This is a genomic window from Metabacillus dongyingensis, assembly GCF_019933155.2.
Taxonomy (GTDB): domain Bacteria; phylum Bacillota; class Bacilli; order Bacillales; family Bacillaceae; genus Bacillus_P; species Bacillus_P dongyingensis.
The window spans coordinates 288,357-346,027 of sequence record NZ_OK052578.1 but is presented as its reverse complement, the minus strand read 5'-3'; the positions used below and the strand labels follow the sequence as shown (position 1 = coordinate 346,027).

48 protein-coding genes, 5 pseudogenes and 1 riboswitch (2 of these 54 cut by a window edge) are annotated in these 57,671 nt (G+C 36.0%); of the genes and pseudogenes, 9 read left to right on the top strand and 44 right to left on the bottom strand.

Going from position 1 to position 57,671, the window contains the following annotated elements:
• From K8L98_RS26425 to K8L98_RS26400, 6 genes and pseudogenes are all read right to left on the bottom strand, one after another.
• On the bottom strand, positions 1–120 hold the 5' portion of the coding sequence (locus K8L98_RS26425) for a hypothetical protein (RefSeq protein ID WP_243551359.1). Its footprint begins 69 nt before the window's first position; the window shows 120 of its 189 coding nt (coding positions 1–120); it begins with the start codon at positions 118–120; its stop codon lies beyond the left edge, outside the window.
• Positions 121–336: 216 nt separating this feature from the next.
• Positions 337–783 carry a peptide-methionine (R)-S-oxide reductase MsrB gene (gene msrB / locus K8L98_RS26420; protein WP_243551358.1) on the bottom strand — a complete coding sequence of 149 codons (447 nt, stop codon included), beginning with the start codon at positions 781–783 and terminating at the stop codon, positions 337–339.
• Positions 784–867: 84 nt separating this feature from the next.
• Positions 868–2,013 carry a peptide-methionine (S)-S-oxide reductase MsrA gene (gene msrA, locus K8L98_RS26415; RefSeq protein ID WP_243551356.1) on the bottom strand — a complete coding sequence of 382 codons (1,146 nt, stop codon included), beginning with the start codon at positions 2,011–2,013 and terminating at the stop codon, positions 868–870.
• A 495-nt stretch (positions 2,014–2,508) separates the two neighbouring features.
• The gene (locus K8L98_RS26410) at positions 2,509–3,063 is read right to left on the bottom strand and encodes a TetR/AcrR family transcriptional regulator (protein WP_243551354.1); all 555 of its coding nucleotides are present in this window, start codon (positions 3,061–3,063) and stop codon (positions 2,509–2,511) included.
• Between the two features lie 145 nt (positions 3,064–3,208).
• Positions 3,209–3,652, bottom strand: coding sequence for a carboxymuconolactone decarboxylase family protein (locus tag K8L98_RS26405; RefSeq protein ID WP_243551352.1), 444 nt, complete (start codon positions 3,650–3,652; stop codon positions 3,209–3,211).
• A 110-nt stretch (positions 3,653–3,762) separates the two neighbouring features.
• Positions 3,763–4,002: pseudogene (locus K8L98_RS26400) on the bottom strand (NAD(P)H-dependent oxidoreductase); the annotation flags it as partial.
• A gap of 240 nt (positions 4,003–4,242) precedes the next feature.
• On the opposite strand from K8L98_RS26400, the gene K8L98_RS26395 reads away from it, so the two are divergent.
• From K8L98_RS26395 to K8L98_RS26375, 4 genes are all read left to right on the top strand, one after another.
• Positions 4,243–4,734: an RrF2 family transcriptional regulator gene (locus K8L98_RS26395; protein ID WP_243551350.1), complete on the top strand. Its 492-nt coding sequence runs from the start codon at positions 4,243–4,245 to the stop codon at positions 4,732–4,734.
• A gap of 585 nt (positions 4,735–5,319) precedes the next feature.
• Positions 5,320–6,834 (top strand): spore germination protein, encoded by a 1,515-nt coding sequence (locus K8L98_RS26385; protein ID WP_243551348.1) that lies wholly within the window; start codon positions 5,320–5,322, stop codon positions 6,832–6,834.
• On the top strand, positions 6,824–7,909 hold the full coding sequence (locus K8L98_RS26380) for a Ger(x)C family spore germination protein (RefSeq protein ID WP_243551346.1): 1,086 nt from the start codon (positions 6,824–6,826) through the stop codon (positions 7,907–7,909). Before K8L98_RS26385 ends, K8L98_RS26380 begins: the two co-directional genes overlap by 11 nt.
• Positions 7,909–9,021 (top strand): GerAB/ArcD/ProY family transporter, encoded by a 1,113-nt coding sequence (locus K8L98_RS26375; protein ID WP_243551344.1) that lies wholly within the window; start codon positions 7,909–7,911, stop codon positions 9,019–9,021. Before K8L98_RS26380 ends, K8L98_RS26375 begins: the two co-directional genes overlap by 1 nt.
• A gap of 377 nt (positions 9,022–9,398) precedes the next feature.
• Here K8L98_RS26375 and K8L98_RS26370 read toward each other — a convergent pair.
• The 15 genes and pseudogenes from K8L98_RS26370 to K8L98_RS26305 all read right to left on the bottom strand — a co-directional run.
• Positions 9,399–9,626, bottom strand: a pseudogene (locus tag K8L98_RS26370) (ATP-binding protein); the annotation flags it as partial.
• A gap of 501 nt (positions 9,627–10,127) precedes the next feature.
• The gene (gene asnB, locus K8L98_RS26365; protein WP_243551342.1) at positions 10,128–12,011 is read right to left on the bottom strand and encodes an asparagine synthase (glutamine-hydrolyzing); all 1,884 of its coding nucleotides are present in this window, start codon (positions 12,009–12,011) and stop codon (positions 10,128–10,130) included.
• Positions 12,012–12,311: 300 nt separating this feature from the next.
• On the bottom strand, positions 12,312–12,545 hold the full coding sequence (locus K8L98_RS26360) for a hypothetical protein (protein WP_243551340.1): 234 nt from the start codon (positions 12,543–12,545) through the stop codon (positions 12,312–12,314).
• A 422-nt stretch (positions 12,546–12,967) separates the two neighbouring features.
• Positions 12,968–13,099, bottom strand: a pseudogene (locus K8L98_RS26355) (alanine racemase C-terminal domain-containing protein); the annotation flags it as partial.
• Between the two features lie 38 nt (positions 13,100–13,137).
• Positions 13,138–13,431 (bottom strand): alanine racemase, encoded by a 294-nt coding sequence (locus tag K8L98_RS26350; RefSeq protein WP_243551336.1) that lies wholly within the window; start codon positions 13,429–13,431, stop codon positions 13,138–13,140.
• Between the two features lie 160 nt (positions 13,432–13,591).
• A complete protein-coding gene (locus tag K8L98_RS26660) occupies positions 13,592–13,717 on the bottom strand; it encodes a hypothetical protein (protein WP_275976776.1) in 126 nt (41 codons plus the stop codon).
• Between the two features lie 37 nt (positions 13,718–13,754).
• Positions 13,755–14,852, bottom strand: coding sequence for a Ger(x)C family spore germination protein (locus K8L98_RS26345; protein ID WP_243551334.1), 1,098 nt, complete (start codon positions 14,850–14,852; stop codon positions 13,755–13,757).
• A complete protein-coding gene (locus K8L98_RS26340; protein WP_243551332.1) occupies positions 14,842–15,969 on the bottom strand; it encodes a GerAB/ArcD/ProY family transporter in 1,128 nt (375 codons plus the stop codon). The genes K8L98_RS26345 and K8L98_RS26340 overlap by 11 nt, the downstream gene beginning before the upstream one ends.
• Positions 15,947–17,476, bottom strand: coding sequence for a spore germination protein (locus K8L98_RS26335; protein ID WP_243551330.1), 1,530 nt, complete (start codon positions 17,474–17,476; stop codon positions 15,947–15,949). Before K8L98_RS26335 ends, K8L98_RS26340 begins: the two co-directional genes overlap by 23 nt.
• 1,008 nt (positions 17,477–18,484) lie before the next feature.
• Positions 18,485–19,078, bottom strand: a complete 594-nt coding sequence (locus K8L98_RS26330) for a YdeI/OmpD-associated family protein (protein ID WP_243551328.1) — start codon at positions 19,076–19,078, stop codon at positions 18,485–18,487.
• A gap of 84 nt (positions 19,079–19,162) precedes the next feature.
• Complete coding sequence (locus tag K8L98_RS26325) at positions 19,163–19,552, bottom strand: SRPBCC family protein (protein ID WP_243551326.1); 390 nt, start codon at positions 19,550–19,552, stop codon at positions 19,163–19,165.
• Between the two features lie 3 nt (positions 19,553–19,555).
• A complete protein-coding gene (locus K8L98_RS26320; protein WP_243551324.1) occupies positions 19,556–19,879 on the bottom strand; it encodes an ArsR/SmtB family transcription factor in 324 nt (107 codons plus the stop codon).
• 679 nt (positions 19,880–20,558) lie between these two features.
• Positions 20,559–20,735, bottom strand: a complete 177-nt coding sequence (locus K8L98_RS26315; RefSeq protein ID WP_243551322.1) for a hypothetical protein — start codon at positions 20,733–20,735, stop codon at positions 20,559–20,561.
• Between the two features lie 657 nt (positions 20,736–21,392).
• On the bottom strand, positions 21,393–22,004 hold the full coding sequence (locus tag K8L98_RS26310; RefSeq protein WP_420828888.1) for a hypothetical protein: 612 nt from the start codon (positions 22,002–22,004) through the stop codon (positions 21,393–21,395).
• A 394-nt stretch (positions 22,005–22,398) separates the two neighbouring features.
• Positions 22,399–26,517, bottom strand: coding sequence for a phosphodiester glycosidase family protein (locus K8L98_RS26305; RefSeq protein WP_243551320.1), 4,119 nt, complete (start codon positions 26,515–26,517; stop codon positions 22,399–22,401).
• Positions 26,518–27,496: 979 nt separating this feature from the next.
• On the opposite strand from K8L98_RS26305, the gene K8L98_RS26300 reads away from it, so the two are divergent.
• A complete protein-coding gene (locus K8L98_RS26300; protein ID WP_243551318.1) occupies positions 27,497–31,222 on the top strand; it encodes a S8 family serine peptidase in 3,726 nt (1,241 codons plus the stop codon).
• Positions 31,223–31,501: 279 nt separating this feature from the next.
• Here the strand turns inward: K8L98_RS26300 and K8L98_RS26295 are convergent, their stop codons facing one another.
• The 5 genes from K8L98_RS26295 to msrB (K8L98_RS26270) form a co-directional block, all read right to left on the bottom strand.
• Positions 31,502–32,746 (bottom strand): helix-turn-helix domain-containing protein, encoded by a 1,245-nt coding sequence (locus tag K8L98_RS26295; protein ID WP_243551316.1) that lies wholly within the window; start codon positions 32,744–32,746, stop codon positions 31,502–31,504.
• A gap of 400 nt (positions 32,747–33,146) precedes the next feature.
• Complete coding sequence (locus K8L98_RS26655) at positions 33,147–33,578, bottom strand: TOBE domain-containing protein (protein ID WP_275976775.1); 432 nt, start codon at positions 33,576–33,578, stop codon at positions 33,147–33,149.
• Positions 33,579–33,845: 267 nt separating this feature from the next.
• A complete protein-coding gene (locus K8L98_RS26280; protein ID WP_243551314.1) occupies positions 33,846–34,736 on the bottom strand; it encodes a LysR family transcriptional regulator in 891 nt (296 codons plus the stop codon).
• 233 nt (positions 34,737–34,969) lie between these two features.
• Positions 34,970–36,148, bottom strand: coding sequence for an MFS transporter (locus K8L98_RS26275; RefSeq protein WP_243551312.1), 1,179 nt, complete (start codon positions 36,146–36,148; stop codon positions 34,970–34,972).
• 597 nt (positions 36,149–36,745) lie between these two features.
• Complete coding sequence (gene msrB, locus K8L98_RS26270) at positions 36,746–37,282, bottom strand: peptide-methionine (R)-S-oxide reductase MsrB (RefSeq protein WP_338037054.1); 537 nt, start codon at positions 37,280–37,282, stop codon at positions 36,746–36,748.
• 750 nt (positions 37,283–38,032) lie between these two features.
• Between msrB (K8L98_RS26270) and K8L98_RS26265 the strand changes: the two genes are divergently transcribed.
• A complete protein-coding gene (locus tag K8L98_RS26265; RefSeq protein WP_243551311.1) occupies positions 38,033–39,256 on the top strand; it encodes an epoxide hydrolase family protein in 1,224 nt (407 codons plus the stop codon).
• A 430-nt stretch (positions 39,257–39,686) separates the two neighbouring features.
• On the opposite strand, the gene K8L98_RS26260 is transcribed toward K8L98_RS26265, so the two are convergent.
• From K8L98_RS26260 to K8L98_RS26250, 3 genes are all read right to left on the bottom strand, one after another.
• Positions 39,687–40,262: a TetR/AcrR family transcriptional regulator gene (locus K8L98_RS26260; RefSeq protein WP_243551309.1), complete on the bottom strand. Its 576-nt coding sequence runs from the start codon at positions 40,260–40,262 to the stop codon at positions 39,687–39,689.
• Positions 40,263–41,062: 800 nt separating this feature from the next.
• Positions 41,063–41,935 carry a YitT family protein gene (locus K8L98_RS26255; protein ID WP_243551307.1) on the bottom strand — a complete coding sequence of 291 codons (873 nt, stop codon included), beginning with the start codon at positions 41,933–41,935 and terminating at the stop codon, positions 41,063–41,065.
• A gap of 345 nt (positions 41,936–42,280) precedes the next feature.
• The gene (locus K8L98_RS26250) at positions 42,281–42,664 is read right to left on the bottom strand and encodes a glyoxalase superfamily protein (RefSeq protein WP_243551305.1); all 384 of its coding nucleotides are present in this window, start codon (positions 42,662–42,664) and stop codon (positions 42,281–42,283) included.
• 578 nt (positions 42,665–43,242) lie between these two features.
• Between K8L98_RS26250 and K8L98_RS26245 the strand changes: the two genes are divergently transcribed.
• The gene (locus tag K8L98_RS26245) at positions 43,243–45,291 is read left to right on the top strand and encodes an alkaline phosphatase family protein (RefSeq protein ID WP_243551303.1); all 2,049 of its coding nucleotides are present in this window, start codon (positions 43,243–43,245) and stop codon (positions 45,289–45,291) included.
• Between the two features lie 216 nt (positions 45,292–45,507).
• Here K8L98_RS26245 and K8L98_RS26650 read toward each other — a convergent pair whose 3' ends face one another.
• Entirely contained in the window at positions 45,508–45,636 is a 129-nt protein-coding gene (locus K8L98_RS26650) for a hypothetical protein (protein ID WP_275976774.1), read from the bottom strand.
• A gap of 308 nt (positions 45,637–45,944) precedes the next feature.
• Positions 45,945–46,123: riboswitch (Lysine riboswitch) on the top strand.
• A gap of 133 nt (positions 46,124–46,256) precedes the next feature.
• Here K8L98_RS26650 and dapA point away from each other — a divergent pair.
• The gene (gene dapA / locus K8L98_RS26240; protein ID WP_243551301.1) at positions 46,257–47,144 is read left to right on the top strand and encodes a 4-hydroxy-tetrahydrodipicolinate synthase; all 888 of its coding nucleotides are present in this window, start codon (positions 46,257–46,259) and stop codon (positions 47,142–47,144) included.
• Between the two features lie 203 nt (positions 47,145–47,347).
• Here dapA and K8L98_RS26235 read toward each other — a convergent pair whose 3' ends face one another.
• From K8L98_RS26235 to K8L98_RS26200, 8 genes and pseudogenes are all read right to left on the bottom strand, one after another.
• Positions 47,348–47,740 (bottom strand): SRPBCC family protein, encoded by a 393-nt coding sequence (locus tag K8L98_RS26235; protein WP_243551659.1) that lies wholly within the window; start codon positions 47,738–47,740, stop codon positions 47,348–47,350.
• Positions 47,741–48,067: pseudogene (locus K8L98_RS26230) on the bottom strand (ArsR/SmtB family transcription factor); the annotation flags it as partial.
• A 133-nt stretch (positions 48,068–48,200) separates the two neighbouring features.
• Positions 48,201–48,362, bottom strand: a pseudogene (locus K8L98_RS26225) (YdeI/OmpD-associated family protein); the annotation flags it as partial.
• A 252-nt stretch (positions 48,363–48,614) separates the two neighbouring features.
• Positions 48,615–49,262 (bottom strand): type A chloramphenicol O-acetyltransferase, encoded by a 648-nt coding sequence (catA, locus tag K8L98_RS26220; protein WP_243551299.1) that lies wholly within the window; start codon positions 49,260–49,262, stop codon positions 48,615–48,617.
• 288 nt (positions 49,263–49,550) lie between these two features.
• Positions 49,551–49,991 (bottom strand): NUDIX hydrolase, encoded by a 441-nt coding sequence (locus tag K8L98_RS26215; protein ID WP_243551298.1) that lies wholly within the window; start codon positions 49,989–49,991, stop codon positions 49,551–49,553.
• A 231-nt stretch (positions 49,992–50,222) separates the two neighbouring features.
• Entirely contained in the window at positions 50,223–50,840 is a 618-nt protein-coding gene (locus K8L98_RS26210) for an FMN-binding negative transcriptional regulator (protein WP_243551296.1), read from the bottom strand.
• A 23-nt stretch (positions 50,841–50,863) separates the two neighbouring features.
• The gene (gene paiA / locus K8L98_RS26205) at positions 50,864–51,382 is read right to left on the bottom strand and encodes a spermidine/spermine N(1)-acetyltransferase (RefSeq protein ID WP_243551294.1); all 519 of its coding nucleotides are present in this window, start codon (positions 51,380–51,382) and stop codon (positions 50,864–50,866) included.
• Positions 51,383–51,406: 24 nt separating this feature from the next.
• The gene (locus K8L98_RS26200) at positions 51,407–51,859 is read right to left on the bottom strand and encodes a MarR family winged helix-turn-helix transcriptional regulator (protein ID WP_243551292.1); all 453 of its coding nucleotides are present in this window, start codon (positions 51,857–51,859) and stop codon (positions 51,407–51,409) included.
• 117 nt (positions 51,860–51,976) lie between these two features.
• Between K8L98_RS26200 and K8L98_RS26195 the strand changes: the two genes are divergently transcribed.
• Positions 51,977–52,621: a YczE/YyaS/YitT family protein gene (locus K8L98_RS26195; protein ID WP_243551276.1), complete on the top strand. Its 645-nt coding sequence runs from the start codon at positions 51,977–51,979 to the stop codon at positions 52,619–52,621.
• A gap of 254 nt (positions 52,622–52,875) precedes the next feature.
• On the opposite strand, the gene K8L98_RS26190 is transcribed toward K8L98_RS26195, so the two are convergent.
• The 6 genes from K8L98_RS26190 to K8L98_RS26165 form a co-directional block, all read right to left on the bottom strand.
• Positions 52,876–53,097 (bottom strand): helix-turn-helix domain-containing protein, encoded by a 222-nt coding sequence (locus K8L98_RS26190; RefSeq protein WP_243551273.1) that lies wholly within the window; start codon positions 53,095–53,097, stop codon positions 52,876–52,878.
• A 10-nt stretch (positions 53,098–53,107) separates the two neighbouring features.
• A complete protein-coding gene (locus K8L98_RS26185; protein ID WP_243551271.1) occupies positions 53,108–53,596 on the bottom strand; it encodes a DUF2975 domain-containing protein in 489 nt (162 codons plus the stop codon).
• Between the two features lie 430 nt (positions 53,597–54,026).
• Positions 54,027–54,422 carry a hypothetical protein gene (locus K8L98_RS26180; RefSeq protein WP_243551269.1) on the bottom strand — a complete coding sequence of 132 codons (396 nt, stop codon included), beginning with the start codon at positions 54,420–54,422 and terminating at the stop codon, positions 54,027–54,029.
• A 789-nt stretch (positions 54,423–55,211) separates the two neighbouring features.
• A complete protein-coding gene (locus tag K8L98_RS26175; protein WP_243551267.1) occupies positions 55,212–56,048 on the bottom strand; it encodes an alpha/beta fold hydrolase in 837 nt (278 codons plus the stop codon).
• Between the two features lie 402 nt (positions 56,049–56,450).
• Positions 56,451–57,056, bottom strand: a complete 606-nt coding sequence (locus K8L98_RS26170) for an alpha/beta hydrolase (RefSeq protein WP_243551265.1) — start codon at positions 57,054–57,056, stop codon at positions 56,451–56,453.
• Positions 57,053–57,671 carry the 3' portion of a ring-cleaving dioxygenase gene (locus K8L98_RS26165; RefSeq protein WP_243551263.1) on the bottom strand. It continues 329 nt past the right edge of the window, so the window shows 619 of its 948 coding nt (coding positions 330–948); the start codon falls outside the window, past its right edge; the stop codon is at positions 57,053–57,055. Before K8L98_RS26165 ends, K8L98_RS26170 begins: the two co-directional genes overlap by 4 nt.

The window sequence follows — 57,671 nt, the reverse complement described above, 5'->3', positions numbered from 1 at the left end:
ATCCCAATCAGGCATCTGCTCAAGCTGTTCTGCATTCCATTCTGTTGCTTTATTTCCATAGAAGAATAGTTCATGGTACTTTTGCGGAAGGGTTGTTGGCTGTGCTGCAAGATCAAACACTTGAAACTCAGTAACTCGAAGGACATGCCCTAAATGCAATAAAGGCTGGTGTTAAAACCTTCCATACGCTTGTCCTCAGAACATTTTGAAAGCAGGTCTAGAAATTTATCATGTTCAACATTATATAAGTGATATACAAAATCTCTTCTCATTTTTATATCTCCTCATGTTTACAGTTATATTTTAATCATGAAACTGTAAATAATCCTGCAGGTACTATTTTTTAAACAACTTCGTATAATCGCTATAACCATTTTCTTCAAGATTACTTTTCGGAATAAACTTCAAAGCCGCTGAATTAATGCAAAACCGCTGTTCATTTGGGTTTGGCCCATCATCGAACACATCGCCCAGGTAGGAATCAGCATTCCGGCTTTTGGCTACGGTTTTCCTAGAAAAAAATCCTTTTTCCTTTTTCAATACAACATTGTTTCCATCTATAGGCTTTGTAAAACTAGGCCAGCCCGTGCCTGCATCATATTTATCCTTTGAACTAAACAAAGGCTCGCCCGAAAGAATATCAACGTAAATACCTTCTTCTTCATTGTTCCAATATTCGTTATTAAACGGCAACTCATCTGCGCCCTTCTGAGTAACATTATATTGGAGTTTAGTCAGCGCCTTGAGTTTTTCTTCTTTGTTAAAATCATCACTTGTTTTCAATTCGCGACCCCCTCTAAAATTATCCAAATGATAACAATTATATTTTAACCATGAAACTGTAAATGATACTGCTGGTACTATTTATTAAACAGCTTTTAAATAATCACCATATCCACTTTCTTCAAGTTTATCTTTTGGAATAAACTTCAAAGCCGCTGAATTAATGCAGTACCGCAGTCCTGTTGGTTTCGGTCCGTCATTAAACACATCACCCAAGTAGGAATCAGCATTACGGCTTCTAGCAGTGGTTTTCGAAAAAAGGAACCCGCTTTCTTCTTTCAATACAACATAGTCTCCTTCGATAGGCTTTGTAAAACTAGGCCAGCCCGTACCTGAATCAAATTTATCCTTGGAGCTGAACAAAGGCTCGCCCGAAACAATATCTACGTAAATACCTTCTGCTTCATTATCCCAATATTCGTTTTTAAACGGCGTCTCATCTATGGCGTTCTGAGTTACGTTATATTGGAGTTCAGTCAGCGTCTTTAGCTTTTCTTCTTTGTTAAAATCGTCATAAGTTGCTTGGTTGACACTATTAGTTGCTTTTTTGTCACTAATTTTCACTTCGCGATCTTTCCCCCAAGCATCATCCAAAAATGCATCACGCCCGGATATAAGCTCACTTATTTGGTAGCTCAACGAACTTTTTTCATAATAATTTTGATGTTCAGACTCGGCTTTGTAAAACGTTGTTGCCGCATCGATTTTCGTTACAATCGGTTTATCAAACCGCTTGGAATCTTCTAACTCTTTTTCAGATGCTTCAGCAGCCTCTTTTTGTTCATTGTTTGTGAAAAAAATACCGGATTCATAAGGGGTGCCTTGATCACCAAATTGGCCGTTTGCATCTGTAGGATCGATGTTACGCCAGAAAGTCTGAAGCAACTCGTCATACGAAACAACATTAGGGTCATAATGCACTTCTACTGCTTCGACATGTCCCGTAGATCCGGAACCGACTTCATTATAGGTTGGATTTTTCTCGGTCCCTCCCGTGTAACCGGTATATACACTCTTAACCCCTTTAAGCGTTTCGAATGCCTCTTCCATATGCCAGAAACACCCGCCAGCAAAAATAGCAGTGTCAGTAGACGAATTCGAATTTTCACTAGTTATAGTACCTTGAGCCTTCGCTATGTCGGCTTGTTGATTCGAACCGAAGAAGGAAAATCCAGCAGATACTACTAGTGCACTTCCAATTAATATTAAAGCACTTTTTTTCAAATTCATTCCTAGTCAACTCCCTATCGGAAATGGTGGACGCTACTTAATGCCAAACACTAAATCACTCAGGTAAAATACGTTCGATCGAATTCGTTCAGCAAAACTGTATAAATCCTGATTACACAGAAGATGGTTTTTTCTTCTCGAATTGTATTATTCCGTTTGCGTTTTTGCTGGCTGTTCACCTCCTTTTCTTACAATTGCATATAAAAAAGTGACAACCGAATCCCGAATTTGTAATAATGTATTTATCAGGTTATTTAAACGCCAAGGCATGATTCATGGATTTAAAATTTCAGCAAATCTTGCTGTGCAAGAAACAAAGTTTCCCTGCCGTAAACGAATTTCATGGAGGAAGCAGTACGAAATTCACGAGTAAATCTTAAACACAAGTTCTGCTATCTCTATCGGTGGCATCAAAGTCAAAGGCACCATGGTGACTGTCCATGTGACAGACGAACTTATTTACTAATAGGTAAGTTTAATCCGAAAAAACTGATCTTAAGATTTTCTTAAGTTAAGGTTTATTTGGTTTATTACTCCGGCTAGGATATCATCGCCCAAAACACGTCGGTATAATAATGCTCCCTTAATACTAGATAATATAGTTACCGCCACAGATTGTATGTCATCAGTATCGTTTAAGATTTTTTCAGTTTGGGCCTCTGCAACAAGTTCTTTCATTATCGAGAGTTCTAATCTGCTGACTTCCTCAATTTTTTTTTGTACGATATCTGGTAAAGAATTAAAATCCGTCTGCAATGAAGAAATTGGACAAATTTCAGTACATGCGAACCGTTCAGCCTGTAGAATGAACTTCTTTAGCTTCTCTTCCACCGAATCCGATGCATTAATCAATAAAAAGGTTTGCAAGCTTGTAGCAAGATGTTCGGTAATGGCAACCCCTAAATCCTCCTTCTTTTCAAAATGATAATGAATACTTGCCTTGGTTACGCCAAGTTGTTTAGAAATGTCATCATAGCTGAACCCTACATATCCTTTTTTTTGTACTAACTTTATTGCTAAATCTATGATTTGTTTTTTTCTGTTTTCCATATCCGAATATTAACTTACTAATAGGTAAGTGTCAAGTTATAGTCCTCTGATGGAATTCATTTTCTTACCTCATCCAAACTGGTTTACTCGGATGCCTTTTGTCTAAAATCTGAAACGAACATCATAAGATGTTCGTTGAAAGTAATTATTTTTCAGTTGCTATATTCCCCATTGAAATAGAAATTCTATTCCAACTGTTGATTTGATTAATTATTAGAACAAGGTCAATATATTGTCTCTCGTCATAATGTTCACGTACTCGTTGATAAAGCTCATCTGGCACATGTTTTGTAGGGATTAAAGTCACGTACTCTGTCAACTCAAGAGCTACTTTTTCTGCATCTGTGTAAAATGTGCACTCTCTCCAAGCACTAATACAATATAAACGTTGCTCCGTTTCTCCCATTTTTCTAGCATCTTCTGTATGCATGTTAATACAAAATGCACAACCATTTATTTGAGAAGCCCGAATTTTGATAAGCTCACGAAGTTTACGGCCTATACCTGTAGTTTTCGTATACTTCTCCATTTCCATCATTATTTTAATTGCTTCTGGTGCTACATTGTAATAATCAATTCGTTGTTCCAATTCCATTACCTCCTGAAAAAAAGTTTATTTTACTTTAATGTTCATCTGAGTTATCGCAAATACTTTACTCCCGTTTTGTATTAATTTCGGAAGAAGTGAACGTCCAATTGCTATAATATTTTTTCTTTAGCTGCTAATCTAGAAGCAACTTCATTGTATGCTTTTTGTAAAACTTTATTTGGTTCTAGTAATGCTGTTCCTTGTGCCCTGATGATTTGATAATCTTCAATACCAAGGAAATTAAACATTGACTTCAGGTATTTATGAGAGTATTCAATTTCTGTATACCAATCATCATTTGTATAGTTGGATCCACTTGCTTGTATGACAAGCATCCTTCGTCTACTTTTGGATGTGCGTTAATGATAAGACGTTTTGTTCATTTGCATTTCTCCCTTATAATGAATTTCGGATAACAATTGCGGACTAAATCAATCGGCGATTAACTATGTCTATAATATAAAGGCTATGATTATTTTTGTCAAATGAATAAAATTCTCCAAAAAAAGATTAGTTTTATTTGACTAACACTCTAAATACTCCTAAGATACAATTTGATAACCTTTAAAATCAAAAGTAGGTGAGTTTATATGCAATATAGTGTCGGCGTTGAATATGCTTTACATTGTCTGGTTTATTTAATTGGTGTTCCTTCTAAGGAAAGTATTGGAATAAAGGATTTGGCAGAATTTCAGGGGCTTTCTGAGACATTTCTTTCAAAAGTTTTCGCTAAATTATCAAAGGCTGGTATTGTAAGTTCTGTCCCTGGCGTAAAGGGAGGGTATAGGTTATCTAAGTCCCCAGAAGATATTTCCTTTTGGGATGTAGTTGAAGCAGTTGAAGGTCCTAAGCCTATTTTTCAATGTAAAAATATAAAAGATAATGGTTATTTGAATAGAGAAAACTGTTGTACATCTCCCTCCTCTTGTACCATTAATTTAGTTATGCTCTCTGCGGAAGAAAAAATGCGTGATTTTTTGCGTAGTAAAACACTTGCATGGTTAAATGAAGAGCTTGATCGTGTCTTATCCAAACAAATTCGTGAAGATACTTGGAAATATTTTTCGAAGAGCAGCATATAAAACAAACCTCTCGTGAAATTCCTTATTTAAGGAGGAATTTAGAGAGGTTTTTTCTTTTTTCTTAGTTCAAGAAAACGTATCTTTCAATTGCCTATTGAAAACTTTAACCAATCCTCAACTAACCTCCCCGTTCGTATTTTAAGTTCAGTCAGATATTTCTGGTTGACCATTTTATGGGTTTTATTACAACTGTAGCCCGGTAGAACGTAAGCACCCGTGGGAATCGATCACGTCAGCTAATCAGTTCGCCCCCTAGCCAGTCTTCCTGTTTAATCAACATTGTAATGTTAGCAGCCGAAGAAAAAATGAGAGTTTACTTACGCTCTAAAACTTTAGCCTTGCTTAACAAAGGATTAGACACTCATCTTACCTGAAAAATTGCGTAATGATACTCGGTTATTCTTTAAATAGTAAATTAATGATGTTAAGTCTCGAATAAGACCAAAAATCTTATTAGAGATTTTTTTTTCTTTAAGTTTTCCATTTATTCGTTTGTCATACTGCAATAATAAAAATTATATAGTGAATACAATTCTTGATAGTAATTATAATAAGTATTGACGCAAATTAAGGAGTACATTTGTTATGTTTAAGAAAAAAAATAATCAGAATCCTGAAGAAAATCAAACACCTGCAGAAATAGTGAAAAGAGCTAAAAAATCATCTGATTTTAAAGAGATTAAAAAAAATGTTTCAGGAATCCAGATATATATTTTATACTTCACTACACTTATTGATCACAAGACTATGGAACGTGTACTTCTTCCATATATTAATGAATATGAAAAAAAGAAAGACCAATTTCTAGCTATTAATCAATTTATAAACAACCTTCCTCTTGAAGATGTAATTAGAACTCAGGATGCAATAGAAATCGAAGAGAAAATTCATCAAGGATATGTACTAATTAAATTTGAAAATACCTCTGAAGATTGTCTTTTAGTAAACGTAAACAATTTATCTAAAGGGCTTAGAGAATCTAATGAAACTGAGAATGAGTTTAATGTTATAGGGCCAAAATTAGGGTTTGTTGAAAGTCTTGATACTAATATTCTTTTACTTCGAACTAAGATAAAATCTCCTTTATTAACTACTGAAGAATTGGTGCTGGGCACACTGTCAAAAACAAGAGTTATCATTGTTTATTTAGATGGTATTACAAATGAAGAACATATAGAAACAGTAAAAAAAAGACTCTCTGAAATAGATTTTGATATTATTTGGGATACTTCCGCAATAGACCAAATAATTAGAGATAATTCTCATACTCCTTTCCCACTTTACTTGACTACAGAGAGGCTAGATAGACTTTCTTATTCACTCACTTCGGGCCAAGTAGTTATATTAAGTGATGGTTCACCATACGCAATATCCGGGCCTTCTACCATACTCGATTTTTTTCTCTCATCTGAAGATTATTATTATAACTGGGTTATTGGGTCATTCTTTCGTTTCACACGAATATTTGCGATCATCTTTTCAATCTTTTCTTCCTCTATTTATGTTGCGGTTGTGACGTTTCACTATGAGGTGATACCCGCGGATTTACTAGGTCCGCTAATAGAGTCCAGAGCAAACGTTCCATTTCCGCCGTTATTGGAAGTTCTTTTTTTAGAAATGACAATTGAATTATTAAGAGAGGCAGGAGCCAGGTTGCCTACTAAGGTAGGACAAACATTGGGAATTGTTGGAGGTATTGTCATTGGACAGGCAGCAGTTTCTGCAGCACTGACAAGTAATATTTTATTAATTATTATCGCTTTATCTGCCTTAGCTTCTTTCACTACACCATCTATGGTTATGTCCAACACAATTCGAATATTAAGATTTCCCTTTATCATTATGTCATCATTACTAGGCGGGTTAGGTATTATGATAGGTTTTACAGTGTTACTATGTCATTTGTTTAAACTAAAATCTTTTGAAACGCCTTATATGGTTCCTTTGTATCCGTTTCGTGTCAATAATTTATCAGATAGTATTTTTAGGCCACCTTTTAATAAATTAAATAAAAGGCCAGATTATTTGAGACCTAAAGATAAAATGAAATATTCCCCAATAAAGAGAAACAAAAAGAAGGAGGATATTAATGACGAATAATACATTCGCAAAAAAAATAGGTTGTGTTGTTCTGTCTCTTGTCCTGTCAGGATGTATACCCACAAATATTATTAATAATGTCTCTTTGATGCATAATGTAGGATTTGATGAAGAAGAAGAGATGTTAAAAGCAAGTGTTGTTTATCCAAATTATTATTCCATGAGTGATAATCCTGCTTTAATGACAGCTGTTGCTAAAAATCCATCTAGTCTACTGAAAGAACTTGGCCATAAGTCTCAATTTCCCTTTGAAATAGGTCAAGTAAGGTTAATAATATTTGGAGATAAACTAAGTAGAAATGGCTTAGCAGAAGTATTGGACACCCTCTGTAAAGATCCAAAGATTGGCATTACCAGAATGGCCATTACAAATGGATCTCCAGATCTAATACTAAGTAAAAGCCTGAATGAGAGTCCGCTATTCTTAATGAATTTGATTGATAAAAGTATTGAAAATGAAGGTATTCCTGAATCAGACCTCCATGTAATGTTTGACCAGTATTTTGGAAGTGGAATTGATATGTTCTTTCCAAATCTTATAGTAGATTCTAAAGGAAATATTAAAGTCGATGGAATGGGGATTTTTAAAGGTGATAAATTAGTACTTAAGATTTCAGATAAAGAAACATTCTTATTAAAATTAATGACAGACAGAAACAAAAGGGGCGTATACAGTTTTAACCTCAACATGAATGGACACAAAGGTAATATTGGGGTCAGAACTATTGATGGAGAACATAAGGTAACGTTTATCAAGGAAAATCTCCGTGAACAAGCAAAAGTGAGCCTAAATTTAGATGTAGAACTTGATGCTTTGCCCGAATGGATCAATTTGGAAAAGGAAAAAGATTTAAAATTTTTTAAAAACGCCTTACAGAAATCAATTTCAAACGACGCTGAATTACTTCTTAAGGATTTTCAAAAAAATGGTGTAGATCCTTTAGGTTTAGGAAGAATATATAAAGTCAATCACAGAAATTGGACCGAGAAGAGCTTTTACGAAAGGATTTATCCTAATATGGCGTTTGATGTAAATACTAATATTGTCGTTAGACAAACAGGGGTGGGAAAATAGTGACCGTAAAAGTAGAAAAACAATTTCAAGTTTCCGCTTTTTTCACATTTTTTCTCATTCACTCTTCACAAACAGGCGTTGGTATCCTAAATTTTCAAAATCAAGTTATTAAAGGCGCTGAACAGGATGCTTGGATTTCTTTACTAATAACTGGTGTTACAACCCATATCATACTCTATATTATTTTTAAGCTACTAGATGGGAAAAACAATGATTTAGTAGCTGTTCATCAATATTGCTTTGGAAAAACGATGGGTAACATTTTGTCTGTCTTCGCAATGGTCTATTTCTGGTTAGCTTCTTTGACGGTTTTTCGCGCCTATATTGAAGTCATACAAATATGGGTGTATCCTACGATAAAAACTTGGCAACTTTGTTTCGTGTTTGGACTTACATTTTATTACCTCATATCAAGCGGCTTCCGTACTTTAACTGGCTTTAGTTTCTGGGGAGTTGTTTTACCTTCTTTTCTGCTCTTTTTAATCTATTTCCCAATAAAGCATATGAATTATATTTTTTTACTTCCAGCTTTCAGCCATTCCCTCAGTGAGCTATTTTTATCTTCTAAGGCTTTTTCCCTGCTTTTTCTTGGTTTCGAGTGGATACTGATGTACTATCCTTTTATTAAGGATTCAAATTCCAAAAATATTTCTAAATGGGCATATCTGGGGAATTTATATACAATCATTTTGTATCTAATTGTAACGTTAATTTCATTCCTATACTTCAATCAAGAGGTATTACAGCATTTACCCTGGGCTACTTTATCGATGGTAAAAATTGTTAATTTTCCCTTCCTGGAAAGATTTGAATACGTGTTCATATTTATTTGGTTGTTAGTGGTTATATCCCCTATATGTATTTCTTTGTGGGCTTGTACAAGAATCGTAAAAAGAGCTTTTTCAGTGCCTCCAAAAGCGACTTTAATATTCTTACTTATTGCATTGATCATTGCTTCCATAAACTTTAAAGAATTTAAAAGTATTGATCCTCTCATCGATCTTACGGCTAATATAGGAACTGTTTTTGTATATGTGTATATCCCATTCCTTCTAGTTATAAAATGGATTAAGAATCATTTTCATAAAAATAAGACTTTTTCCAGAGAATAGTATTTTGCTCTTATCTATTAAATAGTTACTAAAATTTCCGTTTATGTCAATTTTAATATTTTTATTGAATAGAAATTACAATGGGTAATTATTTTAATATTTATATGTCATTTCTCAATTACATTGTTCAAACTGCTATAATGCGTTATCTTACCAAATCATTTCTTCATAGATCCAGTTTAAAATTAAAATAGGAATTTCAGCGGTTAAGTTAAAATATTTAGTACATCTATACAGAAAAAAACACTGCAACCCAATTATTTAACACGTGTTGCAATGTTTTATTTTTATTACTTTATTACCCAAATACTTAGCTAATGAAAGTATTTGTCTGTAGCGAATTAGATACCTTCCATTGGAAATAGAAGATTCGTATCTTACTTCTCTTTTAATAAGGTAACTATAAAAGTGGTTTTCCCAGCTGAACTTTCTACTTTAATCGCGCCAACATGCAATTCAACAATACTTTTGGCAATGGCAAGTCCTAACCCGGCACCACCCGTATAATCAGAGCGTGATTTTTCCACTCGGTAAAACCGATCAAAAATATGTGGAAGGTCCACACTTGGTATTGGCTGACCATAATTACTGATGGCAATTTCTAAAAAAAACGCTGGTATTAAATTAATCAACTATGGTCTAGTAGCTGCTGCACCTAGTTAAAGATATGATAAAGACTGTTTTCAAAATGAGATATGGTTTAGTTTACTAAGTAAATTTAATTAGGTACGAGAATATCGATTAGCAGTACCATTAAAAAGCTGAAGAGTGTCTTCAGCTTTTTTTAATTAAGGTGTGGTAAAGAAGAGCACACTGAAAATTGCTATTACAAGCACACTAATTATTATAAAGTTTGTATCTCTATATTTTTTCAATAGCTGATTTTACTCCTTAAACATTACTTATATCTACCATTTCCGATATACATATCTACAAGTCCATCTTATTTATACGTATTGAAGAAACAAGATCCCCCGGCTCCATATCAATAAAAGATACGGGCTTTCCTAAAAAAATTAAGGATATTAAATATATACAGTAAAGCAGAGACCCATTGAACATTGCTTTATTCTACTTATTTCTCAACATAAAAACGACATATAGATTTATTTTACCAATTCATAACTATCAGATATTTCAATAACTTTTTCTATATAAATTTGATGCCAAAGCATAAATATTAATATCGTCCATAACTTTCGGCTGTAATCAGCTTTATCTTGGCAGTGATCTTCAAGCATCTTAAGTATAATAGTCTTATTTAACAGATGATTTGTTTCACTTGAGATAATTAATTCTCGTGCCCAATCAAACATTTCGTTTTTTAGCCAGTGTCTTATTGGGACAGGAAAACCAAGTTTACGGCGTTTAAGCACACTATCTGGAACTATGCCTTTCATCGCTTCCCTTAAGGCATATTTAGTAGTCCCATTAGTAACTGTTAAATTTGGATGCAAGCTTGATGCAACCTTGAATACTTCTTTATCTAGAAAAGGGACACGCAATTCTAATGAATGAGCCATAGTCATTTTATCTGCTTTTACTAAAATGTCCCCTCGTAACCATGTGTGCAAATCAATAAATTGCATCTTGTGTACATCATGATAGTTTTCCGATTTATTATAGAGAGGTCTAGTAACATCCTGATAATGAATCAATTTGTTGTAATTTGTCAGAAGACTTCTTTTTTCAAGTTCGCTAAACATTTTTGCATTCCCAATATATCGCTCTTCTAAACTCATTGAACCACGTTCAATATAGTTTTTCCCTTTTACCCCTTCAGGAAAAATTTTCGCTAATGCAGTCAGGCCATTTACTAATACACTTGGAAGTGAAGTAAGATGACGTAATGAATTGGGTTCATGATAAATGTTGTATCCTCCGAACAATTCATCTGCACCTTCCCCCGATAATACAACTTTGACATGTTTGCTTGCTTCCCGTGCCACGAAATATAGCGGGACAGCAGCAGGATCTGCCACAGGTTCATCCATTTGCCAAATAATTTTCGGTAATTCTTTCAAAAATTCTTCAGGTTGTACTAAATAATGAATGTGTTCTACATTTAATTCTTCAGCAGTTTGAAGAGCTAAATCAATTTCACTAAATCCTTCCCTTTCAAAACCGACTGTAAATGTCTTTAAATTCGGGTGAAATTCACTAGCTAATGCAACAATTGAACTTGAATCAATTCCACCTGATAAGAAGGCCCCAACAGGTACATCTGCACGCATATGCATTTTAACTGAATCGCGTAGTACATTCTGAATTTCTTTTTTAGCGGTACTTAATGAAATATTTTTAGGATGGAAACTTGGCTGCCAGAATGTCTTGATTTCCATTGGTTTACCCTGTTTTTTAATAAAGTAGTGACCTGGTTGCAATTTCTTAATATTTTTATTCATTGTAAAAGGCTCAGGTACAAACTGATAAGTTAAATAATGATGAAGACTTTCAGCGTTTACTTCTGGTGTATTTTTCATGTAGGTTATACTTTTCATTTCAGATGCACAATAAAGTGAAGAACCGTCATTCAAATAGAAGAAGGGTTTTATACCAAAATGATCTCTTGCTCCAAAAAGTTCTTTTTTGTGTTTATCCCATATTAGGAAACTAAACATTCCTCTCAAATCTTTAAAAGATTCTTCACGTTTATGGCTAAATAAGGAAATAATCACCTCTGTATCTGATAGAGTTTTAAAATCGTAACCTAATCCCTGTAATTCTTCTCGAAGCTCGATATAGTTATAAATTTCTCCATTAAAAATTATCCAATATCTTTCATTTTCATAGGAAAGTGGTTGATTTCCACCTTCTATGTCAATAATACTTAAACGTCTAAATCCAAAACGAACATCATTATCAACAAAATACCCACTATCATTTGGTCCCCTGTGACTGATAATCTCTGTCATATTCTTCAAATGTTGAATCTCATTAGTTGTAGCTATTTTTGAATCACTGACTATATATCCTATAAACCCACACATTCTATTTCCTCCTACGAAAACTAAAAGCAACTCTAGGTAGCTATAAATTTATATCCGTTATCTGTAAATGTTAGTTTCTAAACTTATATCATCAGTACGCAAAAAGAATACTCTAAATGATATATTGAAGCTGCCTACTATAGCAGATTCGAACTAATTATTGTATTAGTGGCATTTATTAAAAGACCCCAAAAATACTTAAATTGAGAATCGTGAATTAAAGATATTTTCAAAAAAATATCCCCTGTATTTTTTTGGAAGTGACTCATAAATAATAATAATAATAATAAATTGACACTATTAAATGACCGCACTTAAAATTTGAATAATTAAAAAAAATATATACAAATACATCATGATTACCAGTACTAAAAATAAGTATATTCCAAATCTCTTGTACTTTTTTCTTTGGATATTCCGGTAGTTGCTTTTTAATATTTTTTTCGAAATATTTTTGGGATTAGAAAAATTACTAAGGTTATTATAGCTATTTTTAAGTTCATTTAGCCTTTTAATAATCTTACCATCGTCCATATACCACCCTCCTTCGCATTACATATAACCACAGATATTGTCGAATTGTTGCATGAGATTAAAGATATTTCTTTTTTCTTTTAAAACTTGATTAATTAAGTTAAAACGTAAAATTCATCGTCCCCTAGAACATGTCGTTAAGTAATTTATTTAGTTTTCCACTCCATAAAAGGGTTTTTGGGATCTGTAAATCCATGGTAATTGGCTACCTCTATCATATTCGATCTTAGCAAATTGATTCTCTAGCTTCTAAAGCATCTTTTAAACATTCATATGAAAAGGACGTAACGAGGGCAATGGCTTCCTTTTGTTTACCAGCCTTATTTAGGACGGGTGCCTCTTCTTCAATATCACGAATAACTTCAACCATTATTGCTCTAAAATGGTTGGAGTTTTTCTGAGTGAAGGTTATACCGCTTCAGTTACTTCATAAGGAGCCTTGTTACTCTGGCACCAATCGTGCTCAGCAGCTCGTTGGTAATGGTGCCGGTCATAGCAGCTATGTCTTCACCCTTAATGGTTTCTGCTCCGTCTTGTCCAATCAAGGTTACCGTATCGCCTTGCCGGCTTTAACCTTGTTGACCCGAGATACTCATGCTTTGAGAGATAAAACGGGCAGAAGGGTTACGTCAGATTTCACCAGATTGTCCGCTCTGGATAGAACGCCGTACAATGCAATGCCTGGTCTAACCATTTGCAGATGCATGTCGGGATGATTGAGTATGCCATAACTATTAAGAACATGAAGCCTCCCCGGATCATAGCCGTTTGCCCGTATGTTCCGCTGTTTTTTAAGACGCTTATACTGTGCCCGGGTGAAGGAAACATCCCAATCCAGAAGACTGTCCGCCGCGGCTAAATGACTAAATGTTCCATGAATTTGCAAGTTCTTATGCTTGTAAATCTAAAAATAAAAACAAGCACCAATAAAGGCATCCAATTACTCCTATTGGATGCCTTTTAATATAAACTTGCTTCAGCTGAAAGTTAGATGCTTTTTTATCATTACGGGAACCATTAGAAAATCAATACCCTGCTTTAACGGTTTATTTTGCAAAACCTGCTTCTTGTTCGCCGCTGTTTAAAAGTAAATCAATTGTTAGAAGCAGACCTCCCGCAGCAACAAATGGCAGCATATAGGAAACACCAGTCATTAATGATTTGATTTCCAACACTTCACCTTCCATCCCAACCTAATCATTCCTAAATTCATTTTGATTTTCCTGTATTAGTCAGATCTACTTTTACTTTTACTTTAAAATTCAAGTTTGAGAAAGTCTTATTCCAATTCATCTTGTTCCATCTTTCATATGATAAACGATTACGTACAAACTTTCCTATTCCAATAGGATCTGTCTGATATTCTTGTAATTTGCTTAGCAGCTTTTTTGAATTGGTTATTAAATAATCTTCAACCTGTTTTTCCAATTGTCTTTGATACTTTTCTTCACTTAAATCCAGTGTACCTGTGTATTCAAGGACGCTTCCTTTTAAATCTAGAATTACTTCGACCGATAAATTTCTTGTGTTCACTTTATTAGCATTATCAGAATTGATACTACTTAACAAAAGCTGACAATTTTCTCCTGACTCTTCATCATTAATACTTATCATTAATTCGCCATTTTTGATGTCTCCGCTTAAAAAATTTAGGATCTGTGTTTCACTTAAAGTTAGGAGTGTAACGTATTGATCTCCATTAAAAGTACCTAATCCTTTTAATTCAATGTTCTCGCCTTCATATGAAAAAACTGGTAAAACCGGATCAATACCATCGTCGTAATAATCTCTTAAAAAACGATATTTATCAGTATTAAAAACTTTATTTTGAGAGCCTAATTTATCGATGAACGTAAAAAGGTATTCAGCATTATCTTCAACAGAGGGTATCTTTTTTTTAAGAAGTTCTTCTCCTTTTCCCTCCACGATAGCAAATTTAACGCGAGTTGAGACTTCTGGATCCCTTGTAAACGTCTTAACAACATTCATAAGTCCTTTTTTTGACAGGTCCTCCCCAAAGAGAATCGTACTCTGCCCTCCAACTATCTTTAAATTTGTTGAATTTTGAAGTTTGAGGAAGGTGTCATGAGATGATTTTCCATTAGCAGTAAGAGTCGTAGAATCAAACTTTCCTTCTTTAGTAACAGTGGGAAAAAGGACTGTTGTATTTATTGGATTTTCTTTACTTTCCGACATATCGAAAGCAACAGCTTCTATAATTGCTAAATCTTCAATAATATTACTTTCTCCACAACCTGTTAAAAACAACCAACATATTGCGATCAATACAGTAATTTTATTTTGCATGATCTGTCTCCCTATTAATCGGGTTTTTAAGACTTTGAATAAAAAGGATGCATAACACAAAGATCGGTAATGCCCATGCTATACCAATTGCACAATAACTCAGCCACTTTAACCACTTTTCGACATCCACCAAGGTTTCTGGGACCAATGCAAGGATAAAACCACTTGCTAGTATTATGAATATCCAAAAATCAGGCTTAATACTTTTAGTTATATTACTAAAAATTTGCTGAGCTCCCCAATAATACATTACAATTATTGCTAATATCTTGAATGCATAAACGGAAAAGCAGAGATTTTCGGCTCGTGAAAGGAACTGAACTTCTGTATATTCAAACAATGTCATAACTGGGTATAGATCATTTAATATTTGATCGAAGCTAAAAAAGCCAAAGCTCATAAAGACTACAATCAAACAGGTTGCCATAGAGAAAAAATTTCCAATAAAAAGTGCTTTAGTCCATTTTTTTTCTACCATAGGGAAAAAAAGAATGGAAACTTCAATACCCAAAAAGGCTGTATAAACATGAAATGCCCCCTTAGAAAAATCTGTTTCTCCTTTAAAAAAGAAAGTAGTATAACGTGCAAAATCAAATTCTGGAATAAGATAAAAAAGCAAAAAAATCATCGGAATTACGAAGCCGAATAAAACCATAATTGCTTTAGAAATCTTGTAGATTCCACCTCTTAATAATTGAAAACCAAGCAAAGAAAATAAAATGATAAAAAGTGAGACAGGTAAAGCTGGAAAAAAGATCATTTTATATATAAAGATATATGACTTCATAATCATGCTTGCCATTCCAATCCATACACCGATGATAAACAAATAGATGGGCACCATTACCCATTTGGGAACCGTCGCCTCAATGATTTCAAAAATTGACCTTCCTTTACCCAGCTTATAAATGATCGCAATCATCATAATATTAATATTAACGAGTACGAAAATGAAAATAATACTTAACCAGCCATTTGTTCCGAAATATTCGGCAGTTAATCGAGGTAAACTATACACAACGAGACCATTTTGAGCCATATGGATTAGTATAGATAATTGAAATGGATGGAGCCGTTCCTTCATATTATCACCTTTAATTCCTCTCTTTTTCAGCATCGTTTTGCATCAAAGATTGTGCTGGTTGCCCCTTCATTATTTTATAAAAAGGCCCTCTCACAATACTATCCATCCAATCTTTGAAAAAGATTGGGGAAACCGGCATAAAATAAGGTGAAGATAAATTTGTTAACCCAGTTAAGTGAATGGTTAATATTCCTAACGTGAAAAAAATCCCAATATTCCCAAAAAATCCTGCCGTAAAAATAAATAGGAACCTAACGATCCTAATGGAAGAACTCATAATATAACTTGGGACTATGAATGAAGCAATGGCCGATACAGCTACAACAATTATTAAAATATTACTAGTAATCCCAGCTTCAACAGCTGCTTGGCCAATCACAATACCGCCTACAATTCCAATTGTTTGACCAATTTTTGTAGGCAGTCTCGCACCCGCCTCCCTTAGCAGTTCAATTACTATTTCTAAAAATATAGCTTCAACGATAGGCGGAAAAGGTACTCTGCTCCTAGACTGCTGAATGCTTTGAAGGAGGGATTGTGGAATCATTTCGTAATGAAATGTACATATAGAGACATAAAAAGCTGTGAGTATTAATGTAATAAATAAAGCCATGTATCGCAGAATCCTAACCCCTGTTCCTATAATCCAACGCTGATTATAGTCATCTGGTGACTCAAAAAAATCAAAGAAACTAGAAGGTGTACAAAAAATGGTTGGACTATCATCGACAAGTCCGATTATCTTTCCAGCATATAGTTTTGTCACAGCTATATCTGGCCTTTCAGTGGTATAAAATTGTGGGAATGGCGAATGTTGATGATCATCTATTATTTGAATCAAAACATTGGAGTCAGTTATGGAATCAGCTTTAACTAATTGAATCCTCTCTTTCAGATGATTCACAATATCCATATTTGCAATACCCTCAATGTAGATTAAAAGAACTTTTGTTTTTGAAATTTCTCCAACAGATAACTTAATCATTTTTAAGCGAGGACTTCTGACTCTTCTTCTAATCAACGAAACGTTTGTTTTTAATACTTCATTAAAGGAATCATGAGGCCCATTTATTACAGTTTCTGTTTCAGATTGTGAAATAGAGCGTTCCTCTAATCCTGATACATTTATTAAATATGTATTCTCCCCTGCGAACATTGCTACATTACCATCTAATATTCCATTTATTACTTCTTTTTGATTATTTTCTCTTTTAAATAGTGACTGTTGAAACGATTTATCCAAATTATTAAATGCCATTTTTCTTAAAGGTGACAGTATTTCCCACTCTAATGTGTGGGAATCTACTAATGAGCTTAAATAAATAATGTAAATTTCATCCTGATTAAATGAACGATGTACAAGGTCAAAACTATCCCCTAATTCTGTAAGTGTCTTTTCATAAGTAGCTTCTGTAATTGTTTTTTCATTAGAAGCTTGTATATTACTATTCAAATGACGCGTATTATGCAGATTAACAAAATCTGTATCTGTATCCTTTTTTAAGCAAATCTTTTTGAGTTTTGTAAGAAAGCGACCCATCCAAGTACCTTCCTTTTAACCAATATAATTTGTATTGTTTACTACTAATTCTCAAATATACGGATTTAGACACCTTTACAAAATAAGAACGGAAGTAACATAAAAGGCCCTTAGATTCTTTTTTTGCCCACAGAATATACTGTTACTTTCTTTTAATGGACATATCAGCCTTATCAAGGAAATGGATTCAGTCAAGGTGAATCTAGTTCAGTTTCTGGTTATCATTTTTTATTATGTATTATCGATAGAACTTAATCTGTTCATATAGTCCATACCTCAACCATTTGCTACTGTTTCAATAAATGTTAGGTGCCTAAAACCACGCCAAGTTTGAATTGTCTATACGAAAAAATGCTGATCGAGTTCTAAGAATTTCTGTCAATCAGCCAATATACGATTAGTTAAGAGAACAGAGACTTTCATGTCGTGGAAAAATAATTCGGTCCGTTAAACCGTCAATGTTTGAATTAAATTCTTTTATGTTCCCGTTACAACTATAGGAATCATGCTGTCCTTTAATCTGCGATGAAAAAGACCCAAATTCTTTTATCAAAATTCAAAAAACAGCATCTTAAAAGAGATACTGTCACAAATAAAAATATAAAATCGATTAACCCCAGACAACTTAATTTTTATACTTCTTTAAACACTTCGCAAACTCATATTGTTTCAACCCTTATTCAACTATCCTAGTTTGTTGAACAAGCAAAATGGGATCACCGCAGCAATCCCACTCTTTAACTCAAGCTCCCGTAAGTGCAAGAAAAGTGTACCCTTCAGCAAAAATCCAAAGGGTACACTTTTGTGTGCAGTATTTTTCTTTTCTTAGCTGGTAATGCGTAAGCCTTTACACGTTAGTTTGCTTATCCTCTACGAACCACTTTTTTGTTTTTTTCCATTTTTAATTATTTGATTGAGTGTTACCTGCGAACTAAAAAGGAGTTCGAATGAACGCAAAATGAGGTAATATCTTAAAGTTTAATTAATTTATTTTCCATATCGAATATACTAATCATTTAATCCCTTTCCATTGAGAATTTTCTCCATACACTTTTCAACCCTTGACTCTCGAGTTTTGGATTGTTTAGGTTGAGAAAAATAAAGAATGTATGCTCTTTGCCGTCCAGGCGTCAATGCTTCAAAAGCAGTTTTCAATGCAGGGATTTCATCGAATTTATTTTGAAGTTCTTCAGGAATTGTGAATTCTGTATCCTTTTTAAAATTCACTTCCAAACCGGCTTTTTCAACTTCAATGGCTTCATAAATATAGGCTTTCAAGATGGTTTCCATTTCAACTATTTCTTGAACATTGGTGAACCGAATCTGGCGCGCTGACTGTACATTCTCCGTTTGTTGGATTAGAATCCCATGGGGATCCTTTAACAAGGCACCTTTGTGAAACAGAAGCGCGCAATATTCTTTAAATCCATGTATTAAAACGATGTTTTTGTTCTCAAACATGTAACAAGGATGCATCCACTTAATATCTTCGTTCAGCTCACAGTCAAGAACGATATTTCTTAACGTCTCAAATTCTTCCTTCCACTTTTTAGCTTTTCTTAAAAATCCATCAACCTTACGATTCTTTCTACTATCTGTCATCAGAACACCCTCTCTGCTCAGTCCTATACTGAGCCGTTTGCTTAACCCTCTTCGTTAGCTAAACTAAAAACAGTTCAGAGGTTCTTACATTTCCTTTAACATTTTTTTTAGTTCTTCAATCATATTCGCCCAACCATATTTCGCACCATTGAATGCTTGATCTTCTTTTTCGAATCCTGTTTGTTCAAGATGTATGTAGGTTGTTTCATCCTCTTGCTTCAATGTCCATGTGACTATAGTATTTATCGGACCACCTACCCAAGTGTAAGATAACTTATAAGGCTCATCTACTACTAATACTTCACTATCTACAATTAAATTCCACTGCTCATTTCGGAATTGACATTTATGTCCTACGATTGGTTTAAAGTTATTTTCCATTACCCATTTTGCAAGAGTATCCGAATCTGTTAATGCGTTCCATACCTTATTGATTGAGCTTGTAAACTGAAAATCCAATGAAAATTCTGCCATTATTTATTCCTCCCCTAATAAAATTTTTAAAAGTGCCACTTTTTCCTTCCAAAATTTCTCGTAAAAAGATACCCAATCTTTAACTTCCTGTAGGGGACCTGCAATTAGTCGATACCTTGTTTCTCTACCAACTTTACGGTCAGCAACTAGACCAGCTTCTTTAAGGATAGCCAAATGTTTAGAAACAGCGGTACGCCCCATTTGAAATTGAGCGGTTAATTCGTGAAGAGGTAACTCTTCCGCATCTGCCAACAAACGTAGCAATTTACGTCTTGTTGGGTCAGCAATGGCTACATAAACCTCACGCTCTTGATTTTTCTCGCTCAAAATCCCCCCCCCTTATAAATCGGACACCAATTGGTGTTCTGTAAATTTTTAGTGGAACTACTACGTCAGCTGCAGTGGTGACATTAATTAAGACAATATATCATTAGTTTTATTCTCTTATCATCAACACCGCATCTCTGATATTTTCCCCCTTAAGTAGACAGTTAAAAAAAACAGCTAAAAATGGCTACTTTCCTATCCTTTTATCCTATGAAAAAGCCCATTTTACCTGGTTTGTTTAATTGAAAAGAAATCAAACGGCATTAAAACAGTAGTTGGGTTTCGATGATTCAGAAGTATATCGAATAAATACGATGCTGAAGCAATGTTTAAAATAATCGAGTTTGCAAAAAGGAAATATTTTGAAATCCCGGCCTAATTAAAACTAATTTATTCAATGTTTCCATAGTATTTGACTTCATTAACTCATCCCCCTTTCCAAATAAAAAAACAACCCTGACAGGTTGCTTAATAACTAAATATATATGCTTCTTTTGTTCTCTAATTCGGAGCACTTGCTATTCACCATTTGTTGCCATCTATCAGATGAAGAAACCTGATTATCGAAACCCTCTAATAGACGGTAATTTTTTGATTACTAAAACCAGCTAATTGAACCGTCTTTATAAACTTCAGAAATCAAGTCGGATTATACGTTAAATAAATGTTTTATGTACAGTTAAGATCCAACGCTCTGTTCTATTGCAGTTTCCCAACTTGGAAAATAATACAATGCATTTTTCATTAGCTCTGGATTTGACTTCTTTACTTGCTTCTTACGAAGTGACTGTCCTTCTTTTTGCATTAGTCCAGAGATTTGGTTCTTAACTTCTTCCACGCTCATACTCGTATCCACAAAATTCCTCCTTTCTATTTACAACTATATAATTTCCAAATAATGAAAAATAATACAAAACTTTATTAACCTTACTGCTGCATAGTTCAATAAAAAAGACGGATATCCTTATTAGTGGATAGTGCCTGAGTATTGAATAACAAAACTTATATTAATAGAACTCTTTAAATTTTATTTATTGACCTGCTGGTTTAGTTATGTCATTAAATCCGTTAACAACTCTTATTTCGTGTGTTTCTTCATTCCAATTATGAACGGCCAATTGACCAGTTTCTTTAATTCTTCCTAACATTCCTAGATTATCAGCCAGTCCAGTATCATTTGTGTGAAGGAAGTAGCTGGTGTGATCACCTTTTTTCTTTAAACGTGAGAAATTTGATTTAAAGTTGGTGATGCCCCGAAAAACACAAAGACACCAATCCTTTATCTATCAAGGAATTGGCGTTTTTGCATATTTCATGCCGGCTAATTGTGTTTCAAAAACTCCATCGGAAATTCGTCTTCCAGATGAAGTAGGATTATAGGAAGATCAATGGGCTTGATCGCGGTTATTTTGAGTAAACTTTATTTTAAACCAACACTATTCCCCCATTCCTTCAAAATCGATGAGAGAATAGTGATTTTATACACCTTCACCTGGTCATTTGCAATATCTCATTACTTGATTTCAATCGCCGAAGCCTTGTTGTTCCAATCCGAAGCCATATTAGCAGTTTTACCATACCAATCGGAATGTCTAAAGGAGACTCCTCTGCCATACCCTTGAGATGAAGTATGCTCCCACAGCGTCGTCGAATAGCTATAAGAAGGTGACGCCGTACTTAAGGAAGAAATTCTGTCATTCCAGCTTGAAGGAAGGTTTTTGAATCCGTCTCTCCAATAAATATACGACCCGCCTTTATTTGAATAATCATAGAAATCGGTACAACAAGGTCCGCTCCCCATGATCTCGACTTTGTTTTGAAGTCTCTGCTTATCTTTTTCGATAAATGCCTGCAAAGTTTCCCTGCTCGTAAATCCATAGGCCAACCAATCGCCATTTTTATTCTGTTTAGGCAGAACCATGGTTACTTTTATGTCTTTGTTGGAAGTGTTATTGATTTCGACCCGGGAATCCACATCTTTTCCATCCACAGTTACATAGTGGAACGTTTTAATCGTATAATCATTCTCTTGTTTGTTTTCGGCCGCAATAGAAACATTAGAAAAGGAGAAAATCGACAATAAGCTAAAAGAAACAGCAATGACGAGACTGTAAAGCTTTTTCATTTTAACCACTCCCTATTCATAAATTAAATACCATTTAAATATAAATGAATTCCAGTTTTTCTATCAGATTCGAAATACACATTTTAAGGTCCAACTATATTACCAATTAATACCATATGTCAGCACCAACGGCAATTATGAAAACAAACAAAACAAGCCAATGCTTGTTGAAGGTGCCAGTCTGATGAACTGTCGCCCTTCCCTTCCTTAAATTTATTCCTGCTTCCTTAATTCTCCCAAGATAAAGTCAGATGTTTTCTGAGCCTGTGCCGCGGCCTTCAGCACAAAACGATAATCATTCTTTAGAGCCAGGACCCATGAATAAATATATAGAATAAAAAAAGTGCAAAGCACCACCCATTATTTTAGATGGTACCTCGCACACCCTCACTATTTATTGCTCATCTTCAAGATCATACTCTTCATTTACAACAGTAAATTGATCAATTGTAACACCGTCAGAAGTAGTTGTTGTAAAGGTGATTTGATCTTTTTCAACCTTTGCAGTAATTGAAACGGCAATGTCTTCCATGTTTACAAATTCAAATTTCTCATCAGCAACTGCATCATAGTGTTTATTTCCAGTCGTACCAGCAAGAACATAAACAGCTCCGTTTGGATCCTCTTTGCCAGCCTTCAGTTTCTTCGTTCTGCCATAGGCATGATCATGGCCGGAGAAAACGATGTCAATCCCTAATTCATCGACGACTGGCGGTAATTTTTCCTTCATAATTTCATTCCCGCCAAACGGATTGGTGTAATAAGGCGGCTTGTGGGTTACAAGTATTTTCCAAGGCTTGTCCGAATTTTTTACATCTTGTTTAAGCCACTCAAGCTGCTTGTCAAGAATCTCGCTATCACTTGTATATCCTAAAACGCTAATGTGAATATTATTGTAATCAACAGAATACGTACCGCCTTTGTCGACATCGGGTCCATTCTCAGGAGAGTTGAAAATGGCTTTAGCTAAATGTCCATCCGTATCTCCCATGTATTCATGATTTCCGAGAGTCGCGACAAGATCTGTTGAACGAATATTGGTATATTGGCTCATGATACCTAGTGTATCATCCCATTGCTTGAATTTAGCGGATTCATCAATAAGATCTCCAACATGAATCAAAAAAGATAAATCTTTTTTATCTAAATCTCCTAGTATTGTTTGAAACAGGCTTAAATCAGAAGGTGATTGAGTGTCACCTAAAATTGCAAACTCAAAGCTATTCTTCCTTTTTATTGTAGTGAACTCTTGCATTTGTGACCAGTTCACTCCGTCACCAACACGATAAACATATGTCGTATCTTGCTTTAAACGCTTTAATGTAACTTCATTCACTCTTACAATTCCATTTTTCGTAATATCCTGTTCACCAGAAAATACCTGGTCACTTGAGGAACCACCGACTGTTTGAAGGGAATTCTCACCTTTCTTGTCATAATCTTGTTTTCTTGCATATTGAATGAAGGATGAATTTTCTTTTCCCAAAGGACTCGACATCCATGTGAAGCCTTTTGACTTATAAGGGTCACCTGCAGGATTTGAAATGACATTTTTTATCTCTGTTGCAGTCGTAAGAGATGGATAAGTTTGCGTGTTCACTTTAAACGAATACTTCCCGTCTTTAACTCCATATAAAGCGATCTTCTTCACATCATTAGTGATCGAATCAACACGAAGGGTACCTTCTTCGTTCGTTTTACCTAGAAAGACTGGTTCTGTGCTGCCTTCTATAACGGAGAAGATTTCCAAGTCATTTACTAATTCGTTATCGTTATTTTTTGCAGTTATGACAAATGGTTTCCCGATTAATATAGGCTGTGGAATAATGTCGAAAGCACTTTCAACTGCCACGCTAGTTGGTTTCATTGAAAAGGTGGTAACAAAGTCTTCCTCTTTAGGATCGCTGTAGCTTAAGCTAGCCTCCATTATTTCATAGGTTAACTCACTGCCTTCTTTCGTAGATTCAGGAATTCTAATCTGAATCGTGGCAGCATCTGAAGTTACAGCTGTTTCACCGTTATTCACCAGATTCAATGTAAGGATGCCTGTTTCAGCATCATAGCTTGATTTACTTGTGTTAAATCCATTAGAAAACTTGATATCTTCCACTGGATAGTTTTTATCAATGTGCATTTTTATTGCAGACCCCGAGATTTCCGATGAATTCGTTGCTTTAACGGCAAGCTCAAATACATCCCCTAAGAATGCTTGCTCTTGTTTCTTAATGACTTCAAACTTTGCTGAACCTGTATTGACTGTAAAATAGCCAGTTTTAATCGCCTGGTTTCCAAATTTATCAGGAACCATAAGCGTGATCTTATGTGTTCCATCCGCCCATTTGAAACCACTTAATGAGACAGATCCATCCATATCGTATGAAAAATGACCTTCAGATTTGGAATAATCTTTCCCATCTACGAAAATACTAATCTTATCCCAATCAATTCCTGTTTTAAAAGGATCGTCTTCATATTCATGAACCTTTGCAGTCAGATTGACAGCATTTGCCGTGAATTCTTTTCCGTCAGCATTAATAGATTCAATAACTGGGGGATATAGATCATCCACTTTTTCTCCATAAACTGCCCGGATATTATCAATATAGATGGAGCCTTTCGTCATAGGCCCGGTAATTCCAGATTTAGTAGACATTATTCGTATCGCTTGTGTCCCAGATAATTTGTAAGGGCCTGTAAAGGATTCAGGAATTTCCGCTTCTATGTATTTCCAGCCAGTCCAGTCAATACCTGGTTTTTCCTGAGTAAGATTAAGCGACTGATTTTTACCATTTCCATCTACTATTAACATTCTCAGCCAATAGCCTTGAGCTTCAGGAGTACCATAAACCCACATTCCTATACTTGATGGATCTTCATCAATCTCTGTATTCGTACCAGATCCTGCATAAACACCAAGTGTTGTTCCTGTTTGTGCTCTTGTAAAATCAAAATCCATTTTTAATGACTGATCACCAAATCTTACTGGTTCTGGATATTCAGCTAAACTCAGCAACCCTTTTTCACCGCGATTTGCAGTTGATATTTTCCATCCGCCAAGCTCTTTTTCAAAGTCAAATAAGACTTCAGGAAGCTTTCCAACAGAAACATTTATTTGAGCTGTAAGATTTGAATCCTTTAAGCGAGCTGTAATTGTCCCTGAGACAATTTGATCTCCTGTGTGCAGGCTTCCAGATTCATCAATGGTTCCCATACCTTCTGGAATTTCGAACTCAATATCTTGTAAACTCCAGTCTACAGGTCTCTTTTGAAATTTTGTTATTAGGTTTAACGAGTTTTCACTATTTCTAGGCACTGTCAATTCAGATGAGGAGAAGTACATCTCGTCGGGCTTTGCGATTTCAATAATACTTTTTCCAACCTCTTTACCTTCATGTTTCAATAAAACATGAAATTGACCCGTTTTCCCGTTTGAAATAAATTTCCCATTTTCATCGATTGTACCAAATGAAGAATCAGTTAATTCCCAAGTTAGACCAGATTCAGGCAAAGGAGCAGAAGCCATGGAATTGTCTCTTCCCTTGGCACTGAATTGAATGGTCGAGCCAGGGGTAAAGGATTGATCATATGGTTCAATATAGGCGGTTTTGAAAAGATGATCTGATGGCTCTTTAGAAACAACCAGCCAAGTGTTAGCAACACTTCTTTCACTACGATCAGATGGTTTATTATCTACCTCGAGATCGTCACCGCCCAGTTCACGAGTTGTAAAGGTAGAAGAACCTCCACCATCAAGGTTTAAAGCATTTACTGCTCCTAGATCGATCATCAATTGTGCCAAATCTGGCATAGAAATCCCACTTGAATAAGGCTCTTGTCTCCCGTCAATCACAACAAAAAAAACATCGCCGTCATCTTTAATGCCAACAGCCGTTCGCGGCTCTTTGTCTGCTCCTGTCTGTGGAGTCTGATAGATTTGGCCATCTTTTACTAAAATTGCATTTCCGCCAAGAGCTTCCTGTAATTGGCCCTTCAATCCTTCATATTCCGCATTGTTCCCAATGACTGCATCCCCGGTTTTCTTTATGCCAAAGAAATTCCACTCTTGTCCACCTTGTGCTTTTATAGCTTTTCCATCTTTGTAAACAACACCAACGGGTACACCTGTGGCCATATTATAGAAATCTGCATTCACAGCTGCTACGACTTTATGATTTTCCCCATTGGCTGCATTCGCTTGCTGTCTAACAGGCTGAAGACCAAATGCTTCTCCGTCATCAGGTGTGCCTGCTTCTATAGATACCGTTGGATTACTTGTATCAACTTCTACTACGAAACTCTCAATCTTTTTTCCTTCTTTTCCTTCAAAACTGTAGTGCTTTTCTTTTACACCCGGTGCTAGATCAGCTTGATACTCGTTGATAGGTGTTTGTACAACCACAGAGCTTAAATCGAAATTGCCCAAGGCTAATGTAAAGCTTGGGGAAATGATACTACTTGCCAAAACCAATGATAGGATACAGAGTAATGGACTTTTTTTCCGATTTTTCTTCATTTTGAGTCTCCATTTCGTCAAATTTCGGGAATTTTGTTTAAATTTGGACGCTATCTTTAAAATAATGGAAATATATTAATCTATTATTAATATAACGTAAAAAAATGCAGTATAAAAAAATAATAATTGAATTATATGTAAATATAATAAATAAGGAAATTTGACCTATATCCAAGGAGATTAAGAATGGGGAGGGAACAAATAATGAAGTTGTATCATCACGTATATTCATGGGCGTCACCTTGTTAAGCAATCTCCATCAAATAGAGCCGTTCAGCAGCCATTGTTAGATTTTGATTCTCATAAAGATAGTATAAAATCAAACAAATCTTCTCATCCATTCGGTTCGCCACATTATTGAAACAAATAAATAACATTAATATCTAATAAAACATGTTAATAAAGGGGTCTGTCCCCCGCTGTTATAAAACCTAAAGCATTATAAAGAAAAAACAACCCTTCTTTAGTCAGCAGGGTGTTTTAATTTATATAACTTGTTTGGAGTTTATCGGTTCTTTGAACGGGTGATATTGTTGGTGTACGGTTTAAAAAAATGAGCATTAAGATAATAGTTTGTTATTTTTCTTGAATTCTACTAATTAAAACCCCAATTCCTTTTCCCTTTTTTAGACATTTCGGTTTATTCCTTCGGTTATCTCAGCTAAAATTTGCAGGTTTCCTTCTTCTAAAATAGTTCTTAGGTCCCTCACAAAACACCATTTGTCAATAATATTTTATAACTATACAATTCAACTAATCCTTCCTATTTATTTACCTCATATAGAGAACTTACTACCATCAGAGAATTCTTCAGAAATAGACACAAACCTTTTAAGGAGGTGAAGACAAGCTTTGATTCTAGTAGTCTACTTCTTTCAGTAATCTTTTTGGGATTACATAACTACTTATTTTTACCTCAACATGATTTTTCTCAGCTCGGCATTATCTGCAAATTACCATATGGAATAGGGGAATGTTAATGAAAAAGCTAACCATGAAGACGCTTCTAGTTGGATCGATTGCCGCTTCTATGCTATCAGGCTCCATGTTTCAAGTGAACGCACTTGGAGCATCTAAGAATGGGACGGTATTGGATAAATCAACTGCTGCAATGAGCAATAATGTGACCGGGGATCACGTAATTACGCTCATTACTGGTGATGTCGTAAAAGTTTCCACCCTTAAAAATGGGAAATATAACATCAATGTAGAGCCTGCTAATAAGGATGGAGATGGAGTCAGGGTCATGACATTAGGTGAGGATACTTTCGTATTCCCGAACTCTACCATGCCTTACCTGGCAGCAGGAAAACTGGATGAGGACTTATTTAATATTACGAAATTGATTGAATATGGGTATGATGACAAGAATCAGGCAGCGTTGCCGGTTATCGTCGAATACGATGAGACAAAGGCTAGATCTTCCTCCAAAAACATTGCTCCAAAAGGATCGAAGAAGGTCCGGGAGTTGGAAAGTATTAATGGTGCCGCACTTACTGCCGATAAAAAGGAAGCGGAAGTATTCTGGGAAAATATCACAGTTCAAAGGGACAATAAAGAACCAGAAAAATCTTCACTCTTTGAATATGGAGTCGAAAAAATTTGGCTGGACGGCCGTGTAGAAGCAGCCCTTCATCAAAGTGTCCCTCAAATTGGAGCACACACAGCATGGGAAGCAGGCTTTACAGGTGAAGGCGTCAAGGTTGCCGTGCTTGATACCGGAATTGACCCAACCCACCCGGATGTTGTCGATCAATTGGACGAAGCTGTGAGCTTTGTACCTGGCGAAGAAGTGAATGACGGAAATGGTCACGGAACACACGTTGCCTCCACTGTTCTTGGAACAGGTGCAGCTGATGGAAAATCCAAAGGCGTTGCTCCTGATGCACGCTTATTAGTAGGAAAAGTATTGAGTGATCAAGGATCTGGACAAGATTCTTGGATTATTGATGGAATGGAATGGGCATCTGAGAATGCAAAGATTGTCAATATGAGTCTTGGAACAAGCGAGCCAAGTGATGGCACAGACCCTATGGCTCAAGCTGTAAATAGACTTAGTGAAGAGAATGAAACACTATTTGTTATCGCTGCCGGCAATAGAGGAGCAGAAGGCACTATCGGCTCTCCTGGGGCTGCAGATTCCGCTTTAACCATCGGTGCTGTGGACAAATCGGATCAGCTTGCATACTTCTCTTCAATGGGGCCACGCTATGGCGATATGGGTCTAAAACCTGACTTATCTGCTCCTGGTGTAGGGATTGTTGCAGCCCGCTCCCAATTTGCATCTGGAAGTGGATATTACTCTAGCAAAGATGGTACATCCATGGCTACACCACATGTTGCAGGTGCAGCAGCTGTCCTTGCCGAAAAACATCCGGAATGGGACGGAAAAGCTTTAAAAGAAGCATTGATGAACACAACAACGAAGCTTGAAGGTTACCAGCCTTACCAGGTGGGAACAGGCCGGGTTGATATAGCTGCAGCCCTGGAGACACAGCTGAGAGCAACTAGCTCCGTATCATTTGGCTTCTTTAAATGGCCGCATGATCAAGCAGCCCCTGTTGAAAAAGTCGTTACCTATACAAATGATAGCGCCGAGGACATCACAGTAGAGTTGGAAGCAACATTTACAAATGAAGATGGTAAAGAAGCTCCTTCAGGTTTGTTAAACCTTTCTGAAAATACCATCACTGTTCCAGCCAATGGCACAGTGGACGTGAACGTAATACTTGATCCCAAACTTAGTGAAACAGGCTCCCGTTATCAAGGATTCTTAACAGCAAAAGCAAACGGAACTGCGCTTGTACACACAACTATGGCGATGGTCAAGGAAGATGAAAGATATCCACTTACATTAAAAGCAACAGACCGTGACGGCTCTCCTGGACTGGCATATGTGGCACTTGTCAACGAAAACATGACCCCAGCATTTGTTGCTGTTAATGGATCATTGGAGCTTCGCCTGCCAACAGGCATATATTCCACAATGGCCATTATGGATGTAGATGTGGACACAGACCACGCTGGTGCGGCACTTGTAGGTGATCCTGAAGTGAACCTAAATGGTCCAAAAACGGTGGAACTTGATGCAAGAAAGGCTAAAGAAATAACAGCCGAATTGCCGAAGAAAACAGAAGCGAACTATCGAAGAATAGAAAACTATCGTTCACTAGGTGATGCGAAAATGAACGATATTTATTTGTTGCCGGTCTGGATTGATAAGATGTATGCTGTTCCAACAAAAGAAGTCAAAACCGGATATTTTGAACAGCTCACTCGCTGGCGTCTAACAAAACCGGTTTTGACCATTAACTTTAATGGAAAGGAACTGGATGATATTCCGTTTGCTGGAAGTACATTATTGGATGGAAAGTATAACTTATCCACTGTCTATGCAGGTAAAGGCAGTTCGTCAGACTTTGAACGATTGAAAGCGAAAGGTAAAGCCGTTGTGGTCGATCGAAATGATGAGGTAACCCCTTCTCAACAAGCTACTGCTGCTGCTGCCGCCGGAGCAAAGCTACTGATCATCGCCAACAATGAGGATAAAGAATTTAGTAAATATGCTGGTACTCCAGAGTACACAGACAACCCGATTGCCGTTGCTGGTATCAGCAAAAAAGAAGGCGACAAACTTGTAAAAGCTGTACGCTCAGGAAATGTAAAGCTGAATGTGGAAGGAACAGTCAATTCCCCATATCTGTATGACCTTGTGGATGCCCATAAAGGATCGATTCCAAAGGATTTGACTTATGCACCGACGAATAAGGATTTAGCAACAATCGATAGTCGTTACAATTCCAATATTGATGCAGAAGGCGGGGAATTCCGATACGATCTTCGCCCACACACTAGAGGTGCAGTCGGCTTTTTACAAAAAATAAACTATCCATCCGCTCGCACTGAATATGTGTCGGCAACAGAGGATACTAGATGGTATCACCAGGCAGAGGTGCTAGATGCAACCTGGGAAATTCGTCAGCCATTGGCCACTTACACAAAAGGACAAAAATTAACTGAGAACTGGTTCTCACCTGTCGTCCGTCCAAGCTTAGGTCAAGGCTACTGGGCTCCTGAGCGCCAAGGCGATCATCTCATGATCAATGTTCCTGCTTGGGCTGATGCAGGAAAAGGAAACACAGGCGGTACCGAATATAATATATCTGCAGAAAATCAGACATCGAAATTGTACAAGGGTGATACATTAGTGAAGGAAGGCAAAGGCCAAGCGATGTATGCAACAGGTGTCGCACCAAAAGAACGCACGCAATTCCGTTTTGTTATGGACGCAAAACGTGACGCAGAACGCTGGAATACGTCAGTCCGAACTCATACTGAATGGACCTTCTGGACGCAAGCATCAGAGAATTGGAGATACGACCTTCCATTCCTAACTCTGGATTACAAGGTGGACACCGATGTAAATGGAGATGCATTGGCAAACCATCCTACTAACCTTGAGCTGTCTGTAGGTAAAGTGGAAAATGCAGTAGGATACGGAAACGTAGAGAATACCACTTTGGAAGTTTCATTCAACGAGGGAAAATCATGGAAAAAAATGAAACTTACTAAAGATGGTGACGCATATGCCGCAACCATCCAAAATCCGAAAAACGCAAAATCCGTTTCACTCAGAGCAAGCGCTTGGGATGATGAAGGAAACAAAATTACCCAAGAGATCATCAAGGCTTACGGATTAAGATAATATTAATGGAAGATGCCTGCTTTTCCAATATAAAGCAGGCATCTTTTCCTTTGGTTAGTTAGGTGTGACCCGATGTAAAAAATTGATTTTTAGATAAATGATTAGGATTGTTAGAATTTGGTATTTTGAGCACTCCACCCTAGCTCAGAAGGAAGCATAAACATTCTTTTTACCCCCGAACAATGCAAAAACCACAAAAACAGAGCGTTTTATCCTCTTACATGTCCATTTTTCTGACCAAAACTTAAAGCTTATGCCACAAAAACGTATCCTCTCAAATCAAACAAACTGATTATTTCTTCTGAACTTCTCCACAATTGCTCCGGCATAACGATTAGCATTGACCATATCATTGTTGGACATATTATAATCAAATAATTTTACCGCATAAAACTCTTTCGCCATCACATAGCCCATTTTGTCAAAGTGGGGAAATGCCTGGTTCTCCAGATAGTGATAATACTGGTCCTCCTCACCTCGAATGGAGTGGTCATGCATCGTAAAGAGATGATGAAAGGTGGCGTCCGAAAAATTCCTGCATAACAAAAGTCCCTCTTCTACAAGCTTTAGAAGCTTTTCCTTTGGCGTCTTCCCTTCTTTTGTCAAAGCGTTTATGTACCCCTCCAGCGAGCCGACATACTGGGGCTCTGAGGTATTGCGTGCATCCATCGATTTTTTGTAATATTCAGCAGCCTGCTTGAAATAGCCGTGCCGCAAATTCAGATAGCCGAGGTTATGATGCAGCATCGCTTTTTGACAATCGAGCCCATAATCCTCCGTCATATCTATCAATCTATGATATTCACTGCTTAGAAAACGGAAATCCTCCGATTGCTCGAGCTGGATGATCATCAGCATTTCAGCTTTAATGATACGGGAGAAACTGCGTATTTTTGTGAAGAAGGCCAGTGCCTTATTCGCATTAAAAAAAGCTAGGACGCGAGAATTGAGCGAACTATAGGCAACAGCCAAGTCATAATAATATTCCTGATTGGAGTATTGCTCAAGACTGATTTGACCTAGAAAAGAGATGGCACTGACATAGTCATACTTTACAGTCAGTTGGAAAATCCCCTTTATGTGCAATAGCATATTTTCCTCATAATTAGATAATCCTGTCCAAACCTCCATCTCCTCTATTAGAGCCTGCGCTGATGTAAACTCGCCAACAGACAAGTAGTATCTGGTTAGCACAAGGGTGTAGGATCGATAAAAATCCTGAATATGTAAAAGGTTAATTCCATCAAGCTGCCTTTTAATACTATCCGACTTTGTCTGCAGTTTCTTCACAATGGCATCATGCCACTCCTTTAATAAGGATTCCACCCTCCTGTAATTTGACACTTCCCCTTCCATATCAATTCCTAGTCTTTGAGATAATAATAGAATCGTTTCATCCGAGACTTCTGTAAGCCCCCGTTCTATTTTACTGATATGAGTACTGGAGCAAATTCCTTCCCCTAGGTCCTTTTGCTTCATTTCTTGTTGTTCACGATAGAATTTGATTATCTTTCCTTCCAGCATGATTCCCATCCCCTATTTTTCAATCATCTGATTTTTCTTATCCTACCATAAATTCAGTTTATAAATCTGTAGTTTTATTAATTCAAACTTCGCTCCTAAATGAAAAGTTAAAATTCTAGTGCCTATTAGAATTCTCACGGATTCAATTCGATCAATGAAAAAGATCTGTTAAAATGCAAAAAACACCTCATTCCTCTATCCCCACAACGATGGCCAAAGGTATTCAAGTAATAGTTATGTTTGTTCAAATCCGAATTAAGAAGAGCGGGGTAATAAAAAAATCCACACGCAATTATGCGTGTGAACAAATAGGTTATCCGTAGGTAAAAAACACTTATTACTAAAATAATCTTCCAACAATTGAGACCAGTGTTTTTCTTAAAAAAGTGCTACTAACTCATTAAAGTATTCTCACCAAATCTTTTCTAACGCTTAAACAAAGAGTCTCATCTAAATGATCCAACAGCTCTTCATCAGGCAGATTAACAATAATCTCCTGAGAGCCTGATACACATTCAACTACTCTTTTTGAACCTACAAAATGAACATTCTTTACTTTTGCCTCAAACGAAATTCTGTTTGGCAGGAAGGAATTACTCGTTAAATTTAAGTGTTCAGGTCTTATTACGAGCTTTTTATCTGATTTAACAATTTGAGAAAATTCTTTTAATAGATCTTCCTTATTATTACTGTTTAATAAATCAACATCAATCACATTGGTTTCGCCGATAAAGTTGGCAACAAAAAGGGTATCTGGATGATTGTAGATTTGCTGAGGTGTGTCAATTTGTTCAATTCTTCCCTGGTTCATGACAGCAATTCTGTCTGACATGATTAATGCTTCCTCTTGATCATGAGTAACGTAAATGAAGGTAATCTTGAACTGTTCGTGAAGTTTCTTTAAAATGATATATAATTCGGAAAGTGAGAACTATTGGGAGGAAAATTGTAATTGGATATAACTAAAGTAAAGGTTTATTTCTGCTTGTTTGGAGATGAGTTTCCTATAGCTTACGTGACTGACTCTTCTGGTTTTGGTGATTGACTGGCTAATCTTAGAGTAACTTGAAACGTCCACCCCCCACTGTATTCCTTTACTTCATTCCACTAATGACCTATTTTCTTTCATATATTTAATTAATATTTCGATAAAACCTCTTGCAGCTGTGCCAATGTATTTTTGTTTATGGTGTACAATGGTGACTTCCCTAATGATAGTTGGATTTTTTATTTTTATAGCTTTCAATACCCCTTCATTTTCCAGAGGAAAGAGTGTACAGGACATAATGGAAGCCCCTATCCCTCCCTTCACTAGGTTCAATATTGATCTTGAATCGGTTGATTCAATGATTGGTTGGATTACAATCCCTGCAGATATACACTCATCATCAAGTGATTGCCTAAAACAGTGACTTTTAGGATTTAATATTAGAGGAATGTTCTTAATTTCACTAAACTCTATATCGTCTCTTTCAGACCAAACATGATCCTCTCGTACTGCTAAAAAAAATTCATCTTTGTATAATGGGATATTTGTCAAACTCTCATCTGTTCGTGGCATAAGAGTTAGGGCCAAATCAATTTCGTTTATCTTTTCCACTACATCATCTAGTGAGATTATCTGGATCTGAATGTGCGGGTACTTGGCATGAAACTCTATCAAAACCATAGATGCAATATGACTTAGATCTCCGGAAAGTGCACCTATGACTAATTTTCCTCTTTTCACTTTTTGAAGCTCTTCTATTTGTTCATTGGCGCTTTTTAAATTCGCGAACACATTTGTGCAATGTTCAAGGAGGATTTCACCAGCTTCTGTAATCGCTATTTTCTTACCTAACCGGTCAAATAAACGAACACCCAGTTCGTCTTCTAAAGCTTTCATTTGGTAGCTTAAAGTAGGTTGCCCAATTCTTAGTTTTTCAGCTGTCCTTGTAAAGTTCATTTCTTCACAAAGAGCCATGAAATTTCCTAATTGCCTCAAATCCAATATTCCCACCAGCCTTGCATATCTGTAAATTCATTTTAAAGTAAAACTCATATAATAAAATATTCATATTATTTTACAAAACTTCTATTAAATTCATTAATTTATTCATGATTGCAGCGAACAATTGCTCCGTATTACATACGGGCACTCTAATCCTTGGGATATCTCAAGTCCAAGATGTTAAAATTGTCATCACTGGAAACACCATCGCCTTCCCTTCGGCCTTGAACGTTTTAATAACTATAGTGATTTGAATAATATTGTTTGAATTTGATTGAATACATGAGAATATAAACAATGAAAATTGCAGCAAATAAATTTAGTAAAATCAATGAATAAGTCATACTAAAAAATTTAGTAAGCACCCCGAATCCAATAATTGGAACAATAAATCCAGTATAGGCACATAAGTAGAATACAGAAATAACTCCTTGACGTTCTTCCGGTTTTGGTAATTGACTAGCTAATCTAAAAGTAACTTGAAACGTCCATCCGCCACCGATTGCTTGAAGGAATATACCAATCCAGAGTAAAATTAAGTTTGAAAACTGACCGGATAAAATGATAGCCCAAGAACCAATTGCAAAAAGTGAAATTCCAAATCGAATCCGTGTAACGATATTAATTGGCCATGGTACGAACTGAGACAATGAAGCTCCCCCAAGAAGCAGTAAAATTAACAATCCCGAAACAGAAAGGTTAGAAGTATGAATAATATTCTTAGCAAATGAAGGTAAAAGAGAGAAAGCTATACCTTGTAAAGTGAAAACAATAAAGATTGGCAGTCCAACAAAAGACCAAAAATGTGAACGAATATGGCTTGGTATACTTATTGAGATCTTAGTGTGGATCGGTTTTTCAATCGAGGATTCATTGTGTACAGGAAAAGTTTCCAGTATTACTAAAGAGCTACTCAACATCACCAGCAAAAACCAATAAGGTACGCTCAATGACTGGGAATAGAGATACTCCACAACTACACCTGAAATTGCTGGACCTAAGCCAAACCCGATAAGTACCGTAACACCTGATAATTTGATAGCTGTACTTATCTTATTGGCAGGAGATTGGACTATTAAAAAGGGAATAGCAGTACCAGTAAATGCGCCATAAGCAATCCCTTCTAATACTCTTGCAGTAAAGAGAGACCAAAAATCAAAACTAATAATAAATATTATCGTTGATACGATTGAAATCCATATACTGTATCGAAGCACCTTTTTTAATCCCCACTCACTCCCCTTTACACCTACTATAAGTAAAGTAGGCAGCAAGAAAACAGCATAGATTGCAAATAAGATGGTAATTTGAAGACTACTTAGGTGATAATACTCACTGTATAAAGGAAATAAAGATGAAATAAATGTTGCACCACATGACATCATAAGAAAAACCCAAAGCATTCTTTTCATTTTTCCACTCCCTCCATCTAAATTTAAATCTATCAAGAAAGTTTCACTAAACTTGAATGGAGCTTCCGAACCACAATTAGGATATCTTTTAAATGATTAGACGAGTTTATTATGTGACTTCTTTAACACGAGAATAAAATAGTCACCGCTTTTTAAACTTCTTGATCGTTGTGTCCACTTGATCCACTATTTAAGAACAATCGTTCTAGAATTAACAAAAAAATTATTTGTGTATTAAAATTAATATTGTCATTTCGATAATTTGCTTCAATTTCTCTCTGTCATCCTTCGTCTTTGCTATAACCCACAGTCCGATTAATACATTATTAATATAATATGACAGCAATTCTGCGTTGAGTGACTTATTTAGTTCTCCCGATTATTGATCTCTCTCAATAAGCTTACGTATCAACTGCTCTGAATCAATCAATCTCTGATTGACCCAGTCTCTGGACTCAGAATCATGAAGGGCCAATTCAACTGCGGTATTTACAATTAGGCAGCCTTTAGGGATTCTTTCCCCTCCCTCCTGATAAGTTCCTCTTGTCGTAGCTATCCGTTAAACTATCTCCATCTGGTTTGCACCATCATTCATTTTCAAAGCTTCTGCTCGCTAAATTGCGCGGCATAAGCGCCATAACCTCTTTTTTCAAGATCAGCTTTCGGAATAAATTCCATGGCTGCAGAGTTCACGCAGAACCGCAGTCCTGTTGGTTGAGGTCCGTCTTTGAACACGTCGCCTAGGAAGGAATCAGCATTCCGGCTTCTGACTTCGTTCCCAAAAAATAATCCTTTGCGTTTGAGAACAACATTGTTTGACTCCAGAGGCTTTGTAAAACTAGGAAAGCCTGTACCCGCATCGAATTTGTCCTTCGAGCTAAACAGTGGATCACCCGAAACAATATCTACGTAGATACCCTCTTCTTTGTTATCCCAGTATTCATTATTAAATGGCGCCTCGTCCATGCCATTCTGAGTTACGTTATACTGGATTTTAGTCAGCGTTTTCAGCTTTTCTTCTCTGTTAAAATCTTTATTGAAGTCTTGCTTTGAACTAATTTTCACTTCGAAATCACTCCCCAAAATTTTTTTCATAAACCGCGACCGGAAAAGCAGATCAATTGGTTTGTCCATGAAATCTCAACGATTCTCTTTACGGAACAAATTTATCACATTTAAGAACGAACGGTCAATAATTATTTTTTAACGCTCGTTCTAAAATGTGTGGAACCAGAAAATCTGTTAACCCGTTCGTAATATAAGGTTAGCCAGATATTAAAGTGTAAGGGCTAGATGGCCTCTCTGGGTGCTTGTTATTCTTGATGCATGTACGATTACCCCTAGACATCTCAAGACGTTTTTTCATCGGTAAGTTGTAATTCGTGTCACGGTTGCTGGGTTCTATCCCTTTTCGGGGATGTGCAAAAACACTCAAATTGAAAGGATTTAGGAGGTGCTTCTTATGAACTTTTTCGAGGGGTAGGAGAATCCGTGTAACGATATTAATTGGCCCTGGTATAAACTGTGCAACAAACCTCCCTCAAGAAGCAGTAAAATTAATAATCCCGAAACAGATAGGTTAGAAGTATGAATAATATTCTTAGCAAATGAAAGGATCTTGAGAAAGTCATTTATCCATCCGTCCTCTGAAACAGTACAAGGAAGTTCATATTCATACCAATACTGGTTTCAGTTACACTGTTTTTTACACATTTAAGAACGTTCGTTCAAAAATAATTCTTGACCATTCGTTCTTGAATATGCTAAATTTTTTCCGAAAGGATCGTTGAGATATCATGGACAAACCGTTTGATTGAACTTCATTAGCGTATCTCAGCAACGCAAACCCAAAAAATCTAAACTAACCAAAGGGAGATAAAAAAAATGACACAAACAAGTACCAAACAACAAAGTAATGAGCAACCTACAGACAAGAACGCCATTCGTCCGTTTCATGTGAATGTACCGGAAGAAGAAATTACTGAACTGAAAAGACGCATTAACGCAACAAGATGGCCTGAGAAGGAAACAGTCGCGGATCAATCGCAAGGCACGCAGCTCGCAACGATTCAAGAACTTGCGCGTTATTGGGCAGATGAATACGACTGGCGCAAGATCGAATCGAGAATTAACTCTTACCCGCATTTCATTACCGAGATCGACGGTCTGGACTTCCACTTCATTCACGTTCGTTCGAAGCATGAGAACGCGATGCCGATCCTAATTGCACACGGATGGCCGGGTTCGATTATCGAGCAAATGAAGCTGATCGAGCCGCTGACTAACCCAACGGCACACGGTGGAAGCGAATCGGAAGCCTTCCATGTCGTCATTCCGTCGATGCCTGGCTATGGGTTCTCGGGCAAGCCGACCACGACCGGCTGGAATCCTAAACGCATCGCAAGCGCTTATGGTGAGCTTATGACTCGCCTTGGCTATACGAAGTATGTGGCGCAGGGCGGCGACTGGGGTTCGATCGTCGTTAACTTTATGGGCGTTCAGGAACCTAAAGGATTGATCGGCATTCACACCAACATGCCTGAAGTGATTCCGCCCGAAGTCGATGCGGCGATCTGGTCAGGCAACCCGCTGCCAGCCGGTCTCTCAGACGAAGAGAAGAAAGCGTGCGAGCAAGTTCGCGAAAATAAATTCTATTACGCCTTCTTGATGGGAACGCGTCCGCAGACACTGACCGGACTGGTGGATTCGCCTGTCGGTTTGGCAGCCTTTATGATTGACCACGACTGGAAGAGCCATGCCCTGATCGCGAGATCTTTTGCCGGAGTCAAAGAAGGCCTAACGCGCGACGACGTTCTCGACAACATCACGCTTTTTTGGTTTACGAATACAGCGATTTCTGCGGCTCGTCTCTACTGGGAGAACACAGTTGCCGGAATCTCCTTCTTCGTCGTCAAAGGCGTCAAGCTCCCGGTTGCCGCCAGCGTATTTCCGGATGAGATGTATGAAGCACCGAAGAGCTGGACAGAAAAAGCGTACCCGAATCTCATCCACTACAATAAGCTTCCTAAGGGCGGACACTTCGCAGCTTGGGAGCAACCGGAGTTCATGACTTCCGAGATTCGCACGGCATTCAAGTCGCTTCGCTAATCGGAATCAGGTGGAATTCGCTAACAAGGGTACTCTTAATCTCACGCCACACCCGACATTGATTTGAATCCGATTGGAGAGAGATCAATGGCAGAATCTAGAGTAACATGAAGCGTTCATTCATCTGGACAACTAAAGGGAAATGAAAGCCGAATTAAAAATGCACAAGTAAAAAAGTAATGCAGCCCCTATAAAAGTTAGGGCTGCATTTTTATTATAATAAAAGACTTTCGCTGTTCGAATATGAAGAGCATTAAATCATACTCAGCCCCCCCTTGAATTTCAACCAAACTTTATAGACACTCTCTTAGTTATTTCATAAAAAATGTAAAAGGAGATGAAGATTATGATGTCTTCCATTCGCAATACGATTAATTTATAGATGGCAGTTTACTACCTATCAGGTAACATATCGTTCCAAATTACCCATTCATTCCAATACCGACATATTCATTTCAATAATTTGGCGTAATTTTTCCCTGTCCGATATAGTCTTAACCATAACGCGAAGTCCGATTAATGCATTAATAAAACAATAAGACAGCCCTTCCGCATTGAGTGTCTTGGAAAATTCTCCAGATTGTTGACCTTCCACAATAAGGTCACGTATTAACTGTTCTGTAGAGGCCCATTTCAGATGAACCCAATCTCTGGTCTCAGAATCATAATTTGCCAACTCAACCGCGGTATTCACTACGAAGCAGCCCCCAGGAAACTCTTCTTGCTGTTGGATTGCCATTTCAAATAACAGTCTGATTGCTTCCTTGGCTGAACGGGTATCAGCCATACCACGCTTAACCGATTGCTCTAACATTTCACTATAGCGTTTCAATGATTTGACATACAAGGAGTGTTTATCGCCAAAGGTATCATACATGCTCCCTTTATGAATCCCCATATGTGAGACCAATTCCTGCATGGATGTCTTCTCATAACCTTGTTCCCAGAATAATAGCATGGCTTTATGCAGAACTGCATCTTCATCGAATTCCTTTTTCCTTGCCATTTCAATCCTACCTCCTAAATATGTGTGGTATCAGTGTAACTGACACCATCCAGGCATTGTTGTTGAATTTTCAATTCATTGATTATTGATTAATGTTTTGCATCATTTCTTTAGTCCTCTAAGTTTCTTATTCGACCATTATCAAATCTCTAGTTATTCACTCTATTATCCTTTACTTAATATAAATTAACCATATCACTTATTCCACAATCTGGTCCGTTTGCGGAACAAAAAAATCCTGCATATCAATACAGGATTTTTGATCAATGATGTATGAACAAGTGAATGAAGGTGCTTTTCTCTTCCATCATCGCCACAATCTTCAATATCATTATCATCGTTGAAATTTTATATCGTTGTTAGTAAGAGAGTACCTTTTGTTCTGTATTTTCATTTAAGTCGATATGATTATTCATAAAGTCCTGAACTGTAAAAGCGTATATTGCTTCTTTTTTTCTATCTCTCATATTTAACTTGATCAGGAAAGAAATTAACAACACTGCCGCAATGATTAAAACGATTAAAATTAGCAGAGAAGAAAAACTCCTCACTTTTTCCTTCTATGTATTGATATGTTGAGGATGAAACAAAAAACGCCTACCGTGTATTACATGAATACTCCATACAAATCTAATTTACATAATGTAAATTATCGGAAATCTCACATAAAAAAAGTAAAAGCAGCCGGTCTTATTACACCAACTGCTTTTACTTTAACTCAACACAATGAACAAACTGTTTTAGCAAACCTAAAAATGTGTTTTTTTGTAGAGTTTTATTACAAATTTACGGGATTTTATCTAATGAATATTATGCTTTCTGAAATTACCACCCTTAACTTCGGCTACGTCATATACCGTAACAAAAGCAGTTTTGTCAATTTCATTAATGATCTCTTTTATTTTGCTTTCTTCTAAGCGATTAATGACACATGTGATTTCCTTGAATTTTTCATGGGAATAACCGCCGTAAGCTTCCTTGTACGTTGCACTTCGGCCTAAGCGATCACGTATAGTCTCTACCATTAATACGGGTTGAGTTGTGATAATTGTAAAGGTTTTAGAGCCACTTAAACCTACTTCAACTATGTGAATCACTTTAGAAGCAATAAAGTAAGCAATTGCAGAAAGAATTGCTCCTTGTAAACCAAATGCGATTGAAACAAAAATAAATACGAATGTGTTTAAGAAAAGAATGAGATCACTTGTCCCAAACGGTAATTTTCGAGAAAGCAGTACGGCTAGCATATCAATTCCATCTAATGCTCCGCCATTCCGCAATGCTAACCCCATTCCAAAACCAATGATAATACCACCAACAACGGTAACTAATAAAGTATCCCCTTCAATAATCGCTGGGGTGTGGTGCATGAGACTTGTACCCAATGCTAGGGAAGCTATTCCGATAATTGAATAAATCGCGAAACTTTTACCAATTTGTTGATAACCTAACCAGATAAAAGGAATGTTTATAACTGCAATTAGAACTCCTAATGGTAATCCAAGTAGTTCTGAACCAACGATACTAAGACCCGTCACACCCCCATCAGATACATTGTTTGGGATTAATACGGTTTCTAGTCCATACGCTGCTATAAATCCCCCAATAATTACTATTAATCCTCTTAAAATCATTTTCAATTTATTGGGCTTATGCTTTTGGATTGTACTCATTTAATTCCTCACCTTTAAACATTTTATCTAATTTTAGTTTACCATAAAATTTTTATTAAAATAGCTTACTTCTTTTAGTTTAAGTGCAACCTTCACAACATCAACAAAAATCAAAAAATCCTATCTAATTTTAAGCTGTTGTTCAACAATCTGGCCCTAAAATGAAAATGAGCGCTTATCCTTGCTCCAGGATAGCCCCCGATTGTTGAAGATCCGTACTGATATTTTTTAAAACAAAAGCACCTTTACTACAAAAAGGAATTTATTAAATATATATTTAGCAAGCTGAAAAATTAACTGTTTCATGGGACATAGACATAGCCTTCCTAGTATTAGGGAGTAATGTTATTTTTGAATGTTCTCAAAAAACATAATTCTATTTCCGAATGGGTCTCCAATGCGCACCTCCCGAGTATTCCAAGGGGTTTTTTCGATGCCAGGACGAGCATATTTGTATTTCTTTGATATAAGAATTGAATGGAGTAACTCTAACTTTTCTACTTCGATTCTGATAGCAGCTCCAGGACAGCAATCTCCGTGATGCTCTGAAAGATGAATAATACAATTTTTATATGATATTTGCATGTATAAAGGTAGATCATCTTCAAATCGATGCTCCCAATCTAACTCAAATTCCAAAAATGTTAAATAAAATTCTTTGGCTTTTTCCTCATCAAAAATACGCAGGATTGGAGTGGGGCTTTTCATAGTTATTTTAGATGTGCTCATTATATAAATCACCTTTTCTTATATTTTATTTTTGTTTAAAAATTATGACACTATATGAAGTTAAATTCTGTAAATACATTAAGAATCCTTTAATCCATGTTTATTATGTAAATTTAGTATTCCTTCTTCAATAAAACTGCCCGATTGCTTAATACCAATTATTTCAAAATAAGTTGATTAACTCAATCTTTTATTCCATAAAAAAAACACTTACCTTTTTACAGATAAGCCCCCGATAATTGAATAAAGAATACGATTCACTATTTGTGTATTGCGTCCTAGAGGCGACACTTTGTTAAGCAATCGCCCCCTGCTCCAGATGCTCATATTAGCAGATATCTTTTAAGGAAATAATCAATTCCATTGCAAATTTTTTTCCTGCCTTGTCATTTAACTTTAAAATACAAACTCGAAAACAACATAAAACAAATTATTTTTAAAGGATATAATGACTGTTTTCCTTGTTTGTCGTGTTTTTTTACCAACATTTAAAGATAATTTACAAGAATCTACTCATTTATTTACATTCCCTCCCTACAATTGACATGTCAGATTATTTAAATTTGGAGGGAAAATGAATGAAATCTAATATGTTTAAAAAAGTAGTAGTGGGTACAACATTAACCATGGCGATGTCTTTTGCTGCAACCAGTGCAGATATCCCATATAATGTCTTATCCTACAGTATGTCTTCCATTGCATTTGCTAATGAAGAAGCCGTTCTCGACTTGAAATTCGACAACAATGCGAACGATAGCTCGGCAAGCGCCGTAGCCCCTTCGATCTTCGGCAATCCCGAATTTGTTCAGGGACGTATCGGACAAGCCATCAAATTTAATTCCCCAGGACAATATGTGGACCTGGGCAATCACGGCGAGTTCCGATTCGGTGAGAGCACAGATTTTTCTGTTGCCTTTTGGATCAAATCGGAAGGCATCAAGGGCGACCCTTCCATCATTTCGAATAAAGACTGGAATTCCGGAAGCAACAGCGGGTGGATTTTGGGCATGAACGGTTCGGGTGAGCTCATCTGGAATTACAAAACTTCTCAGAGCAGCCGGTTGGATTACCACATGCCGAATGTAGCTGACTATAAATGGCATCATATTGTTGTCTCGCATGACCGAAAAAACGGGAGTGCTCGCTTTTATAAAGACGGTAACCTGATTAAAACAGTCGATATCTCTGGAATGAAAGGATCGCTCGACTCCCCATATACGACCAAAATTGGTCAGGATGGTACAGGAAAATACGGTTCTACGCTGACTGCACAGGTTGATGACCTGCAGATTTATCGAAATGTTTTGACCGAAATGGAAGTTCGCGCTATGTACGATAATGCTCCTCCGCTTCCACCCATTTCAGTAGAATCCATCTCATTGGATCAGACTGAACTCAACCTGAAAGCGGGGGCACCTATGCCGCTAACAGCAACTGTCTCTCCAATAGATGCGACAGTAAAAGAGGTTGAATGGATCTCTAGTGATGAAACGATAGCGAAAGTTGAAATAATCAACGAACGTCCCACTATTATTGCTGAGAATCCTGGCGACGCAACGATCACAGTCAAAACAGTCGATGGCGGCAAAACTGCGACAGCCAATGTACATGTATCTAACTCTATAGATGTATCGGGAGATGGGTTGTTAACGGAGGCTGATCTAAAACTTATACAGAAAAACAAAAATAGTCATGAAGGTGACAAACGTTGGAAACAAGCTCAAAAAGCGGATATTAACGATGATAAAAAAGTGGATCGCTTAGATGTGCAAATGATGAAGGATAAGCTGGCCCCTTACAAGAAAGATTTTCTTTACAAACGAGTCGTATTTATTGGAATCGATGGAGCTGGGAATGGAGTAAAAGACCAGCAAGCAAACGCAAAAAATATACAGAAGCTAATGAGTGAAGGCGCTGGAACATATGAAGCAAAAGCAATGCTGCCGACAATTAGTGGGCAAAACTGGGGATCCATGCTCCATGGAGTTGTACCTTCAAAACATGGTCTGAATAACGAAAATACAGGTAATCCTTACCCTGAAAAAAATCCTTATCCATCTTATATGAAATTGCTGAAACAAGAGCGTCCTATGCTTAATCAAGCTTCCTTTACTACATGGTCACCGATCAATAAAGGAATTATTGAAGATTCTGCAGGTGCTTATAAAGTAAATGGCGGGAACGATAATAATACGACACAAAAAACGGTGGACTATATAAAAGCAGAAGGTAAAAACAGCCGCAATATTTTTGTCCATTTGGATGAAGTGGATGGTGCAGGCCACAACTATGGCTATGGCAGCCTGAAATGGTATGAGGCATTACAAAAAGCTGATCAGCATGTTGGACAAATTGTCCAAGCTTTAGAAGAAGAAGGACTGATGAAGGATACTCTAATTATCGTCACAACGGATCATGGCGGAAAAGGTTATGGTCATGGTGGTTCCTCCCCAGAAGAACAGACCATTTTCTGGACTGCTAAAGGAACGTCAATTAAGTCTGGCACCGTGTTGTCTGATGTAGAAAATATAGATACAGCTGCTGTCGTTGCTCATGCGCTGCGTCTAGATATACCAGAAAATTGGGATGCTCAACTTCCTGCAGGACTATTTCAATACAAAAAATAAGAAATGTTAAAAAACCAGGTGCATTTTTCTTTATTAAGAAAAATGCACCTGGTTTCATTAATTCTCCTTTATTCCCTTTCATAATATATATATCAATCAAAAAGAGTGGCCCTTAAAACAGCAGGTTATGTCATTTCATAGGAGTTTAATATAAGATCATGCTCATCTGTTAAACACGATATATATCAGTCACAGTTTACCTACTGATTTTCAAACTTATAATTCCAAAAAGATTCTTACATTTTTGCATGCCTTTAGACTTTTTTTCATATCCCTCTCTGTCTTTTCCCAAACGTCACGGATTTTTATATCTTTTCTTTCTGTCGTTCGTTTTGTATAAGTCATGTGGTCCGCCCCTCCTTGAAATTCTTAGTATACTAAGATAAATACTAATTCCTGCTATAAGAGATATCAATTGTCAAAACTGCCTATAAAATGGAGTAACTTTTCATACAGATTTATCATAAAACACTTAATTTGTTGAAAATCATTGATTTCTAACTTCTTCGACAGCTTTTTAGCTGTGCTCCATCGTAAAAATGCTACAGATCATTCTTGTATTTTAAAAAAGATCTAAATCCGACTTGAAGTAGTAAGAATATTTTGTTATATTAGTACCAATTAAATAAAATTTTCCCTTCAATAATATTTGAAGAGAAGATAGAGGAGCAAAAACCATTAGTACACAATGCGAGGATAATGAGGTCCAATGACTATTGTGGAAAGGGGAATTTGCCGAAGCGGAAAGAATCTCATGTTCTTAAAGCTGGTTCTGTTATTGAATAAATGCAGAACTGTCATATAGGAAACTATATGGAGGGCTATCTTATGCAATGGTAACGACTTTTGAAAAATTTTGTTCCTGCTGCAACAGCGAATCCCTCGTTGTTGCTTTTTTGCGTTTCCTTTTGAACGTCTCTAACAACATCTGAATTTCAAATAATACTATTAAAGGGTGTGAAGTTATGAATTTTGGGCAAGTTTTAACAGCAATGGTTACCCCATTTGATCGTAATGGTGAGGTTGATTTTAACGCTGCGAGAAATTTAGTGAACTATTTAGTCAATAATGGTTCTGATGGATTAGTTATAGCTGGTACAACTGGAGAGTCTCCTACATTAACACCAGAAGAGAAAGTGGATTTATTCAAAGTTGTGGTAGAAGCTGTTGCTGGAAGAGTTCCAGTTATAGCTGGTACTGGCTCGAATAATACGAAAGCGTCTATCAGCTTAACTAGGCAGGCAGAAGAAGCAGGAGTCGATGGGATTATGCTCGTTACTCCGTATTATAACAAGCCTTCTCAAGAAGGATTATTTCAGCACTTTAAAGCAATTGCCCAATCAACCCTATTGCCGGTAATGCTTTATAATATCCCAGGACGAAGTGCTGTAAACATGTCAGTAGAGACAATTGTTCATCTCTCAAAGATAGACAATATTGTGGCAGTAAAAGAAGCAAGTGGCGACTTAGATACCATGGCACAAATCATCAGCAAAACACATAGTGATTTTACGTTATACAGCGGCGATGATGGGTTAACTCTTCCAGTCTTAGCAATCGGCGGAACAGGGATTGTTTCGGTATCTTCCCACATCATTGGTAATGAAATGCAAGAAATGATCAATGCCTTTAATAATGGTGATGTTCATGAAGCTTCTTCTGCACATCGTAACCTTCTCCCAATAATGAAAGCATTATTTACTGCACCAAGCCCATCACCTGTAAAAGCTGCATTGAATATGAAAGGACTAAATGTAGGAGATGTCCGCTTACCATTGGTCCCTTTAAACAATGAAGAAAAAAGAGCTCTGCAAAGAGTCCTGCAGCCTACTATCATTGAAGTACTTGCTTAAGAGAACACACTAAAGAGGACAGGATCCGTATCCTATCGCAAAAACCGAAATTGCAATCAAAATTGCATCTGAATTTGGAATGTGTTTTGTATCATTATTTACACTAAAAAAGCAAACGGATCAGTCCTATACTAAGCCGTTTGCTTTTTCCTATAGGTTAGCTTAATACTCAAAAAAAAGGTTCAGAGTTCAGAAGTTTGGTCTTACATTTCCTCTAATACTTTTTTAAGATCTTCGCCCATTTGCGCCCAACCATATTTCGCACCATTGAACGCTTGATCTTCTTTTTCGAATCCTGTTTGTTCAAGATGTAAGTAGGTTGTTTCATCCTCTTGCTTCAATGTCCATGTGACTATAGTGTTTATCGGATCACCTACCCATGTATAAGATAACTTATAAGGCTCGTCCACTACTAATACTTCACAATCTACAATTAAATTCCACTGCTCATTTCGGAATTGGCATTTATGTCCTACGATTGGTTTAAAGTTATTTTCCATTATCCATTTTGCAAGAGTATCCGAATCTGTTAATGCGTTCCACACCTTATTGATCGGGCTCTTAAAATTAAAATCTTGGGATACTGTTAAATTCATTTTTTGTTCCTCCTGTAATATTTGGTTTAAAAGAGATATTCTTTCACTCCAGAATTTCCTGTAAAACGATACCCAATCCTCAATTTCTCTTAACGGGGCAGCATTCAGCCGATACCTTGTTTCTCTGCCAACTTTACGGTCGGCAGCTAGACCAGCTTCTTTAAGGATAGCCAAATGTTTAGAAACAGCAGTACGACCCATTTGAAATTGAGCGGTTAATTCGTGAAGAGGTAACTCTTCTGCCTCCGCCAACAAACGTAGCAATTTACGTCTAGTTGGGTCAGCGATGGCTACATAAACATCACGCTCTTGATTTTTTTCGTTCAAAATCATTCTCCCTTTAAATTGGACACTAATTGGTGTCTTTATTATATGACACTAATTGGTGTCCTGTTAATTTCTTCATTTTCCACAATAGCATTAGTTTTATTCTCCTATCATCAAGCATATAACATGCCCTCTAATCATTTAATCCCTTTCCATTGAGAATTTGCTGCATACATTTTTCAACCCTTGACTCTCGAGTTTTGGATTGTTTGGGTTTAGAAAAATAAAGAGTGTATGGCCTTTGCCTTCCCGGCGTCAATGCTTCAAAACCAGTTTTCAAGGCAGGGATTTCATCGGTAGGACATTAATTGGTGTTGTGTCTAGCAGACCCGGCTTGAAAGTTACAGGGAGCTTATGTCGCTAATCTGGCCTGTCGTTTAAGTGCATTTCTTAATAATCTCACATAAATATCCAGTTTTGTTTGAGAGTTTAGTTATTTAGCTAACGTATCCATTTAACTGAATTAATTCATAAAATTAATGGTATTTCTAAGAAAAAAGGACCTGATTTATCAGTTCCTTTTATACATATTTCCCATAATAAAAAGCTATAGCCACTTTAAACTTTCATCAGCCAGTCTTTGGATTTCATTCATAAAAACACTTGCATGATAACCATCACAAACTGCATGATGAATTTGTAGTGAGACAGGTAAGAATAACTCCCCATTTACTTGAGAATATTTACCGCCAGTTATAATTGGCAGAAGAAAGTCTCCACCATTATTAATATTCAAATTAAATCCAGTAAAAGAACTCCAAGGAATCATAGATATCGGAATATTATTTTCTGGTATAGGGATCTTTGGAAATATATTACCTGTACCATTGTATTTTTTTACATCTTTCTCATATTGAGAATGAAACTCAGAAAAAGTAGTTAAATTTGATGACCAAATGCTTGAAAATGTGCATGTCTTTTTATCAAAAATTGTATAAGAAGGCAAAACCTCTGTCCAATAACCTAATTTGCCTTCAGAGTTAAAACTGGTTCTGAATTCTCTATGTGAATTTACTATTTTTGTAATCATAAAAATAAACGCAGGATAAAACTTAAAATTCTTTTTCTTTAAGTTTTCTATAAGAATAGTAATATTTATTTCTTTCGTTATACTGAATGTTGTTTGTTGTTGTAAATAGTGTTCAAAATACTCTTTTCGATGCCAATTTTTACGGTCTATAATATTGAATTTCATTTTCAGCGCCTCCTAAAATTTTAATTGGTTTTTAGGAGGCTATTTTGTCTGCTTTCTTCATTAAAAACATCCTTTTGCAAATGAAAATATAACAATTAATGTCCTGATTCTCGGATATTTCATCTTTACCTTTTGAGATTAAATTCCAAAGTTCTGTGTTTTCATATTTATGTAGCTCCTTTTTAGTACAAATTATTAAAATCCTTATTCCACTATCCGGCCCTTTACTTCAATAAGAAGAGGAGACACTTTGTTAAACAATCGCCCCCTTTAATTGAATAAGAGCTGCTAGAATAGTTTGTTTAACCCCTCTTTTACTGCCCAACAATGATGTTCGTGGATAAGAGATTGTTTCGCATTCTCTATATTAATCCATTCTAGGTAATGGTCAGGTTCTATTGCTTCCTGTACTTTATCAGTTATATTTGCCAAGTAAAAATATCCATCACTAAGTAATGGTTCATCTTTAGTGGATTTAAAATATCTCATTGCATTACCAATGTAACAATTAATCAAGACTTTATAACCTGTTTCTTCTAACATTTCCCTTTCAAGGCATTTTATATGGCTTTCATCGTATTCAATTCCACCACCAGGCAAAAAATGATGACCATTCCTATTTCGAACAGTCATAACTTTGTCTTTCTTAGGATTAAAAATAACTGCATAAACACCTTTTCTAATTTGATAGTCAATTCCATTTATCTTTTCACCAAATTCTTCTCTCACTAAATCACCTTCATTCTCACATAAAAACTCTTATTCCATTAAACTGCCCTTTACCTTAATAAGAAGAGGCGACACTTTGTTAAGCAATCGCCCCCGATTGTTGAATAATGGACACGATCCACTATTTGTGTATTGCGCATTTTAATGGAATAACTAAAATCTAACCTCACTCATAAAATCACTTAATTCTTTTTGAACTAATGCCCCCGTTAGTTCAATAAGTAATGACTTTTATTTGCATTTTTGCAGATTTTTCTTCATAAGAGATGCTACTTGTATATTATCTTGTTGAGAAGTGTTTTCTAGATGATTAATAATTAATTCTTGTCGTTCCACAGGATGATTTTGACTTAATTTAGCTTTTGCTTCAATTTTTGTGATTTTTATTCTGAACGCTGCAATTCCTTTACTCATTCCTTCGATAAAACTAGGTTCAACATCCTTCAAATTGTATGGACTATCAGGTCTTTCATATTTATTTACCAAGTCATTTAAAGAATCGAATATTCCTTTTCTATCTTCGACAATCTCCATCTTTCCATATAAATGGATAGACACATAATTCCAAGTTGGTACTGCTTCAGTTGTTTCGTACCAAGTAGGTGAAATATAACAGTGGGGACCTTGGAAAACTGCAAGAACTTGTTGGTTTACAGCATCCTTCCATTGTTCGTTCGGACGTGCAAAATGACCATATAAAGCATTTTCAGATTTATTTATCATCAGTGGAAGATGAGTAGCGCAGGGTTCTCCTTTATGCTGAGAAAATAGGGTTGCAAAGCCATATTTTTCGATAAAATCATAAATTACTTCTTCATCATCAATTTTAAAATGTTTAGGTATATACATAATAATCCACCTTTCAAAAAAAGTTATATGAGTGTTTTGTTCATTATAAAGTCCGTTTGTTCTTCATCACCCATATAAAATGAGTGGGCTCCAGTTTGAACAAACCCCATTTTCTTATAAAACGCAATAGCACTTTCATTTTTTTCCCATACGCCTAGCCAGATTTTCCTTTTATTACGTTCCATCGCAATTTCCATAGCTTTATTTAACAGGTATTTACCAAGCCCATGTTTTTGAAATTTGTTCTTTATATAAATCCTCTCGATTTCAAGTGATTCATCACCCATTTCTTCAGACTGAGCATCATTGGTATTGACCTTTAAATATCCTGCGACTTCATTATTAAAATAAACAAAAAAGAATTGCGAAGAAATATTGGATAATTCTTTTTCTAATTGTTTTAAGTTAAATGCCCTTTCCAAATAGGCATTCATATTTTCGGGTGAATTCTGATGCTTAAATGTTTCATTAAATGTTTCACAACTAACTTCTTGAAGTTTGCGTGAATCTTCAAAGGTACACTTTTTTATATTTATAGTCATTAAATATGTCGCTCCTTTATATAATCAATAACTTCTCTTGTTTCCCTTTTTTACAAATTCCCAGTCTATTTCTATATTTTTTCTTACTCTTTGAAGAAGATTTAAAATGGTTTCTACTTCTCTTTCGGAAAATCCCTCTAATGCAACAATATTGGAATAATCATTTTCTCTTTTTATAAAAGGATAAACATTTTTCCCTTTCTCTGTTGGAAAGAGTTTTTTAATTTTTTTGTTATGTTTATCTTCTTTCTTTTCAATAAAGCCATTAACTTCAAGTTTTTTTATAGCACGAGCTGCTGTTGTTCGGTCTACTTTTATCATCTCGGCTAACTTTTCTTGAATGATTCCTGGATTTTCACATATTCGCACAAGGTACAAATACTGCCCTTTTGTAAGATCATATTCTTTAAATTCTATATTACTTATAGAATCTAATGCCCTTGCTATCATTCCAATTTCACGAAGAATTTCCTTCATAATTAACTCCTTAGGACATATTTTTATTGTAAATGCAACAAAAATGATATATATTAAATTTAACCTAACTTAGTTGCATTTGCAACAAAAAATAATGAGATAAAGAGGTCGAGTAAAGTGAAATATGTTTTATATGTATTAGGAATATTAATATTAACCCTTGGTATTTCTTTCACTATACAATCAGACCTTGGAACTTCACCTTTTGATGCACTTTTGGTAGGACTGTCCTTAAATGTGGGGCTTACTGTGGGAAGTTGGGAAATAATAATAGCTTTAATATTGATAGGTTGTAATTCATTTTTAATAAGACAAAGACCAGAAGTTTTGGGGTTGTTAACAGCATTTATAACGGGTATTGGTATTGATATGTGGCTTTTTTTATTGCACAATTTGATAACACCTGAACTATGGTACAGCAAAGTTGTTTGTTTTGGAATCGGCTTAGTTGTTATAGGATTAGGAACTGCAACATATTTACACACGAATTTTGCACCGATTCCAATTGACCGATTAACATTAATCATGCAAGAATTAACTAGAACAAATATATTTTTATCGAGAACATTCATTTACCTCGTATTCTTGATAATGGCAATGATTTTTAATGGACCAATTGGCGTTGGAACGTTATTAACCGTTTGTTTAGGGGGGCTAATACTTAATTACTTTATGCCATTTACTGAAAAAGTATTAGACCGCCTATTAACACACTCTAGTACATCACCAAATTATGATAAAAATAAAAAGCATTCAATATAGAATGCTTTTTATTTTTCTTGTTCAATAAACCTGGCCTATACTTCAATAAGAAGAGGCCACACTTTATAGTATCTGACTTAGAAGAATTTTAACTTAAAACTTGTTTATTTCCATGGCTGAAAATCTAATATTCAAAATTGGCATCTGATGCAAGTACAATCTCGTGAGAAAGATACATTTCATCATATGCGGTTAGCTCATCTACTATCCAATCATTTTCCTCTCGAAATAGAACTCAATAAATGTGTTGTCTATTATTCTTGAGTTTCTTCGCCACTTTTATGTTCTAAAATGTCTCCAGGTTGGCATTCTAATGCTTTGCAAATTGCCTCTAAAGTTGAAAGCCTAATTGCTTTTGCCTTTCCATTTTTCAATATAGAAAGGTTAGCCATTGTTATTCCTACCCTCTCCGAAAGTTCTGTTACGCTCATTTTCCTTTTTGCCAGCATCACATCAATATTGATTATAATTGCCATGTTATCCACCTCAGACTATTAAGTCATTCTCTGATTTAAGATCGATGGCTTCTTGTAAAAGTCTTTGTAGAACAGCAGCAAAGACTGCAATCACCATTGTTGCAAAAGTGAGCATTAATCCCAAGCTTATAAAACCTGTTATGTCTTCACCTTCACCTGAAATTAATATAATTCCTGATATTATTCCTGCTGCAATCAAGGTACTGATAGTGATTGCACAGTATTTTATACACTTCAAAGCTCTAACAGATAATTCCGAGAAGGCTTTGTTCTGGTCAATATAGCTTAAAAGTTTTAAAGCCTGATACAAGGCAACGAAAAAAGGTGTTACCGTTATATACGCACCTATCAAAAAAGGATATTGAAAGTAGGCAGTCTCTGGATGCGCTGCTGCATCTCTAGCGGCTACCTCAGGCAGCCAAAATATACACAAAGCAAGAACTGGAGTTACGATAATAAACACAGCTACCTTTAAAAAGAGTGTTGAACCTTGTTTCATTAAAAGCACCTCACATATTTAATGTCAATTTGACTTTAACATATGTTTTATCGTTTTGGAATAAAATATTATTGTTTTTTATTATATTATTATTGTTATAAAAATATCTTTTTTGTTTTATTAAAAGATAAAAAAGCATTCCTCATTACAAAGAAATGCTCTATAAAACTTAAAACTATTCAATTTATAAATTGACGTGCCCGTTAGTCGTATAAATCGTATAAGTAAAAGAATTAAAAGGATTGCCGCAGCAACATTCCTTCTTCAACGCTTCCCCCCGATTGTTGAATAGTTGTAAATAGAAGCAACTTAATATGAGCCTTGTTCTCTTAGAAATAGTGCTACCTGTTCGTTTTCATATTGCTCTGCAAATGAAGCGAGCTACCACTTTATGCAGCAAACGCCCCCGATTGTGGAATAAAATCATACGTTATTCTTCTAAAAATTCATTAATATATTCTTTCAATTCTTCCTTAACATCTTCAATCGTTTCATCAAGTAATTCACCAATAATTTTACTGCCAGGAAATTTTTTTGAAGTGGGCATTCCTAAGAAATAACGATTGCATTCCCATATTTTAATTGTATGTAAATCATTAAATTCCTTATTTTCTTCAGCAATGCCAATCGAAACCGAGGAATTGTATTCAGGCATAAAAGGTTCGTTACCCACTTTATAAACCCCAGCATCAAAAACCAAATTTTTCTTATCAAAAACAGACTTATATTCAAGTGATAAATTTTCGATATGACCTTTTAGTACCATTTCGGTAGTTATAATAGTTTTTAATAATTCTCCTGAAAAATCCTTTTGGTGATACCTCATATATATATCACTCCACTTCTTCTAAACCTTAGAAATAGTAAGTTATTTACTTATTCTATCTTCCACAATCCTGACCTTTACTTAAATAAGAAGAGGCGATACTTTGTTATGCAATCGCTCCCGATTGTGGGAATATCGATTATGTTGTCTTATTGAAGAAAAGCGCCCTTTAGGAAAATGTAAAGTATCTTCAGAATAATTCCGAGCTTCTTGAACTAACTCACCCGTTACTTAAATTGCATTTATTCACAATCTTACTGACCTAGGGCATTAAGATATAAGAGTAATTCAACTAACTTCTTTTTTATCTTCTTCTCTTTTTCTCTTCATGATTATCTCTCACTCTTTTTTAGAATCAGGATGTAGCACGAGCTTATCAGTAAGCTCCAATTTTGATGGTTCCCCATAGCCATCAAGCTAACAAGTAAATTACTAGATACGAAATTACCACCAGCAAAACGCGAATTTACAACTTTTAGGATATTCCAGTTTCATATGTTTATTATCGGTACTGAAAAAGGATTTTCAAACGGGACTGTTGACAAACTAAAGAATCTCATAACCGGACACAACATATAGTAAACAAAAAAGAAGATAAACACTACATTCAGTAGATGTTCATCTTCTTTTGTTTAAAGGGGTATTTGTCAACAGCCCCAAACGAAGATCCTTTTGTGCTGTTTTTTCAACTAAAGTGAATATGGATAAGGAGTTATTCCACACCTGATTCATACGATATTATTAACAAAGAATGCTCTTTCTCATTTAAGTAAAACTGTCATTACTTTATTAGTCTTTTAAAAATGTTAGTAACGCTTCATTAAATTCTTTTGGATGAGTTGCGTGTAATCCATGCGGACCCCCCTTTATTAGAGCGAGCTTACTACCAGGAATGGAATCATATGTACGTTTTCCACTTAACTCAAAAGGTACAGTTGCATCAGAGTCACCGTGAATAATAAGAGTAGGTATATTGAACTTTTCCAAGTCCTTTCTAAAATCTGTCTTACTAAAGGCCGTTATACAATCGAGCGTTCCCTTAGGTGAGGCACTAGCTGCAATATCCCGATTATATAAACGGAATGGCTCACTAACTAAATCTGTTTGATTACCAGCCGCGAAAAATCCCTTCGTAAATTTGTCAAGAAATGCAAGGCGGTCATTTATCACGCCACTTTTGAATTCTTCAATTGTTGCATCATCTAATGCTCCTTCAGGATGATCCTCTGATTTGTATAAATAAGGAGGAACTGCTCCAGCAAAAACAGCCTTTTCAATACGATCTGTTCCATACGTACTAATGTATCGAGCTACCTCACCTCCACCCATAGAAAAACCAACAAGTGTGACATTTTGAAGATCTAAATGTTCTAACAGTTTATGTAAATCAGAAGCAAATGTATCATATTCATATCCTTCCCACGGCTGAGATGATTTTCCAAAGCCTCGACGATCATATGTTATGACTCTGTAACCTGCTTCAATAAGAGCTGGCACCTGATATTCCCAAGAGCGTCCACTTAAAGGCCAACCATGTATTAATACAACTGGTTTCCCTGAACCCTGGTCCTCATAATAAAGTTCAATTGGAGCATGATTTTCATTACCTACAGTAAATTTTGCCATATAAATTTCCTCCCATGAATTTTCTTTATTAAACCTATATTCTTGCTTCTCTAATCAAAAAAACTCTTTATCCAAAAAATTTAAAATATTTTTTTTGCAAAATGTTTATGGGATTATTATATTCCCCACTATTAAAATTGTAAAATTTTGAAAAAAACATTAAATCAATTAATACATTAGATTACAATTTTATTTGTTAAACCAAGGTGTATTATTGAAAAATATTGAAAAAATTAAATTAAAAAATCGAATTAGAGATTTCTAAGCAACTCCAATTGGGGTATCCCCAATTAAGTTGGAATTAGGAATCACAGCCCTTCCTAAAACATAAAGACTTATTTGTCGATTTCACTCTGCAAATTTTAAGTTATTTACAAAAAATTTAATTTGTATTACTAAAGTTTAAAAGACCCTACGATACCAGTGAGCCGCAGCTTCAACTTCATTAACAGTCAATTGATGCCCCCTATTTTCCCAATGAATTTCAGTTTTTACATTAGCCTTTTCAAATAAGGATTGAAGTTCAGTAGATTCCATCGGCGAACATATAGGATCATTTTTACCAGCAGCAATAAATACTGATTTTCCTGACAAATCAGGAAGAACAATTCCTTTTCTCGGTACCATCGGGTGATGGAGAATTGCTCCCTTTAATGCATTTTGATAGTGAAATAATAAACTAGCAGCTATATTAGCTCCATTTGAGTATCCAATAGCTATCATGTTTTCTCGATCAAAATTATACTTTGCAGCAGAATCATAAAGAAACTCATTTAATTCATTTGTACGGAAAATCAGATCTTCCTCATCGAATACACCTTCAGCTAATCTCCGAAAGAATCGTGGCATTCCATTTTCCAATACATTTCCGCGGACACTTAGCACTGAAGCCTCGTCATCAATTCTTCCCGCTATAGGTAATAAATCTAATTCATTTCCGCCAGTACCATGTAGTAATAATAACGTTGGTTTCGTTGAATCTTTACCCTTATTAAATATATGTTTCATGATTGATCTCCCTCCAGAACGCGAACTTCCACAGTAGGTAAGGCTTCTTCTAATTCTTCTCGTTTTGGCTCCAGCCAAGATGGTAACATCAGTTTATTACCAAGCTCAGCGACAGCTTCATCAACGGAAAAGCCTGGCGGATCGGTCGCTATTTCAAAAAGGATACCGCCTTGTTCATGGAAATACACAGCTTTGAAGTAGTTTCGATCACGAATCTCAGTCGGATAATACTCCTTATCTTGAAGAAGTGTTCTCCATCTCAAAAGATCTTGGTCATCCTTTGCCCTCCATGCGATATGGTGAACAGTTCCAGCCCCTTTTAACCCGCGAACCGAAGGAGTTAGCTTAATATCAATTGTATTTCCAAACTGACCATCCGATTTAAACCTAAGGAAGCTCGCTTCTTGCCCAAGACATTCGAGCCCTAATACGTTTTCAAGCACATTCGCAGTTTTATTAGGCTGAGTTGAAATTAAAATAGCTCCACCAACCCCTTTAATTGCAACCTCTGAATCGACTTCTCCAAAACTCCAATTATTTTTTGGCCCTTCATTTCGTTCCACTAATTCAATTTCAAGACCATCCGGATCTTGAAATTGTAAATATTTTTCTCCA

Excerpts from the sequence above, each read along its gene's own strand:
- msrA (WP_243551356.1), bottom strand. The coding sequence starts at position 2,013 with ATGAATTTGAAAAAAAGTGCTTTAATATTAATTGGAAGTGCACTAGTA.
- K8L98_RS26410 (WP_243551354.1), bottom strand. The coding sequence starts at position 3,063 with ATGGAAAACAGAAAAAAACAAATCATAGATTTAGCAATAAAGTTAGTA.
- K8L98_RS26395 (WP_243551350.1), top strand. The coding sequence starts at position 4,243 with ATGCAATATAGTGTCGGCGTTGAATATGCTTTACATTGTCTGGTTTAT.
- K8L98_RS26385 (WP_243551348.1), top strand. The coding sequence starts at position 5,320 with ATGTTTAAGAAAAAAAATAATCAGAATCCTGAAGAAAATCAAACACCT.
- K8L98_RS26380 (WP_243551346.1), top strand. The coding sequence starts at position 6,824 with ATGACGAATAATACATTCGCAAAAAAAATAGGTTGTGTTGTTCTGTCT.
- asnB (WP_243551342.1), bottom strand. The coding sequence starts at position 12,011 with ATGTGTGGGTTTATAGGATATATAGTCAGTGATTCAAAAATAGCTACA.
- K8L98_RS26360 (WP_243551340.1), bottom strand. The coding sequence starts at position 12,545 with ATGGACGATGGTAAGATTATTAAAAGGCTAAATGAACTTAAAAATAGC.
- K8L98_RS26345 (WP_243551334.1), bottom strand. The coding sequence starts at position 14,852 with ATGCAAAATAAAATTACTGTATTGATCGCAATATGTTGGTTGTTTTTA.
- K8L98_RS26340 (WP_243551332.1), bottom strand. The coding sequence starts at position 15,969 with ATGCTGAAAAAGAGAGGAATTAAAGGTGATAATATGAAGGAACGGCTC.
- K8L98_RS26335 (WP_243551330.1), bottom strand. The coding sequence starts at position 17,476 with ATGGGTCGCTTTCTTACAAAACTCAAAAAGATTTGCTTAAAAAAGGAT.
- K8L98_RS26330 (WP_243551328.1), bottom strand. The coding sequence starts at position 19,078 with ATGACAGATAGTAGAAAGAATCGTAAGGTTGATGGATTTTTAAGAAAA.
- K8L98_RS26325 (WP_243551326.1), bottom strand. The coding sequence starts at position 19,552 with ATGGCAGAATTTTCATTGGATTTTCAGTTTACAAGCTCAATCAATAAG.
- K8L98_RS26310 (WP_420828888.1), bottom strand. The coding sequence starts at position 22,004 with ATGAAAAAGCTTTACAGTCTCGTCATTGCTGTTTCTTTTAGCTTATTG.
- K8L98_RS26305 (WP_243551320.1), bottom strand. The coding sequence starts at position 26,517 with ATGAAGAAAAATCGGAAAAAAAGTCCATTACTCTGTATCCTATCATTG.
- K8L98_RS26300 (WP_243551318.1), top strand. The coding sequence starts at position 27,497 with ATGAAAAAGCTAACCATGAAGACGCTTCTAGTTGGATCGATTGCCGCT.
- K8L98_RS26295 (WP_243551316.1), bottom strand. The coding sequence starts at position 32,746 with ATGCTGGAAGGAAAGATAATCAAATTCTATCGTGAACAACAAGAAATG.
- K8L98_RS26655 (WP_275976775.1), bottom strand. The coding sequence starts at position 33,578 with ATGTCAGACAGAATTGCTGTCATGAACCAGGGAAGAATTGAACAAATT.
- K8L98_RS26275 (WP_243551312.1), bottom strand. The coding sequence starts at position 36,148 with ATGAAAAGAATGCTTTGGGTTTTTCTTATGATGTCATGTGGTGCAACA.
- msrB (WP_338037054.1), bottom strand. The coding sequence starts at position 37,282 with ATGGACAAACCAATTGATCTGCTTTTCCGGTCGCGGTTTATGAAAAAA.
- K8L98_RS26265 (WP_243551311.1), top strand. The coding sequence starts at position 38,033 with ATGACACAAACAAGTACCAAACAACAAAGTAATGAGCAACCTACAGAC.
- K8L98_RS26260 (WP_243551309.1), bottom strand. The coding sequence starts at position 40,262 with ATGGCAAGGAAAAAGGAATTCGATGAAGATGCAGTTCTGCATAAAGCC.
- K8L98_RS26255 (WP_243551307.1), bottom strand. The coding sequence starts at position 41,935 with ATGAGTACAATCCAAAAGCATAAGCCCAATAAATTGAAAATGATTTTA.
- K8L98_RS26250 (WP_243551305.1), bottom strand. The coding sequence starts at position 42,664 with ATGAGCACATCTAAAATAACTATGAAAAGCCCCACTCCAATCCTGCGT.
- K8L98_RS26245 (WP_243551303.1), top strand. The coding sequence starts at position 43,243 with ATGAAATCTAATATGTTTAAAAAAGTAGTAGTGGGTACAACATTAACC.
- K8L98_RS26650 (WP_275976774.1), bottom strand. The coding sequence starts at position 45,636 with ATGACTTATACAAAACGAACGACAGAAAGAAAAGATATAAAAATCCGT.
- dapA (WP_243551301.1), top strand. The coding sequence starts at position 46,257 with ATGAATTTTGGGCAAGTTTTAACAGCAATGGTTACCCCATTTGATCGT.
- K8L98_RS26235 (WP_243551659.1), bottom strand. The coding sequence starts at position 47,740 with ATGAATTTAACAGTATCCCAAGATTTTAATTTTAAGAGCCCGATCAAT.
- catA (WP_243551299.1), bottom strand. The coding sequence starts at position 49,262 with ATGAAATTCAATATTATAGACCGTAAAAATTGGCATCGAAAAGAGTAT.
- K8L98_RS26210 (WP_243551296.1), bottom strand. The coding sequence starts at position 50,840 with ATGTATATACCTAAACATTTTAAAATTGATGATGAAGAAGTAATTTAT.
- paiA (WP_243551294.1), bottom strand. The coding sequence starts at position 51,382 with ATGACTATAAATATAAAAAAGTGTACCTTTGAAGATTCACGCAAACTT.
- K8L98_RS26200 (WP_243551292.1), bottom strand. The coding sequence starts at position 51,859 with ATGAAGGAAATTCTTCGTGAAATTGGAATGATAGCAAGGGCATTAGAT.
- K8L98_RS26190 (WP_243551273.1), bottom strand. The coding sequence starts at position 53,097 with ATGGCAATTATAATCAATATTGATGTGATGCTGGCAAAAAGGAAAATG.
- K8L98_RS26185 (WP_243551271.1), bottom strand. The coding sequence starts at position 53,596 with ATGAAACAAGGTTCAACACTCTTTTTAAAGGTAGCTGTGTTTATTATC.
- K8L98_RS26180 (WP_243551269.1), bottom strand. The coding sequence starts at position 54,422 with ATGAGGTATCACCAAAAGGATTTTTCAGGAGAATTATTAAAAACTATT.
- K8L98_RS26175 (WP_243551267.1), bottom strand. The coding sequence starts at position 56,048 with ATGGCAAAATTTACTGTAGGTAATGAAAATCATGCTCCAATTGAACTT.
- K8L98_RS26170 (WP_243551265.1), bottom strand. The coding sequence starts at position 57,056 with ATGAAACATATATTTAATAAGGGTAAAGATTCAACGAAACCAACGTTA.